General features: G+C 56.2%; 50 protein-coding genes and 1 pseudogene (1 of these 51 running past the window's edge). 35 read left to right on the forward strand and 16 right to left on the reverse strand.

Translation table 11 applies throughout. From position 1 onward, the window contains the following. Positions 1-57: 57 nt before the first annotated feature. The 3 genes and pseudogenes from ACOTYN_RS05320 to ACOTYN_RS05330 form a co-directional block, all read right to left on the reverse strand. Positions 58-399, reverse strand: a pseudogene (locus tag ACOTYN_RS05320) (oxidoreductase); the annotation flags it as partial. Positions 400-719: 320 nt separating this feature from the next. Then, positions 720-1937, reverse strand: coding sequence for an L-dopachrome tautomerase-related protein (locus ACOTYN_RS05325; RefSeq protein ID WP_332956809.1), 1218 nt, complete (start codon positions 1935-1937; stop codon positions 720-722). 45 nt (positions 1938-1982) lie between these two features. Continuing rightward, positions 1983-2777, reverse strand: a complete 795-nt coding sequence (locus ACOTYN_RS05330) for an SDR family oxidoreductase (RefSeq protein WP_332956807.1) — start codon at positions 2775-2777, stop codon at positions 1983-1985. A 98-nt stretch (positions 2778-2875) separates the two neighbouring features. On the opposite strand from ACOTYN_RS05330, the gene ACOTYN_RS05335 reads away from it, so the two are divergent. Continuing rightward, entirely contained in the window at positions 2876-3775 is a 900-nt protein-coding gene (locus ACOTYN_RS05335) for a LysR family transcriptional regulator (RefSeq protein ID WP_032637378.1), read from the forward strand. A 35-nt stretch (positions 3776-3810) separates the two neighbouring features. On the opposite strand, the gene ACOTYN_RS05340 is transcribed toward ACOTYN_RS05335, so the two are convergent. Next, entirely contained in the window at positions 3811-5595 is a 1785-nt protein-coding gene (locus ACOTYN_RS05340; RefSeq protein ID WP_332956805.1) for a diguanylate cyclase, read from the reverse strand. A 118-nt stretch (positions 5596-5713) separates the two neighbouring features. Next, positions 5714-6823, reverse strand: coding sequence for an AI-2E family transporter (locus ACOTYN_RS05345; protein WP_014882713.1), 1110 nt, complete (start codon positions 6821-6823; stop codon positions 5714-5716). Positions 6824-7168: 345 nt separating this feature from the next. On the opposite strand from ACOTYN_RS05345, the gene mmuP reads away from it, so the two are divergent. From mmuP to tauD, 6 genes are all read left to right on the forward strand, one after another. Then, positions 7169-8569, forward strand: coding sequence for an S-methylmethionine permease (mmuP, locus tag ACOTYN_RS05350; protein WP_014882714.1), 1401 nt, complete (start codon positions 7169-7171; stop codon positions 8567-8569). Then, a complete protein-coding gene (gene mmuM / locus ACOTYN_RS05355) occupies positions 8556-9488 on the forward strand; it encodes a homocysteine S-methyltransferase (RefSeq protein ID WP_332956803.1) in 933 nt (310 codons plus the stop codon). The genes mmuP and mmuM overlap by 14 nt, the downstream gene beginning before the upstream one ends. A 626-nt stretch (positions 9489-10114) precedes the next feature. Continuing rightward, positions 10115-11077, forward strand: coding sequence for a taurine ABC transporter substrate-binding protein (tauA, locus tag ACOTYN_RS05360; protein ID WP_032637373.1), 963 nt, complete (start codon positions 10115-10117; stop codon positions 11075-11077). Between the two features lie 10 nt (positions 11078-11087). Continuing rightward, positions 11088-11855, forward strand: coding sequence for a taurine ABC transporter ATP-binding subunit (tauB, locus tag ACOTYN_RS05365; protein WP_063667291.1), 768 nt, complete (start codon positions 11088-11090; stop codon positions 11853-11855). Beyond that, entirely contained in the window at positions 11852-12679 is an 828-nt protein-coding gene (tauC, locus tag ACOTYN_RS05370) for a taurine ABC transporter permease TauC (RefSeq protein WP_014882718.1), read from the forward strand. The genes tauB and tauC overlap by 4 nt, the downstream gene beginning before the upstream one ends. Next, on the forward strand, positions 12676-13524 hold the full coding sequence (gene tauD / locus ACOTYN_RS05375) for a taurine dioxygenase (protein ID WP_332956799.1): 849 nt from the start codon (positions 12676-12678) through the stop codon (positions 13522-13524). Before tauC ends, tauD begins: the two co-directional genes overlap by 4 nt. An 88-nt stretch (positions 13525-13612) precedes the next feature. On the opposite strand, the gene ACOTYN_RS05380 is transcribed toward tauD, so the two are convergent. Both ACOTYN_RS05380 and hemB read right to left on the reverse strand, forming a co-directional pair. Continuing rightward, complete coding sequence (locus ACOTYN_RS05380) at positions 13613-15316, reverse strand: lysophospholipid acyltransferase family protein (protein ID WP_332956797.1); 1704 nt, start codon at positions 15314-15316, stop codon at positions 13613-13615. Positions 15317-15388: 72 nt separating this feature from the next. Next, entirely contained in the window at positions 15389-16363 is a 975-nt protein-coding gene (hemB, locus tag ACOTYN_RS05385) for a porphobilinogen synthase (protein ID WP_008503294.1), read from the reverse strand. A 451-nt stretch (positions 16364-16814) separates the two neighbouring features. Between hemB and ACOTYN_RS05390 the strand changes: the two genes are divergently transcribed. Both ACOTYN_RS05390 and ACOTYN_RS05395 read left to right on the forward strand, forming a co-directional pair. Beyond that, on the forward strand, positions 16815-19589 hold the full coding sequence (locus tag ACOTYN_RS05390) for an autotransporter outer membrane beta-barrel domain-containing protein (protein WP_332956794.1): 2775 nt from the start codon (positions 16815-16817) through the stop codon (positions 19587-19589). A 92-nt stretch (positions 19590-19681) separates the two neighbouring features. Further along, the gene (locus tag ACOTYN_RS05395) at positions 19682-20305 is read left to right on the forward strand and encodes a helix-turn-helix domain-containing protein (RefSeq protein WP_248216684.1); all 624 of its coding nucleotides are present in this window, start codon (positions 19682-19684) and stop codon (positions 20303-20305) included. Positions 20306-20307: 2 nt separating this feature from the next. On the opposite strand, the gene ampH is transcribed toward ACOTYN_RS05395, so the two are convergent. Continuing rightward, positions 20308-21468 carry a D-alanyl-D-alanine-carboxypeptidase/endopeptidase AmpH gene (gene ampH, locus ACOTYN_RS05400; protein ID WP_047027705.1) on the reverse strand — a complete coding sequence of 387 codons (1161 nt, stop codon included), beginning with the start codon at positions 21466-21468 and terminating at the stop codon, positions 20308-20310. Positions 21469-21672: 204 nt separating this feature from the next. On the opposite strand from ampH, the gene ACOTYN_RS05405 reads away from it, so the two are divergent. The 3 genes from ACOTYN_RS05405 (at position 21673) to ACOTYN_RS05415 (ending at position 24654) form a co-directional block, all read left to right on the forward strand. After that, positions 21673-22206, forward strand: coding sequence for an isochorismatase family protein (locus ACOTYN_RS05405; protein ID WP_332956789.1), 534 nt, complete (start codon positions 21673-21675; stop codon positions 22204-22206). 115 nt (positions 22207-22321) lie between these two features. Then, complete coding sequence (sbmA, locus tag ACOTYN_RS05410) at positions 22322-23542, forward strand: peptide antibiotic transporter SbmA (protein WP_332956787.1); 1221 nt, start codon at positions 22322-22324, stop codon at positions 23540-23542. 14 nt (positions 23543-23556) lie between these two features. Beyond that, on the forward strand, positions 23557-24654 hold the full coding sequence (locus ACOTYN_RS05415) for a DUF1615 domain-containing protein (protein WP_332956786.1): 1098 nt from the start codon (positions 23557-23559) through the stop codon (positions 24652-24654). Here the strand turns inward: ACOTYN_RS05415 and ACOTYN_RS05420 are convergent. After that, entirely contained in the window at positions 24651-24950 is a 300-nt protein-coding gene (locus ACOTYN_RS05420; protein WP_014882725.1) for a DUF2755 family protein, read from the reverse strand. The genes ACOTYN_RS05415 and ACOTYN_RS05420 overlap by 4 nt on opposite strands. A 249-nt stretch (positions 24951-25199) precedes the next feature. Here ACOTYN_RS05420 and ACOTYN_RS05425 point away from each other — a divergent pair, with 249 nt between their 5' ends. Next, a complete protein-coding gene (locus ACOTYN_RS05425; protein WP_014882726.1) occupies positions 25200-25430 on the forward strand; it encodes a DUF2754 family protein in 231 nt (76 codons plus the stop codon). Here ACOTYN_RS05425 and ddlA read toward each other — a convergent pair. Continuing rightward, entirely contained in the window at positions 25427-26527 is a 1101-nt protein-coding gene (gene ddlA, locus ACOTYN_RS05430) for a D-alanine--D-alanine ligase (RefSeq protein WP_014882727.1), read from the reverse strand. The genes ACOTYN_RS05425 and ddlA overlap by 4 nt on opposite strands. A gap of 103 nt (positions 26528-26630) precedes the next feature. Between ddlA and ACOTYN_RS05435 the strand changes: the two genes are divergently transcribed. From ACOTYN_RS05435 to adrA, 5 genes are all read left to right on the forward strand, one after another. Then, positions 26631-27314 carry an extensin family protein gene (locus ACOTYN_RS05435; protein ID WP_014882728.1) on the forward strand — a complete coding sequence of 228 codons (684 nt, stop codon included), beginning with the start codon at positions 26631-26633 and terminating at the stop codon, positions 27312-27314. Between the two features lie 168 nt (positions 27315-27482). Beyond that, entirely contained in the window at positions 27483-28697 is a 1215-nt protein-coding gene (locus ACOTYN_RS05440; protein WP_023332216.1) for a multidrug efflux MFS transporter, read from the forward strand. Between the two features lie 210 nt (positions 28698-28907). Then, positions 28908-29168 (forward strand): anti-adapter protein IraP, encoded by a 261-nt coding sequence (iraP, locus tag ACOTYN_RS05445; RefSeq protein ID WP_014882730.1) that lies wholly within the window; start codon positions 28908-28910, stop codon positions 29166-29168. A gap of 275 nt (positions 29169-29443) precedes the next feature. Beyond that, a complete protein-coding gene (gene psiF, locus ACOTYN_RS05450; RefSeq protein ID WP_014882731.1) occupies positions 29444-29764 on the forward strand; it encodes a phosphate starvation-inducible protein PsiF in 321 nt (106 codons plus the stop codon). A gap of 102 nt (positions 29765-29866) precedes the next feature. Further along, positions 29867-30970: a diguanylate cyclase AdrA gene (gene adrA / locus ACOTYN_RS05455; protein WP_332956784.1), complete on the forward strand. Its 1104-nt coding sequence runs from the start codon at positions 29867-29869 to the stop codon at positions 30968-30970. Positions 30971-30984: 14 nt separating this feature from the next. Here adrA and proC read toward each other — a convergent pair whose 3' ends face one another. Then, on the reverse strand, positions 30985-31794 hold the full coding sequence (gene proC / locus ACOTYN_RS05460) for a pyrroline-5-carboxylate reductase (protein ID WP_014882733.1): 810 nt from the start codon (positions 31792-31794) through the stop codon (positions 30985-30987). A 97-nt stretch (positions 31795-31891) separates the two neighbouring features. Between proC and ACOTYN_RS05465 the strand changes: the two genes are divergently transcribed. The 5 genes from ACOTYN_RS05465 to ppnP all read left to right on the forward strand — a co-directional run bounded on the left by ACOTYN_RS05465 (position 31892) and on the right by ppnP (position 34530). Further along, complete coding sequence (locus tag ACOTYN_RS05465) at positions 31892-32350, forward strand: YaiI/YqxD family protein (RefSeq protein ID WP_014882734.1); 459 nt, start codon at positions 31892-31894, stop codon at positions 32348-32350. A gap of 144 nt (positions 32351-32494) precedes the next feature. Continuing rightward, a complete protein-coding gene (gene aroL, locus ACOTYN_RS05470) occupies positions 32495-33019 on the forward strand; it encodes a shikimate kinase AroL (RefSeq protein ID WP_332956780.1) in 525 nt (174 codons plus the stop codon). Between the two features lie 44 nt (positions 33020-33063). Beyond that, positions 33064-33255 carry a protein YaiA gene (gene yaiA / locus ACOTYN_RS05475; RefSeq protein WP_014882736.1) on the forward strand — a complete coding sequence of 64 codons (192 nt, stop codon included), beginning with the start codon at positions 33064-33066 and terminating at the stop codon, positions 33253-33255. Positions 33256-33493: 238 nt separating this feature from the next. After that, positions 33494-34171 (forward strand): AroM family protein, encoded by a 678-nt coding sequence (locus ACOTYN_RS05480; protein WP_032637368.1) that lies wholly within the window; start codon positions 33494-33496, stop codon positions 34169-34171. A gap of 71 nt (positions 34172-34242) precedes the next feature. Further along, positions 34243-34530, forward strand: coding sequence for a pyrimidine/purine nucleoside phosphorylase (ppnP, locus tag ACOTYN_RS05485; RefSeq protein ID WP_014882738.1), 288 nt, complete (start codon positions 34243-34245; stop codon positions 34528-34530). Between the two features lie 47 nt (positions 34531-34577). On the opposite strand, the gene rdgC is transcribed toward ppnP, so the two are convergent. Continuing rightward, positions 34578-35492, reverse strand: coding sequence for a recombination-associated protein RdgC (rdgC, locus tag ACOTYN_RS05490; RefSeq protein WP_045269304.1), 915 nt, complete (start codon positions 35490-35492; stop codon positions 34578-34580). 123 nt (positions 35493-35615) lie between these two features. On the opposite strand from rdgC, the gene mak reads away from it, so the two are divergent. Continuing rightward, positions 35616-36521, forward strand: a complete 906-nt coding sequence (gene mak, locus ACOTYN_RS05495) for a fructokinase (protein WP_332956778.1) — start codon at positions 35616-35618, stop codon at positions 36519-36521. A gap of 98 nt (positions 36522-36619) precedes the next feature. Here the strand turns inward: mak and sbcC are convergent, their stop codons facing one another. Together sbcC and sbcD are read right to left on the reverse strand one after the other, a co-directional pair. After that, positions 36620-39751 carry an exonuclease subunit SbcC gene (sbcC, locus tag ACOTYN_RS05500; protein WP_332956776.1) on the reverse strand — a complete coding sequence of 1044 codons (3132 nt, stop codon included), beginning with the start codon at positions 39749-39751 and terminating at the stop codon, positions 36620-36622. Continuing rightward, a complete protein-coding gene (gene sbcD, locus ACOTYN_RS05505; protein ID WP_332956774.1) occupies positions 39748-40953 on the reverse strand; it encodes an exonuclease subunit SbcD in 1206 nt (401 codons plus the stop codon). The genes sbcC and sbcD overlap by 4 nt, the downstream gene beginning before the upstream one ends. Before the next feature lie 186 nt (positions 40954-41139). Here sbcD and phoB point away from each other — a divergent pair, with 186 nt between their 5' ends. From phoB to ACOTYN_RS05540, 7 genes are all read left to right on the forward strand, one after another. Beyond that, positions 41140-41829 carry a phosphate response regulator transcription factor PhoB gene (gene phoB / locus ACOTYN_RS05510; protein ID WP_008503265.1) on the forward strand — a complete coding sequence of 230 codons (690 nt, stop codon included), beginning with the start codon at positions 41140-41142 and terminating at the stop codon, positions 41827-41829. Positions 41830-41850: 21 nt separating this feature from the next. Then, entirely contained in the window at positions 41851-43146 is a 1296-nt protein-coding gene (gene phoR / locus ACOTYN_RS05515; protein WP_045134710.1) for a phosphate regulon sensor histidine kinase PhoR, read from the forward strand. Between the two features lie 409 nt (positions 43147-43555). Next, positions 43556-44875 (forward strand): branched-chain amino acid transporter carrier protein BrnQ, encoded by a 1320-nt coding sequence (gene brnQ / locus ACOTYN_RS05520; RefSeq protein ID WP_014882744.1) that lies wholly within the window; start codon positions 43556-43558, stop codon positions 44873-44875. Positions 44876-44955: 80 nt separating this feature from the next. Continuing rightward, positions 44956-46329: a proline-specific permease ProY gene (gene proY / locus ACOTYN_RS05525; RefSeq protein WP_014882745.1), complete on the forward strand. Its 1374-nt coding sequence runs from the start codon at positions 44956-44958 to the stop codon at positions 46327-46329. A 162-nt stretch (positions 46330-46491) separates the two neighbouring features. Further along, positions 46492-48309, forward strand: coding sequence for a maltodextrin glucosidase (malZ, locus tag ACOTYN_RS05530; RefSeq protein WP_332956771.1), 1818 nt, complete (start codon positions 46492-46494; stop codon positions 48307-48309). Between the two features lie 89 nt (positions 48310-48398). Further along, a complete protein-coding gene (locus ACOTYN_RS05535) occupies positions 48399-51020 on the forward strand; it encodes a DUF2339 domain-containing protein (RefSeq protein ID WP_332956769.1) in 2622 nt (873 codons plus the stop codon). Continuing rightward, positions 51017-52402 carry a DUF3999 family protein gene (locus tag ACOTYN_RS05540; RefSeq protein WP_071922542.1) on the forward strand — a complete coding sequence of 462 codons (1386 nt, stop codon included), beginning with the start codon at positions 51017-51019 and terminating at the stop codon, positions 52400-52402. Before ACOTYN_RS05535 ends, ACOTYN_RS05540 begins: the two co-directional genes overlap by 4 nt. 43 nt (positions 52403-52445) lie before the next feature. Here ACOTYN_RS05540 and ACOTYN_RS05545 read toward each other — a convergent pair whose 3' ends face one another. Together ACOTYN_RS05545 and acpH are read right to left on the reverse strand one after the other, a co-directional pair. Beyond that, entirely contained in the window at positions 52446-53048 is a 603-nt protein-coding gene (locus tag ACOTYN_RS05545) for a peroxiredoxin (RefSeq protein ID WP_008503347.1), read from the reverse strand. A 126-nt stretch (positions 53049-53174) separates the two neighbouring features. Then, on the reverse strand, positions 53175-53756 hold the full coding sequence (gene acpH, locus ACOTYN_RS05550) for an ACP phosphodiesterase (RefSeq protein WP_014882749.1): 582 nt from the start codon (positions 53754-53756) through the stop codon (positions 53175-53177). Positions 53757-53848: 92 nt separating this feature from the next. On the opposite strand from acpH, the gene queA reads away from it, so the two are divergent. The 4 genes in view from queA to secD are tightly spaced (at most 53 nt apart) and all read left to right on the forward strand, a layout consistent with a single transcriptional unit that may run on beyond the window. Further along, positions 53849-54919 carry a tRNA preQ1(34) S-adenosylmethionine ribosyltransferase-isomerase QueA gene (gene queA, locus ACOTYN_RS05555; RefSeq protein ID WP_014882750.1) on the forward strand — a complete coding sequence of 357 codons (1071 nt, stop codon included), beginning with the start codon at positions 53849-53851 and terminating at the stop codon, positions 54917-54919. A 53-nt stretch (positions 54920-54972) separates the two neighbouring features. Continuing rightward, entirely contained in the window at positions 54973-56100 is a 1128-nt protein-coding gene (gene tgt / locus ACOTYN_RS05560; RefSeq protein ID WP_003859110.1) for a tRNA guanosine(34) transglycosylase Tgt, read from the forward strand. A gap of 22 nt (positions 56101-56122) precedes the next feature. Then, entirely contained in the window at positions 56123-56455 is a 333-nt protein-coding gene (gene yajC, locus ACOTYN_RS05565) for a preprotein translocase subunit YajC (protein ID WP_000007630.1), read from the forward strand. Positions 56456-56482: 27 nt separating this feature from the next. After that, positions 56483-57671: the 5' portion of a protein translocase subunit SecD gene (secD, locus tag ACOTYN_RS05570; RefSeq protein WP_072056570.1), read on the forward strand. It continues 659 nt past the right edge of the window; only the first 1189 of its 1848 coding nucleotides appear in the window; it begins with the start codon at positions 56483-56485; the stop codon falls past the right edge of the window.

A 57671-nucleotide genomic window follows, 5' to 3' on the forward strand; every position in this document is an offset into this window, starting at 1 on the left:
AGCCTATCTCTTATCTGGAGATACAGCTACTGTCTGGTGTTTCAGGGGGCTACATCAGGCGTTGTATTTTTTGAAGTCGCTAAGAGGGATGACGGTAGAGTAATCATTGAGCGCAATGACGTTAACGTTAGTACCCTTTGCCCCCACATAATCCATGAGTTTTCTCATAGGGACACCCTCAAACTTTGTACGTCCGTTATACCAGGGCGATGTCGTCTCGAAACTCACCATCCCTAGTTTTTCAAGGCTGGCGAGATCAAACACTGCTTTTCCCTCTTCGTTGGTATTTTCTATATTACCGTAAATCGTCAAAATAGGTTTTCCAACAGGTTTTGGCAGTTCACCTGCCCAGGCTAAAGTTGGCACCAGACAGCACAACAGCATTAAGGTTAATCTCATTTTGACCCCCACTTTTTTAACGAAGTATATGAATTATAATTTAGTTATCACAGTAGTTTACATATTTTGTTGAGTAGCGGTTGTTACTGCACGTTTAGTTTAGTAAAAACCATTAAAAACAATGGGTTGGGTGGTTTTGGGGTAGGGTGTTTGATTTGTGGATGGTGCTACTGAAATTTTGAGACAAACTAACGTTACTTGAATAAGCTCTTTTGCGTTTAAAAAATAATCGTTTTAAATGAGCATTATTTTCTCACGACACAGATTTTACCTGCCCATCACAGCTAAAAAAGCGCCACCCATGGGGTGGCGCAGCCATATTAGCGAGTGTTCATCGGCGGGTTCGTGTCCTGTCGCAAGCGCCACAGATCGTACCGTTCATGGCCTGGTTTGACCATTCCAGCGAAGTGGTCATTAAGGCTACTTGATGTGAAGATCAGGTCACCGTCCGGGCGAATAGCCGGTGTGTCTGGCCACTTTATGGCTTCATTTGCAGCAATAAGTAACATTTTACGGGTCTTCGGATCATATCTGACAATGCCGTTATGGGTGACATCTGTAATATAGAGGTAGCCTTTTGCATCGGTCACCAAACCGTCAGTATTACCTCCCACCGTGCCCAGATTCTGAATTTGAGCGGCAATCTGCGCATCAGTTGAATCATGTTGCTTCAGCACGGCAGTGGGCACCGCGTATGCATGTGTTCCCGTCGTCACCGTCCAGTACAATGTTTCTGCATCGGGAGACAGCGCAATGCCGTTGATACCAATCAATAGCGGTTTACCTGGCCATACCTCCGCGCCATGGGAAATGACGTTTACCCCCGGTTCAATCTGCAGGGCAGGGTGACTATTCAGCACGCGTCGGGCTGTGCCTGTGGCGAAATCCACGACGATCAGGCCGACACGGTTTTCAGGCGCACTGCGCGACCCGCTGTCGGAAATGTATGCGATACGATGATTCTCATCGACAACGACATCATTAAGGAAACTTGCCTTACGGTCGGCCACGCCGTCCAGGGGGATACGTTTAACCGTTCGGCCCGAGTCGAGATCCAGTACGACCAATTTCTGCGAGCCTGAAGGGGATTCCGTTTCTCCCGCGATGAACCCCATATCCAGCGCCCATAACCAGCCGTTTTTACGATCAACATAAAAGCCGAGCACGTTGCGCAGGTTCTGATCGGGAGCGGAATCAACCGCATTACGCTCGCGGGACGGAAATGCTGTCAGGCGCGCGGGTCCGGACTGAGGATCGGTGTCGAGAATATTCAACGTGGCGGGGGCGCTGGCTGAAATCAGTCGGGGCGTACTGACAAAGGCCCGGCCCTTTGCATCAAAGTGAATGCCTGCTAAGGGGGCATTCACCGACCCGGAAAACACGGCTGGCATTTGCATGTTTTCAGGTTTATCCCAGCTTACGCCTGAGTAGCTGCGCCAGTGCTCAAGAGGCATCTGATCCGCCGCGCTGGCGCAGCTTGCGAAAGAGAACAATGCCGCCATTGCAATGGCGGGGAAAGTACCGATACGGTAGGACATACATGCTCCGGTGATGTGAGTAAGACGCGGTTTCTTAATGCGGTATCAAAGAATGGAGCGGAACGTTCCGCCTTCGACGCGTACCGCAGCCCCGTTTGATGCCGCGCCGAGTGGGCTTACCAGTAGCGCGACCATAGCGGCTATCTCGTCAGCCTCGATCATTCGCGCGATCAGGGAACTGGGGCGGTAGGTCTGGAAGAAATGCGCTTCAATCTGCTGGTCTGTCATGCCAGGTTCAGGCGCTGTCTGGCGCAGGTAATCAATGATTCCGTCAGAGCGGGTTGCCGATGGCAGTACGCTGTTGACCGTTACGCCGGTACCCTTCGTCAGCTCTGCCATTCCTCGCGATACGGCGAGTTGAGCTGATTTACTGACGCCGTAATGCACCATGTCTGGCGGAGTGAAAGCGCCAACTTCGCTGGACATAAAAATCACCCGGCCCCAGTTGCGTGCTAGCATGCGTGGGAAGTAATGCCGTGAAAGACGAACGCCTGACATCACGTTAATGTTGAACATGCGTAGCCATTCCTCGTCGGTGATATCAGCGAAAGGGGTGGCTTCATAAAAACCCAGGTTATTGATAAGAATATCGGTATCCGTACAGGCCTTAATCAGCGCTTCTGCATCTTCAGCGTTAGCCAGATCGGCGACAATGGCTGATACCCGGGCCTGGGGAGCTGCCTGAGCAATTTTCGCTACCGCATTGTGCAGTTTTTCCCGATCGCGTCCGGTAATCGTGACGGCAACACCTTCGCGCGCAAGGGTACTGGCGATAGCAAGCCCAATGCCTGCGGTGGCCCCTGTAACAAGTGCTGTCTTACCGTTGAGTTGAAGATCCATCGTTTTTGCCTTTTGGTAACAAGTGCGGCTACTTTACTCATCGCTCAAACGGAGATAAATTAGCGAAAATGAAAAACATTTGTTCCTGAAAGAGCAAAATGAGCAGAAAATTCGATTATCTCGGCGATGTTGAGGTCTTCATTACTGTTGTTGAACATGGCTCCTTTACCGCTGCAGCGGTCGCCCTTTCAACCACGCCCTCAGTGTTGAGTCGTGCGGTCTCCCGTCTTGAAGTGCGTCTTGGACGACAGCTATTGCAACGCACCACACGTCGTGTGGGGCTAACGGAAGCCGGACGGATTTATCTTGAGCAGGCGCGTTCTGCTTTTTCCCTGCTTGATGACGCCGAACGCGATGGCCGGGGGCAGGAGGGGGATCTGACTGGCCGGGTACGGATCAGCGTCCCGACCACCTATGGGCATTATTGTCTGCCGCCCTTGCTGGCCCGCTTTTCCCAACAGTTTCCGCGCGTTCAGGTGGAGCTGAACATTACCAATCGCAATGTCGACCTGATCGCTGAGGGATTCGACCTGGCTATTCGCCTGGGTCAAATGCCTGACAGTGGATTCGTCGCGCGTAAATTGCAGGATGCGGCACTGCTGTTGGTTGCTTCACCCGCTTACCTTCATCGCATGGGAATGCCGCAGACGCTCGATGAACTGCGGCAGCATATGTGCCTGCCTTTTATTATGCCGCGTACCGGCCGTATTGCGCCCTGGGTATTTCGCGTGGATGAGCGGGATGTTGACTGGCAGCCAGATTCAACCATCGAGATTTCAGATGATGTCCTTGGCGTGGTTTCGCTGGCTGAACATGGAATAGGGGTCTGTCAGAGCTACGAATTCATTGTCCGCGAGAAGATACAGCGCGGCCAGTTAGTTGAGATACTTCCGCAACTTCGTGGACGATCGCGACCTTTCTCGCTCATCTACGCGCCCCATCGACGCCAGTCAGCAGCCACACGGGCCATGATTGATCTTCTGGCGTCAGAACAATGACATGAACATCATGCGTCATGAATAAGAGTCTAACCTTAACCCGCTTCCAGCATTCCAAAACTCACAATCCGCGCCCGGCCCAGCTCTTTCGCCCGGTATAAGGCGACATCCGCGGCGCGCAGCAGGTTGTCGCTCTGGGCATGCTCTGGATAGCTGGCAATACCAATCGAGACATCCACCGGCCCAATCTCTGAGAGGCCGTAACGAAGCGACAGCTCACGCACACCGTCATAAATTTTCTGCGCACAGGCATGCGCTTCTGCTTCTCCGGCGCCGGGAAGCAGTACCAGAAATTCCTCCCCCCCGAAGCGAAAGGCCAGCCCGCTGTCATGCCCGGCCCGCTGAACAATCAGCGCCACGCTTTTAATGACCAGGTCTCCGGCCTCATGGCCGAAACGGTCATTAATGCTCTTGAAGTGATCGATGTCGATCATCAGGCAGCTAACCGGTTCATCGTTACGCATGGCTTGTGCCATCTGGGTGTGCAGGGTGTCTTCCAGATGATGGCGATTACGCAGGCCGGTGAGCGGGTCAAACAGGGCTTTTTCCAGTAACGCGTCGCGCAGGCGTTGGTTCGCCAGCGCCAGTCCTAGCGCCTCAGCCATCAGTTCAAGATACGGGCGGGAAGGGGCATTGTCCGCGTTGATGTTCTGGAAAGAGAGCAAGCCAATGGCCTCCCCCTGGGCGATAAGCGGCACGCACAGCGCGCTGTTCGTCGTCTCTTCCTGCAGGTGATAGCAGGCGATATCCGGCTCACCGTTGACCGGCGGATGGCTCTGACCACGACGCACGGCCCAGCACTCGTCAGGGTGGAACGTCGTCTCGTCACCCACCGGCGCAAGCCATTGCGCGACGCAGCGCATCTGCCACGGATCCCGGTCGAGAACGTAGAGTCGGCCAGGGATCCCCGGTGCAATATTGGGCGCAAACAACTCCGCAACGTTAATCACATCGTTTACGTTCTCACATCCCTGCAGCCTCTGGGTCATGCGCGCCAGCAGCTCGCGGATGGCCCAGTCGGCATCGCGCTCTTTTTCCAGACGCTGGCGCGCAAGGCCGTTTTCACGGAAGATGCGGATGGCCTGCGCCATATCGCCGATCTCATCAATCTGGTTGAAGTTGGGCGTTTCCACCGCGTAGTCCTGTGATGCCAGGCGGTGCACCACGTCGCTCAGGCGCACGACCGGACGCAGCACGCGGCGTTTTAATATAAAGCCAAGCACAAACAGGAACAGCAGGGCGGTGAGGCCAACCATCAACTCAGAGGTCGTTCGCAGCGCTTTCGATTTTTTTGTCGCCTCCCGTACGGACGTGATCACACGTTTGTCGAGTATCTGGCGAAAGTGATCGATCTGGTTCTGGGCGCGCTCAAGCTCTTGCTCATAAGAGGCACCATAGAGCAGGGCGATGGCCTGAGCGTCTTCACCCCGCGCCGTGTTCGCCAGGGCCATTTGCTGTTCGTCCTGCAGCTCATCAACAATCTTTAAGCCTTCATGCAGCAGGGCAAGCTCGTCATCCGATGCGCCAGCGTCCTGCAGTTTTTCCAGCTTCAGCTCGATGTGCTTCAGGCTATTCTCTGACTGGTTATACTCTTTGAGAATTTGAGGATCTTTTTTGACGACGTACAGGCGCGCTAAATCGGACTGTACCCAGGCATCAGTTTCAATATTTTCCGTCAGCTCATCAAAACGTTGACGCTGTTCAATGGCCTGACGTTCCGCGGTGTCGGCGCCGGAAGCCAGCAGCATGATAATGCCGGACGCAATGGTCAGGCAGACCGTGGCACCATAGGCCCAGTTAGTAATTGTCGCGATTCGCACCTGGTGATCCTTTTACAACATGAAGAGGATGGCGTTCTTCAGATTATAGAAAACGGCTGATTTATGGCGAAAAAAAGGCGGCACAGTGCCGCCTGGTGGGGTCTATATCGTCACATCCTTACAAATCTGGAGGGTTTTTTCCCTCTTCAATGAAATCGGCATCCAGCTCTTCAGCATTTCCTTCGTGGTCGCGGCCGGAGAAGAGGTTCCAGCAGGCGATAAACAGCGCGGCAATCAGCGGCCCAATGACAAAGCCATTAATGCCGTACAGCTCCATGCCGCCGAGGGTGGAGATCAGTATCAGATAGTCCGGCATTTTGGTGTCTTTACCCACCAGCAGCGGTCGCAGGATGTTGTCCACCAGTCCGACGACAATCACAAAGAAGCCGACAATGAACAGCCCCTGCCAGATCTGGTGCGTGGCGAACAGGAAGATGGCGGCAGGGACCCAGACAATCGCCGAACCGATGGCAGGTACCAGCGAGAGGAAAGCCATCAGCGCGCCCCAGAGGACGCTGCCGTCGAGGCCCACAATGGCAAACGCAATCCCGCCGAGTATGCCCTGGACCACCGCCACCGCCGCCGTGCCTTTTACCGTGGCACGCGATACGCCGACAAATTTGGCGAACAGGTGTTGTTTGGCGAAATCAGACAGGGGCAGGGAGTCGAGGATCTGGCGCACCAGATACGGTCCGTCTTTCAGCAGGAAGAACAGCAGATAAAGCATGATGCCGAAGCTAATCGCAAAGCCAAACGTACCTTTGCCGATCAGAAACGCGCTACCCGCCAGATACTGCCCGCCCTGCAGCGCAACATCGGAGAGTTTTTTCTGGATCTGCGCCGCGTTGTTCAGGTTGTGATCCGCGAGGAAGCCGCTGGCCCAGTCCGGCAGGTGGTTAAAGATGCTCGCCACCACTTCCGGGAACTGCGTGTTGTTCTCCTGAAGCTTCGTGTACACCACGTTCAGCTCAATGGCGAGTGAGGAGAGGATCACCATCAGCGGAATAAAGACGATCAGGCAGATAATGCCGATGGTCAGCAGCGAGGCCAGCCCGTTGCGATCCCCCAGCGCGGTGCGCAGCTTGTTTTTTACCGGGTTAAAAATCACGGTCAGAATAGCGGCCCACAGTATTGCGGAGAAGTAGGGCGACAGCACGTCGAAGAAGGCCCAGGTCACAAGGGCGAGGATGAAAATAAAGAAACCTTTGGTCAGTCCGTTAAAGCGCATCAGTCATTCCTGGTTACTAAGAAACTGTTCGACTATAGAACTGATTGTGAGAATTACCAACCTTTGCGCCTTACCTGTTCTGTGGACAGTGTTGCGGTATGAATCCACTCTTCACGGATCCCACTTTCGACTGACCGAAGATCGTCTCTTCCCGCGCCATGATATACATATCAGCTTGCGGAGGTGCTTATGGCCTGGCGTCCTTTTCTCTATGTCATCCTGACATCCCACCCCAGACTCAGTGAGCGGCGCGCCCGTTTGCGTCTGGTCATCTAGCTTTTTATTAACAATCGCGGTATAACACCTTCTTTGGATGTTTAGATGTCCATACGTATAGAAGGTAATATGCAAACACAACAAGAAAATGGGCAGCTGAAGCGCACCATGAAAACACGCCACCTGATTATGCTCTCGCTGGGCGGCGTGATTGGGACTGGGTTATTTTTTAATACGGGCTATATCATTTCCACGACCGGGGCGGCGGGCACGCTGCTGGCATACCTGATTGGCGCGCTGGTGGTCTGGCTGGTGATGCAGTGTCTTGGTGAGCTTTCCGTGGCGATGCCGGAAACCGGCGCGTTCCACGTCTATGCCGCCCGTTATCTTGGTCCGGCGACGGGCTACACCGTGGCGTGGCTCTACTGGCTCACCTGGACGGTGGCGCTCGGGTCGAGCTTTACCGCCGCCGGGTTCTGCATGCAGTACTGGTTCCCGCAGGTGCCCGTCTGGACGTGGTGCGTGGTCTTCTGCGTGGTGATTTTTGGCCTTAACGTCATCTCCACGCGCTTCTTTGCTGAAGGCGAATTCTGGTTCTCGCTGGTGAAAGTTATCACCATCATCGCCTTTATTATCCTCGGCGGGGCGGCGGTCTTTGGCTTTATCCCGATGCAGGACGGTTCACCTGCGCCGGGGTTAAGCAACATTACCGCTGAGGGCTGGTTCCCGCACGGCGGCCTGCCGATCCTGATGACCATGGTGGCGGTGAACTTTGCCTTCTCCGGCACCGAACTTATTGGTATCGCGGCGGGCGAAACCCAAAACCCGCACAAGGTCATTCCGGTCGCAATCCGCACCACCATCGCGCGGCTGATTATCTTCTTTATCGGCACCGTGTTTGTACTGGCGGCGCTGATCCCGATGCAGCAGGCGGGCGTGGAAAAGAGTCCGTTCGTGCTGGTGTTTGAGAAGGTCGGTATTCCTTACGCGGCAGATATCTTTAACTTCGTGATCCTGACGGCGATCCTCTCGGCGGCCAACTCCGGGCTGTACGCCTCCGGGCGCATGCTGTGGTCGCTCTCTAACGAAAAAACGTTGCCGCGCTGCTTTGCCCGGGTGAACAAAAATGGCGTGCCGTTGACGGCGCTTTCGGTTTCCATGCTCGGTGGCGTGCTGGCGCTGTTCTCAAGCGTTATCGCCCCGGACACGGTGTTTGTCGCGCTCTCGGCCATTTCCGGCTTTGCGGTGGTGGCGGTCTGGATCAGCATCTGCGCGTCGCACTTCGTTTTCCGTCGCCGACATCTGCAGTCCGGCCAGCCGCTCTCTGCGTTGCAGTATCGCGCACCGTGGTATCCGCTGGTGCCGGTACTCGGTTTTATTCTCTGCGTGGTTGCCTGTGTCGGCCTGTGGTTTGACCCGAGCCAGCGTATTGCCCTTTATTGCGGGCTTCCGTTTGTCGCCCTGTGTTATGGTGCGTACTACCTGACCCGAAATATGACATCGCAGGAGCCTGAACATGTCGCAGAATAATCCGCTTACCGCTCTTCTCGAAAAACAGCCGTTTGTGGTGCTGGATGGGGCGATGGCAACGGAGCTGGAAGCGCGCGGGTGTAACCTTGCAGACAGCCTCTGGTCTGCCAAAGTGCTGGTAGAAAACCCGGAACTTATCCGCGAAGTGCATCTTGATTATTACCGCGCAGGGGCGCAGGTGGCGATCACTGCCAGCTACCAGGCCACGCCCGCTGGCTTCGCGGCACGCGGGCTGGACGATGCACAGTCCCGGGCGTTGATTGGCAAAAGCGTGGAACTGGCGCGTAAGGCGCGCGAAGCGTATCTGGCTGAAAACCCGCACGCAGGTACGCTGCTGGTGGCAGGCTCCGTGGGGCCGTACGGCGCGTATCTGGCGGATGGTTCGGAATATCGCGGCGACTACGTGCGCAGCGCCGAGGCGTTTACCGCCTTCCACCGCCCGCGTGTGGAAGCGCTGCTGGATGCGGGGGCGGACCTGCTGGCCTGCGAAACGCTGCCTTCGTTTGGGGAAATTAAGGCGCTGGCGGCGCTTCTGGCCGAGTATCCTCGCGCCCGGGCGTGGTTCTCGTTTACCCTGCGTGATAGCGAGCACCTGAGCGACGGCACGCCGCTGCGTGAGGTGGTCGACGTGCTGGCAAAGTCCCCGCACATTGTCGCGCTGGGCATCAACTGCATCGCCCTGGAAAACACCACCGCGGCGTTGAAACATCTGCAAAGCCTGACGGCGCTGCCGCTGGTGGTCTACCCGAACTCGGGCGAGCACTATGATGCGGTGACCAAAACCTGGCACCACCACGGCGAAGCGTGCGAGACGCTGGCGGGCTATTTGCCACAGTGGCTGGCGGCTGGAGCGAAATTAATCGGTGGATGCTGTCGCACCACACCGAAGGATATTGCTGAGCTAAACGCAAAGCGCTGACTTCTCTGCCGGGTGGCGGCTACGCCTTACCCGGCCTACATCTGAGGGTTTCCGTGTAAATTTTTAAACCAGAAGCCATTCAATTTTATAATGTGAAATGACTAACTTACAGCGATGCTCTGGTCCGGCTGTAAATCGCCGAAGCGTTTCCGTAAGGCCGGGGCGAGGCGCACGGATGCGCCGAGAGGGCGTGGCCTGCAGGGATGCAGGCTCATGCCCGACCCGATAGCCTGAAGGAATAAGCTGAGGGCACCGCGAAGCGGCGATTTACCGCCGGGAGCCCGGGTCGCCAGGGTGGTGGCGATTGAGCCACCCTGGCACGTTCACCGGTCATGCCGTCACAGAGTGGCAAGGAACATTAAGTGAACGGAATGACCACTACAGCCGTATGTTCCCCTCACCCTAACCCTCTCCCCGAAGGGGCGAGGGAATTGTTCACTGCTCGCATTTAATTGCGGGGATACATCAGCCCACAGGGAGAGGGTAAAAACGAATCGCACAATACTGACTATCCTTTCCCACTTTTTATCTAAAAACGAATCGTTATGAGCGATGCGTTTTAATTCCTTTATCAAAATTCCCGCGCCGGAAATACTGCCCTCATAACAACAAGGGGAGCAGATACTATGGCAATTTCATCGCGAATCACACTTCTCGGCGCGCTGGCGCTGTGGGCCTTTCAGGCGCAGGCGGTAGACGTCACCGTCGCGTATCAAACCTCTGCGGAACCGGCGAAAGTTGCGCAGGCGGATAACACCTTTGCCAAAGCGAGCGGCGCGAACGTCGACTGGCGCAAGTTCGACAGCGGGGCGTCCGTCGTGCGTGCGTTAGCCTCCGGCGACGTGCAGATCGGCAATATCGGATCCAGCCCGCTGGCGGTCGCGGCCAGCCAGCAGGTGCCGATTGAGGTGTTCCTGCTCGCCTCGCAGCTCGGTAACTCTGAAGCGCTGGTGGTGAAGAAAAACATCACCAAACCGGAAGACCTGATCGGCAAGCGCATCGCCGTGCCGTTTATCTCTACCACCCACTACAGCCTGCTGGCGGCGCTCAAACACTGGGGCATCAAGCCGGGGCAGGTTCAGATTCTTAATCTCCAGCCACCCGCGATAATCGCGGCCTGGCAGCGTGGGGATATTGACGGAGCCTATGTCTGGGCCCCAGCCGTGAACGAGCTGGAAAAAGATGGCACCGTGCTGACCGACTCCGAAAAGGTGGGCCAGTGGGGCGCGCCGACGCTCGACGTGTGGGTCGTGCGCAAAGACTTTGCTGAGAAACATCCCGAGGTGGTGAAAGCCTTTGCCAAAAGCGCCCTCGACGCCCAACAGCCCTATATCAGTAACCCCGATGAATGGCTGAAGCAGCCCGCCAATCTTGAAAAACTCGCCCGACTGAGCGGCGTGCCGGAAGCGGACGTGCCGGGGCTGGTGAAAGGCAATACCTACCTGACCCCTGCGCAGCAGGTGCAGCAGCTGACCGGGCCGGTGAACAAAGCGATTGTCGATACCGCCACCTTCCTGAAAGCGCAGGGCAAAGTGCCCGCGGTAGCGGCGGATTACAGCCAGTACGTCACCGACCGCTTTGTGAAATAAGGAGTCCGCCATGCTGAGCATAACGAACCTGTATGCCGATTACGGCGGCAAACCCGCGCTGGAGGAGATCAACCTGACGCTGGCCAGCGGTGAACTGCTGGTGGTGCTGGGCCCCTCCGGGTGTGGGAAAACCACGCTACTGAATCTGATTGCCGGTTTTGTCCCTTATCAGCGTGGCACCATCCAACTGGAAGGCAAAAAGGTGGAAGGCCCCGGCGCCGAGCGCGGCGTGGTTTTCCAGAATGAAGGTTTGCTCCCCTGGCGCAACGTGCAGGAAAACGTGGCATTTGGGCTACAGCTTGCGGGGGGGAACCGCGAACAGCGGCTGGAAACGGCACGGCAGATGCTGAAAAAAGTGGGTCTCGAAGGGGCGGAAAAACGCTTTATCTGGCAGCTTTCCGGCGGTCAGCGCCAGCGTGTCGGCATTGCCCGTGCGCTGGCGGCAAACCCGCAGCTGTTGCTGCTGGACGAGCCGTTCGGCGCGCTGGACGCCTTCACCCGCGAGCAGATGCAAACCCTGCTGTTGCGTCTCTGGCATGAGACGGGCAAGCAGGTCCTGTTGATCACCCACGACATCGAAGAAGCGGTGTTTATGGCGACCGAGCTGGTGCTGTTATCGCCGGGGCCGGGGCGCGTGGTGGAACGCTTGCCGCTCGAGTTCGCGCGCCGTTATGTCGCCGGAGAACCCGTGCGCAGCATCAAATCCGATCCGCAGTTTATCGACCAGCGTGAGTACATCCTAAGCCGCGTGTTTGACCAACGGGAGGCTTTCTCATGAGCATCGTCTTCAGTGAAAAAACGCGCCGCACGCGTCAGGCGCTGCGCTGGCCGTTCTCCCGCCAGCTCACGTTGAGCGTCGGGACGCTGCTGGTGTTACTGGCGGTGTGGTGGCTGGTGGCGGCACTGCAGTGGATCAGCCCGCTTTTTCTGCCGCCGCCGGGACAGGTGCTGGCCAAACTTATTGCCATCGCCGGGCCGCAGGGGTTTATGGATGCCACGCTCTGGCAGCATCTGGGCGCAAGCCTGACGCGCATTCTGGTGGCGCTGCTGGCGGCGGTGATGATCGGCATTCCGGTTGGCATCGCGATGGGCTTAAGCCCGACGGTGCGCGGCATCCTCGATCCGCTGATTGAGCTTTACCGCCCGGTGCCGCCGCTGGCCTATCTGCCGCTAATGGTAATTTGGTTTGGCATCGGTGAAACGTCAAAAATCCTGCTGATCTATCTGGCGATTTTCGCCCCGGTTGCGATGTCGGCGCTGGCGGGCGTCAAAAGTGCCCAGCAGGTGCGGATCCGCGCGGCGCAGTCGCTGGGCGCCAGCCGGACACAGGTGCTGCTGTTCGTGATTTTACCGGGCGCGTTGCCGGAGATCTTAACCGGGCTGCGCATCGGCCTCGGCGTGGGGTGGTCCACGCTGGTGGCGGCAGAGCTGATCGCCGCCACGCGAGGATTAGGGTTTATGGTGCAGTCGGCGGGAGAGTTCCTGGCGACTGACGTGGTGCTGGCTGGGATCGCGGTCATTGCCGCGATCGCCTTCGGATTAGAGCTGGGGCTGCGCGCGCTACAGCGTCGTCTGACGCCCTGGCATGGAGAAATACAATGAGTGAACGTCTGACCATTACCCCGCTGGGGCCGTATATTGGCGCGCAGGTGTCGGGCCTGGATGTAACCCGTCCGCTGAGCGATAACCAGTTCGAGCAGCTGTATCACGCGGTGCTGCGCCATCAGGTGGTGTTCCTGCGCGAGCAGGCGATCACCCCGCAGCAGCAGCGCGCGCTGGCGCTACGCTTTGGCGATCTGCATATCCATCCGGTCTATCCGCATGCGGAAGGGGTGGAGGAGATTATCGTCCTGGATACCCATAACGATAATCCGCCGGATAATGACAACTGGCACACCGATGTGACCTTTATCGAGACGCCGCCCGCAGGGGCGATCCTCGCGGCAAAATTGCTGCCGGAGACCGGAGGCGATACGCTGTGGGCGAGCGGCATTGCGGCTTTCGAGGCGCTGTCCGCACCGTTCCGGACGCTGCTGAGTGGTCTGCGGGCGGAGCACGATTTCAAAAAATCGTTCCAGGAATACAAGTACCGTAAAAGCGAAGAGGAGCATCAGCGCTGGCTGGATGCGGTTGCAAAACATCCTCCGCTGCTGCACCCGGTGGTGCGTACCCATCCGGTCACGGGCAAGCAGGCGTTATTCGTGAACGAAGGGTTTACCACGCGCATTGTGGACGTGACGGAAAAAGAGAGCGAGGCGCTGCTACGTTTCCTGTTTGCGCATATCACCAAACAGGAGTTTCAGGTGCGCTGGCGCTGGCAGGAGAACGATCTGGCGATCTGGGATAACCGCGTGACGCAGCACTATGCCAATGCGGATTATCTGCCGCAGCGTCGGATTATGCAGCGGGCGACGATTTTGGGGGATAAGCCGTTTTATCGCCCTTGATCCTGTAGTATCTGTAGGTCGGGTAAGGCGTAGCCGCCACCCGGCAATTGTGCACCGTTTTTGCCGGGTGGCGCTGCGCTTACCCGGCCTACAAAGAGTGTACCCCTATATACCGCTGATAGCGGTTCGTCTTCAGGTAGCACAAATCCACCAGCACCAGCCCGTCGACGCAGTTGTTGAACGCCGGGTCGCTGCCAAAATCAATAAACTGCACGCCACCCGGTTCGCACAGCTCGGAATACTGCTTGTAGAGTGGCGGAATGCCGCAGCCCAGATTGCCGAGCAGGGATTTCAGCTTCGTCAGATCGTCCACGTAATCCACGCCGCCAAACTGTGCCAGCACGTCCGGTAACGATGCAGGATAAGGCTGGCGCGACGCGGCCAGCGGATGGCTTGCCGGGAACCACAGACGGTAAAATGCCACCAGCAGATCCCGCGCCGCTGGCGGTAAGCCTCCGGAGATCGAGACCGGGCCAAACAGATAACGGTAGTGCGGATAACGTGCCAGATAAGCCCCAATCCCGGACCAGAGATAATCCAGGCCGCGGCGTCCCCAGTAGCGCGGCTGAATAAAGCTGCGACCCAGTTCAATGCCGTGCTCCAGCACGTCCTGCATTTTATCGTCGTAGTGGAACAGGCTGTAGCTGTACAACCCTTCCGGACCCCGATGCGCAATCTGCTTTGCGGTGGGCATAAAGCGATACGCCCCCACGATCTCCAGATCCTCATCATCCCACAGGATCAGGTGCAGATAATCGTCATCGTAACGGTCGGTGTCCCGGCGCTTGCCGCTCCCTTCCTCCACCGCACGAAACGCAATTTCGCGCAGGCGGCCCAGCTCGCGCAGCAGCGGAGCCTCTTCCTGGCCGTTACGCTGCCACAGATAGATGAGCTTACCGTCGCCGGTTTTGCCCAGACACTCGGCCTGCGTCAGCGCGCGTTTCAGAGTCGCCCGGTCCTCCGGACGAGCAATGGCGCACTGGGTTTTAAAGACGCCAGGCATTCCCTTGCCAAGACGCATCACGTGCTGACGGCACTGCTCGGCCATCTCACGCGACGAAAGGGTGGCGCTGTGCCAGTGATGCCAGGCGATCTGCTGGCCGATTTTAATCGGCAGCTGGCTATGGCGGCGGCGGAACATCTGCTGCATTAACAGCAGCATCGACAATGTCGGCGACACCAGCGTGCTGGCATAAAAGAGGAGACTATTGTGCGCCTGAATATGCACCGGCAGCAGCGGCGCGCGCAGCTTGCTGGCGAGCTTGATAAAGCCCGGGTGCCATTTTTTATCGTGAATGCCTTTGCGCGTCGGACGTGAAACTTCTCCCGCCGGGAAGAAGATCAGTACGCCCGCATTTTGCAGATGTTGTTCCATCTGCACCAGGGAGGATTTCGCCGTCCTGCCCCCCATATTGTCCACCGGGATAAAGAGTGAACTGAGAGGCTCAAGGTGGGTCAGCATCCGGTTGGTCACGACTTTTACGTCACGGCGTACGCGGGAGACGGCGTACAACAGCGCCAGCCCGTCCAGCGTACCCGTCGGGTGGTTGGCAATAATGACCAGCGGGCCATGTTCGGGGATTTGTTCGAGATCGCGGGCGGAAACGGTGCAGAGAATATCAAGGTGCTCCAGAACTTGCTCCACCATGTCCAGTCCTTTGAGGTGGCGGTGCGCGGCGGCAAACTGCTGGAATTCTTCTTCGTAAAACAGTCTTTTTAACAGACTTTTTTGCCAGGGTGCAGGCCTCGCCTGAGGCCAAAGATCGTCGAGAACGCTATCGAGGCTAAACATGGTTACTCCTCCTGCCGTCTTGCGAAGACAGTAGAAGGAGCAGATGTCGGTTGTATTGCAGTTTGGTGAAGATTAGCGGAGGATTTTTTTCTCAGCCAGATCCAGCGCGAAGTAGCTGAAGATCAGGTCCGCGCCCGCACGTTTGATCGCACCCAGGCTTTCGAGGATCACTTTCTCTTCGTCAATCGCTCCCGCCTGCGCGGCGAATTTGATCATCGCGTACTCGCCGCTCACCTGGTAAGCGCCCAGCGGCAGTTCAGTGCGTTCGCGGATGTCGCGCAGAATATCAAGATACGCGCCAGCCGGTTTGACCATCAGGCAGTCTGCGCCCTGAGCTTCATCCAGCAGGGATTCGCGAATCGCTTCCCGGCGGTTCAGCGGGTTCATCTGATAGGTTTTACGGTCGCCCTTCAGCGCCGTGCCAGCCGCTTCACGGAACGGGCCGTAGAAGGAGGAGGCAAATTTGGTGGAGTAGGACATGATGGCGGTGTCGGTGAAGCCTGCCGCATCCAGCGCCTGACGAATCGCCTGAACCTGTCCATCCATCGCGGCAGAGGGGGCGATGAAATCTGCACCCGCAGCGGCCGCGACCACGGCCTGCTTACCGAGATTCAGCAGGGTGGCATCGTTATCCACGCCATGATCGCACAGCACGCCGCAGTGGCCGTGAGAGGTGTATTCGCAGAAGCAGGTGTCTGACATGACGACCATTTCCGGCACGGTCTCTTTGCAGATGCGGGACATACGGGCGACAAGGCCATCTTCTTTCCACGCATCGCTGCCGGTGGCGTCGGTATGGTGGGAGATGCCAAAGGTCATCACCGAGCGGATCCCCGCGTTGGCGATGCGCTCGATCTCGCGCGCCAGATATTTTTCCGGAATGCGCATTACGCCCGGCATGGCTTCGATGGCTTTGTAGTCATCGATCTCTTCTTCAACAAAAATCGGCAACACCAGATCGTTTAAGGTCAGGGTTGTCTCTTCAAACATAGCGCGCAGTGCAGGTGACTTGCGCAGACGGCGGGGACGTGCAATTAAATCGGTCATGGGATGCCTGATGTTTGTGGAACAAAGAGGCCTAGTGTACCTCAAAGTGAAGGCCGTTGTTTTACGAAAGTAGGCTTTTTTCTTTTCTCAAATTGACGGCTGAAGAATCTTTTTTCACTCTACACTCGCGCGGTCTGCTTTTTTCAGGAAAAGGGGAATGATTAGTATGATTTCTATATCAGATAGAATATATAAAAAATAATGATCTATTTATTTTAATAATATTAATGTGAGTTATGAAATTAATTTTCAACTTTCTGTTTTTATAATGTTTATAATGATTGCCTGCTGTGTGGTTGACCTTTTTTCTGTTTTTTTGTCTGTATGCGGACTTAATGGAATCATTCATTGAACCTTTTCTAAATGCAACTGCATAATTCTCTCCGCAATTGAATATTGCACAATGATTTGACGGACAAACTTGCTTACGTCCCTGAGGAGGGATGACCCAATGCAAACATGGAAAAAGAAACTGGTTGTATCTCAACTTGCATTAGCCTGTACCCTGGCTATCGCTTCTCAGGCCAATGCGAAAGATATTTCCGGTACGACGTATAATACATTTGGATATGATAACGCCGCCTCAACCCCGTGGTATTATGGTTATGCTGACTGGGATTACACTGATGCCAGCCATGACGGTGATATTTATCCGGTGATCAATAAATCAACGGTGAATGGCGTTATTTCGACGTATTATCTGGATGACGGCATCAATGGTCATTCTAATGCGCTCAGCATTTCTAACAGCACCATCAACGGTATGATTACCTCTGAGTGTATGACCGCAAACTGTGCCGACGGCGTAGACGCCGACGGTACCGCGCATAGTCAGTTCGATCGTTTTAGCCTGACTGTCGATAACAGCACGATCAACGACGCTTACGAGCATTACGCTTATGACGTCGTGAAGAGCGAAACATCGGAAACCCATTACCTGGATACCTACGCTCTCGGTAACGCGATTACGCTGGACGTGGAGTCTGATATTGTTATCCAGAATAATTCCCACGTTGCGGGCATTACGCTAACGCAGGGCTATCAGGAGCTCGATAATACTCCGTATGACGGCGTTGAAGGCGTGGCGAACAGCGCAAACGTGTTCACCGATACGCTGGTGGTTAAAGACTCCGTGCTGACGTCAGGCGCCTACAGCGATCTGGGTACCAGCGGATTCTACGGTCAAACGGCTAAGCCGAGCGACTACGGTGAAACCCACGCCACGGGCGCGGATGACGCGGCGCTGATCGTTGCGGCCAGCTCGTCTGACAACGCCATGCAGACCACCGCCACGTTCGACCATTCTACCGTCACCGGCGACATCCTGTTCGCCAGCACCTTCGATAACAACTTCTACGAAAATGGCGATCCGGCAACCGATACCACCGATGATGGCGTCTATAACCCAACCACTAATGGCTGGGATGGCACCGACAGGCTGGACGTGACGCTGACCAACGGCAGCAAGTGGGTCGGTGCGGCGCAGTCCAGCGTTGAAGCCATTGGCACTTCGCAGATGTACGGCCAGGGTTACAGCAACGTTGACTGGCATGCGCTGGCGCCTAACAGCATCTGGCCTGACTCCACCTTTGACAGCAACGGCCACGTAGCGGGCGAAGCGGTCTACCAGAGCGGCCTGTTCAACGTAACGCTGGACAACGGTTCCGAGTGGGATACCCGTAAGATCTCTAACATCGACGCGCTGGCGGTGAATAACCGCTCTCAGGTCAACGTTGAAAACGCTGGCCTGCTGGCGGACTCCATTACCCTAACCAATGCTTCATCGCTGAATATTGGCGACAGCGGCGGCGTAGCGACCGACAGCCTCTATCTCGACAGCGATAGCCGTGCAGCTCTGACCGAAGAGACGGCCGCGCTGTATGCGAATACGATCACCGTCGATAACGGTGCCGAGCTGGCGCTGGGTCTGGGTCAGGTCGACACGCACAATATGGTGCTGACCGACGGTGGCGTACTGAACGTAGCCAGCCGTGATTACGTGCTGAACAGCGATCTGAATAACGCGCGTTATATCACTAACGATCGTTACAGCGCGGACTACGACTATGGTGTCGTCGCACTGAACTCAGACGGCCATCTGGCGGTGAACGGTGACGTTGCCGGTAACTATAAAGTACGCATTGATGATGCGACCGGCGCAGGCTCTGTCGCTGATTACAAAAACAAAGAGATCGTCCGTGTTTATGATAACAATCCGGATACCGCAGCCCACTTTACTGCCGCAAACAAAGCGGATTTAGGGGCTTACACCTATCAGGCACAGCAGCAGGGTGATACCGTTGTCCTTGAGCAGAAAGCGCTGACCGACTACGCCAACATGGCGCTGAGCATTCCTTCTGCCAATACCAATATCTGGAATCTGCAGCAGGATACCGTCGGTTCGCGTCTGACCAACAGCCGTCATGGCCTGGCGGACAATGGCGGAGCCTGGGTGAGCTACTTCGGTGGCAACTACGACGGTGACAATGGCGTTATCAGCTACGATCAGGACGTGAGCGGCATTATGGTCGGTCTGGACACCCAGATTGACGGTAACAATGCGAAGTGGATCGTCGGCGGTGCAGCAGGCTTCGCGAAGGGGGATATCAGCGATCGTACCGGTCAGGTCGATCAGGACAGCCAGACGGCAATGATCTATGCCTCTGCGAAGTTTGCGAACGATATGTTCCTCGACAGCTCCCTGAGCTACACCCGCTTTAACAACGACCTTTCAGCTACCATGAGCAACGGTCAATACGTTGACGGTGACACGACCACCGATGCGGTTGGCTTTGGCATGAAGCTGGGCTATGACTGGAAACCAAACCTGTCTGGCTACGTAACCCCTTACGCGGCGGTATCCGGTCTGTTCCAGTCCGGGGATGATTATCGCCTGAGTAATGACATGCGCGTTGATGGGCAATCTTACGATAGCCTGCGCTATGAACTCGGCCTGGATGCGGGTTATACATTCAACTATGGTGGCGAGCAGGCGCTGACGCCTTACTTCAAGCTGGCCTATGTCTATGATGATGCTGATAACACTGCGGATATCAACGACGACAGCATCGACAACGGCGTTAAAGGCTCTGCGGTGCGTGTAGGGCTGGGTACGCAGTTCAGCTTCACGAAGAACTTCAGCGCGTACACGGATGCCACGTATCTTGGCGGCGGTGACGTTGACCAGAACTGGGGTGCCAATTTGGGTGTGAAATATACCTGGTAATACCTGAAAGCGGGGGAGAATATCCCCCGCTTTTTTACGATAAAAACAAAAAACAATATTGAACCGACCAATACGGATGTCTTGAGGTCTGCATGAACGTTAATGCGAAACCGCTTTCTGAATTAAGCCGGCTCGAACAGTGTCTGATAGCAGCCAGTAGTACGTTTCAATGTGATCCACAACAAATCATTACTTCTCACGAGTGCAATGAGTCACGCACGGTCGTATTACAGACCGGTATAATCGAAATCTATCGTTATCCAGATGAATTGCTGTTGGGGATCGCGAAAGCGCCATTTATTTTTGGGCTATCCACCGTGATGATTAAACACTGTCACGAATACAAAGTTATCGCCAAAACACCCTGTACGGGTTTTTATTTGTCCACGGAAACCACCCGTCAGCTCATACAACAGAATGCGCTCTGGAAAGAGGCCTTCACCTGGTTATCATGGATAAATTACATTCTTGCGAAACGCGACATGCAGCTGGTGGGAAATAATTCTTATCACCAGATCCGCGCCATGTTGCTGAATATGGCGGAGTGGGATGAAACGTTGCGCTCGAAAATTGGTGTGATGAATCATATTCAACAAAGCACCCGTATTTCGCGCTCGGTTGTTGCAGAGGTTCTCGCTGCGCTGCGGCAGGGAAACTACATTAATATGAGCCGGGGCAAGCTGGTCAGCATCAACCGCTTGCCCACGGAATATTAAAATCAGTTAGACGCGGTCAGCACCTGGGCTTTATTGGCGCTCAGTTCAGCCACCAGGTTATTAATGCCATCACTCATATTAACGAAGCGCGTATGCGGGGAGCGGGTGACCACCACAAATGCGCCCACGTTGGACTGCGGGATCATCGCCATATAGGTAATGAACCCGCCACCGCCGCCGGTTTTCTGAATAATACCCGGACGGCCATTTTTGGGTGCCATATAGACCCAGCCCAGGCCGAGCGCATCGGCTTTACCCGGTACGTCCATTCCGACCACACGGTGCAGCTGAGTTCGCTGATAAATCAGGGTCTGCATACGGTCGGCCTGGCTGCTGCGCGAATAGAAATCCGATGAGAGGAACTGCTGCATCCAGCGCATCATGTCGCCTGGGGTGGAATAGACCCCGCCGCTCCCCACTGCCGCCAGCGTGTTGTTACACGGGCTTGCGCCTTTCTCCGCCACCATCAGGCGACGGCACTGGTCCGGAGAAGGGGTAAAGGTGGTGTCTTTCATCCCCAGCGGACGGGTTATCTGCTCTTCAAACAGCTGCGTGTAGGGTTTGCCCGCAGCCGCTGAGAGGGCATCCGCCAGCAGGTCGAACGCCAGATTGGAGTAAGAGGCCTGCGAACCCGGGGCCGCCTTCAGCGTGGCGGTGCTCAGGTAGTTCCAGCGCTGCTCGCGGGTGGGCCAGACAAACACGTCGCGGTGCGCCGCTCCGCCAGGCTGCTCACGCGGTAGCGCGCTGGTGTGCGTCGCGAGGTTCACAAGGCGAATGGGCGTTCCCTGATACGTCGGCACTCGTGCACCCGGTGGGGCGTATTTGCTGAGCGGATCGTCGAGCTTCACCACGCCCTGGTCGAGCAGTTTCACCAGCATTTCGCTGGTCATTAGCTTGGTTAAGGACGCGATGCGAACGACGGAATCCAGCTGCGGGTGAACGTTATTGCCTGGGCGCGTTTCACCGAAGCTGCGGAATACGCGCTGGTTGCCATCAATAACCACCATTGCCATCCCGGTTGCGCCGCTGCCGTAATAGATCAGGTTCGCGTAGCGATCGGCAATGTCTGAAGCCAAAACGGGCGCCGTCAGCGGTTGGGCCGCCTGGGCGGTGGAGAAGCTCACCGCACACAGCGCGGCAAAAGAGAGCAGACAACGTTTCAACGAAAAGCATCCATGAAGTGAATGAAGAAAGTAATGGGTATTTATACTACTAATCTCTACCGTGCAATGCCCGGAATAGCATAACGATAGCCAGAAAAACGTAACCATGGGTAAATATGAATAATTTACTTGCGAGCGCTCTCCCATTTTCTGGCATCAGGCTTATGATAGGCACCAGTATTACTCAATCTTACGGAGAACGGTATGTCTGAAAAGCGTGTGGTCATGGTGGTTGATATGCAAAACAGGGTATTTGAAACCCCTCGTCATCAGCGCGAAAAGTGTGTCTCTCTGATCAACCAGCTTACGCAGGCGGCCGACACCGTCATTTTTATTCAGCATACCGAGGCCGGGGGGCTGGAAGAAGGAAGTGAAGGGTTTGCGCTGCTGCCTGAACTCCATCAACCGGCTGATGCGCTTTACGTTGCCAAGACCGCCTGTGATTCTTTTTACAACACATCGCTTGAAGCGCTGTTACGTGAACACGGAATTCGTGAGTTTGTCATCTGCGGCTGCGCCACGGATTACTGCGTGGACGCGACAATTAAAAACGGCGTCAGTCGGGGCTACCACATTACCGTGGCTGAGGATGCCCATACCACCGCGAATCGCCCGGCGGCTGAAGCACAGATTCTGATTAACCACCATAATGACGTCTGGCGTAACTTCATTGCACCGATGAACCCTCCCGCGGTGAAACGCACCGAAACAATTCTCGAAAACTGGAAAGCGAACTAATAATCAACCCTCGGGTCTGACCTTTTTGCCCGAGCCGGTCTTCCGGCCCGGGCAGGGTATCCGTTTGGTCATGTGTTGAGCACAGCAACAACCATAACAACAAGAAGGAAGCATCATGTTTAAGTCTTTTTTCCCAAAGCCGGGGCCATTTTTCCTGTCGGCATTTATTTGGGCACTGATCGCGGTCGTTTTCTGGCAGGCGGGCGGCGGTGCATGGCTGGCACGCATAGTTGGGGCGACAGGCGACGTGCCGATTAGCGCAGCGCGCTTCTGGTCACTGAGCTATATGCTGTTTTACGCCTACTACATGCTGTGCGTAGGGCTGTTTGCGCTGTTCTGGTTTGTCTATTCTCCGCACCGCTGGCAGTACTGGTCGATTCTCGGTACCTCGCTGATCATCTTTGTGACGTGGTTCCTGGTGGAAGTGGGGGTGGCGGTAAACGCCTGGTATGCACCGTTCTACGATCTTATTCAGACCGCGCTGAGTTCGCCGCACAAGGTCACCATTAATCAGTTCTACCATGAAGTCGGCGTCTTCCTCGGTATCGCGCTTATTGCGGTGATCATTGGTGTTATGAACAATTTCTTCGTCAGCCACTATGTTTTCCGCTGGCGTACCGCGATGAACGAACATTACATGGCGCACTGGCAGCATCTGCGTCATATCGAAGGTGCCGCGCAGCGTGTGCAGGAAGACACCATGCGTTTTGCCTCCACCCTTGAAGATATGGGCGTCAGTTTCATCAACGCCATCATGACGCTGATTGCTTTCCTGCCGGTACTGGTGACGCTCTCTGCGCATGTGCCGGATCTGCCGATTGTCGGCCATCTGCCGTATGGTCTGGTGATTGCCGCGATTGTCTGGTCGCTGATGGGCACGGGCCTGCTGGCGGTGGTGGGGATCAAGCTGCCGGGTCTGGAGTTTAAAAATCAGCGCGTCGAAGCGGCGTATCGTAAAGAGCTGGTTTACGGGGAAGATGATGCCAGCCGCGCGTCGCCACCGACCGTCCGTGAGCTGTTTGGTGCCGTGCGTCGTAACTACTTCCGCCTTTACTTCCACTATATGTATTTCAACATTGCGCGCATTTTGTATCTGCAGGTGGATAACGTTTTCGGCTTGTTCCTGCTGTTTCCGTCGATCGTTGCGGGTACGATTACGCTCGGTCTGATGACGCAGATCACCAATGTTTTCGGTCAGGTTCGCGGGTCGTTCCAGTATCTGATCAGCTCCTGGACCACGCTGGTGGAGTTGATGTCCATCTACAAACGTCTGCGCAGCTTTGAGCGTGAGCTGGACGATCGTGACCTGCAGGAAGTGACCAATACCTTTAGCTAATACAGGGAGTTGCTATGTCTTTTGCCGTACCGCGCGCGTTATCGCTGTCCTTACTGGCCGCTCTGGTGCTGGCGGGCTGTGCCGAAAAAGGGGCAGCCCCGCTCAAAAAGGGTGAAAAGCCCGTGGATGTGGCAAGCGTTGTGCGGCAAAAAATGCCCGCCAGCGTGAAGGATCGCAATGCGTGGGCAGATGTGCTGGCTAAAACCTTTGAAAGCCAGAAGATTGCCCCGACCGAGGAAAATATCTGCTCGGTGCTGGCGGTGGCGCAGCAGGAGTCCATGTACCAGTCAGACCCGGTGGTGCCGGGTCTGAATAAAATTGCCTGGAAAGAGATCGACCGCCGCGCGGAATCGATGCATATCCCGGTGTTCCTCGTGCATACCGCACTGAAAATCACCTCGCCGAACGGTAAAAGCTACAGCGACCGGCTGGACACGGTGAAAACCGAAAAACAGCTAAGCGCCATTTTTGATGATTTCATCAACATGGTGCCAATGGGGCAGAAACTGTTTGGCTCGCTCAACCCGGTTCACACCGGCGGACCAATGCAGGTGAGCATCGCGTTTGCCGAGAAGCATACCGACGGCTATCCATGGAAAATTGACGGTACGGTGCGCCAGGAGGTCTTCTCACTGCGCGGCGGACTGTGGTTCGGTACTTATCATCTGCTGAACTATCCGGCGAATTACAACGCGCCGCTGTACCGCTTCGCAGACTTTAATGCGGGCTGGTATGCCAGCCGTAACGCGGCGTTTCAAAGTGCGCTTAGCCGCGCAAGCGGCGTCAAGCTGGCGCTGGACGGCGATCTCATCGCCTACGGCAGCAGCGAGGCGGGAGGCACCGAGCGCGCGGTACGGACATTATCGACAGCGCTTGATATGAGCAACAGCGATATCCGCCGTCAGCTTGAAAAAGGCGATAGCCTGGCATTCGAGAAAACGGATCTCTACAAGAAGGTGTTTGCCCTTGCGGAGCAGAAGAGTGGGAAAACGTTACCGAGGGCTATCCTGCCGGGTATTCAGCTGGAAAGCCCGAAGATCACACGTAACCTGACCACAGCCTGGTTTGCGAAGCGCGTGGACGATCGCCGGGCTCGCTGTATGGGGCTTTAATGGCGACGACGAAAGCGCAGGACTAACGCGACTACGCCTAAAATCATACACCCCGCGAGGAAAGGAACGAGACCGAACAGCGTGCTCACGCCAAATCCAATCTCCACTCGCGGACGTCCGTTATCCTGCACCTGCATCAGGTGTTCATAAACACCTGGCGCATGGACCAGCATATTAAGCAGCTGGGAGCCTGCCCAGAAGCAGAAAAGGACAAACAAGGCATACGCGATATTACCCGCCGTAGAGGTTTTTGGTTTGCCGCCAAAAATCGGTTTCGACAATGTAAAGTCAGCCATGTTGACCTCCCGAGGTATAACTCTGTTTTAATACGCGTCTTACGGGGTGAGTTTGACAGGTGATTGCATTTGTCAATATCAGAATCGTGGTAATTTACGCTCAGGAATTCTCCTGGATTATTGATTTCTGCAGCGCGTCACAATTTTTAAACTTAAGTGAAATTGCGTCGCGTTTCAGAATTTCCGCATCTGCCACAGACCTCGTGCTTAAACTGTGAGAGGATGTCTTTTTTTCCTGCCGGAGTTGTTATGAAGCTCACGTCCAAACTTCGCCGTGACTGGCACTACTATGCCTTTGCTATTGGGCTGATCTTTATTCTTAACGGCGTCGTGGGGCTGTTAGGATTTGAAGCAAAAGGGTGGCAAACCTATGCCGTCGGGCTGGTGACCTGGGTGATCAGTTTCTGGCTGGCGGGCTTGATTATCCGCCGTCGCCCGGAAGAGACGACGACGGAAGAGACGGCGAAGGGTGCCGATTAACCGTTAACGGAACTTTTCAGCGCGCTGTCGGCGGCGTGACGCTCCAGCGCCAGTTCGATCAGGCGGGTGATCAGCTCAGAGTAGCCAAGCCCGCTGGCCTGCCACAGTTTTGGATACATGCTGATGTTGGTGAAGCCCGGCAGCGTGTTGATTTCATTGATTACCACGTCGTTCTCCGGCGTCAGGAAGACATCCACGCGCGCCATGCCGCTGCAGCCGAGAGTCTGGTAGGCGCTGATGGCGATCGCCCGGATCTTGTCGTTGATCGCCGGATCGATATCCGCAGGAACAACGACCTGTGCGCCTTTATCATCAATGTATTTGGTGTCGTAGGAGTAGAAGTCGCTGTTTAAGACCACTTCACCGCAGGTGCTCGCCTGTGGAAAATCATTGCCCAGCACGGCGCACTCAATTTCGCGACCTTTGATCCCTTGCTCAATAACCACTTTATGGTCAAATTCAAACGCCAGACGGACGGCTTGCGTGAACTCTGCTTCGCTGGCGACTTTGCTAACGCCCACGGATGACCCCTGGTTGGCAGGCTTCACAAACAGCGGCAGCCCCAGTTGACCGCTAACCTGCGCGAAGCTGTACTTGTCGCGGTTGGCGCGGGTGAGCGTGACGAATGGCGCGATATTCAGTCCGGCATCGCGCAGCAGGCGTTTGGTGACGTCTTTGTCCATGCACGCGGCGGATCCCAGTACGTCTGATCCGACGAACGGCAGGTTGGCCATGCGCAACATCCCCTGCAGGGAACCATCTTCCCCGAGCGTGCCGTGTACGATAGGGAAGACCACGTCGATCTGAGTGAGAGCCTGCGCATTGCCGGCGTCGATGAGCTGTCCCTTCATGACGCCAGGAACGGTCGCGACGCTGATGTCCGAAGGATTGAGGGCGATGTGCGCCGGATCGTGGGCATTCAGCAGATACTGGCTGGCGTCGTTAACATGCCACTGGCCCTGTTTATCAATGCCCAGCAGGACCACGTCAAACCGGCTTTTATCGATCGCATCAACGATATTTTTGGCCGATTGCAATGACACCTCGTGTTCCGCTGATTTTCCCCCAAAGACAATACCTACGCGCTGCTTTGCCATCTCACTCTCTTCCAGTCTGACGAAAAGCCAATAACATACCACGATGCCCTGCGGGTTTCGCGGCCTTCTGCCATAATGTTTTGGGGAAGAGTGAGGGGGGAACGTGAAAGGAAAAACTCTGCTGACCGTTTTCATCCTGGGGGCAGTCGCAACGGCGGGCTATCGCTGGTTGCCGTCTTACTACAATCCATTTAAACCGCTGGCCCTGGACGATCCCCCTGGCCGCATTACCCAGTATAAACTGCGACGTTTAACCCCCGAAGCCTGCGCGAGCCTGTTAACGCAGGCCAATCAACGAAACCTTATCCGCACCCAACCGGTCGCTGACGGCGGCGGGACATGTCCGCTGCGCAACGTCGTGCGCGTGCGTGACTTCGGCCCGGTGAGTCTGAACGGCAGTTTTCTTGCCAGCTGTCCGCTGGCGCTCAGCTCTGCACTGTTTGTCAGCCAGCAGGCCCGGCCATTGACGCAGCGCTTCACGGGACATGAGCTGACGCGCATTGAGCACCTTGGCAGCTTTGCCTGTCGCAATATCTACCACCGGCCCGATGCGCGGCGCAGTGAGCATGCCACCGCAGACGCGCTGGATATCGCCGCTTTTCGGCTGGCGAACGGGGAGCGCGTCACGGTGCTGAACGGCTGGAAATCGGCAAAAACGCAGCCATGGCTGAAAGCCCTGCTGGCGGCCAGCTGCGGCTACTACGGTAACGGTTTGGGGCCGGAGTATAACGCGGCGCATGCCAACCATTTTCATCTGGGGATGCGCGGTTTCGGACTCTGTCGCTGAAGCATAATCTTCCGCCAGAAAGTGGATGATTTGTGACTTATTTCACAAATATGATGACTGGGAAGATAAAACACCAAAGTCAGCAAGGCCGCATCTCTGGTGCGACGCCGGCGTGCGTAACTTGCTAATCTGACGGCGAATTCGCCTAAAAATGAAGACTATTTCTTTATGGAATCCTGGAAAGTTAATCTCATCTCGGTCTGGTTCGGCTGCTTCTTTACCGGGCTGGCCATTAGCCAGATCCTGCCGTTCCTGCCGCTGTACGTGTCGCAGTTGGGGGTTACCTCCCACGAAGCACTCTCCATGTGGTCCGGTCTGACGTTCAGCGTCACGTTTCTGGTCTCCGCCATTGTGTCTCCGATGTGGGGCAGCCTGGCGGATCGGAAAGGCCGTAAGCTGATGCTGCTGCGCGCCTCGCTCGGGATGGCGATTGCGATTCTGCTCCAGGCCTTCGCCACGAACGTCTGGCAGCTGTTTTTCCTGCGGGCGGTGATGGGGCTGACGTCCGGGTACATTCCGAATGCCATGGCGCTGGTGGCCTCTCAGGTGCCACGCGAACGAAGCGGCTGGGCGCTGAGCACCCTCTCAACGGCGCAGATAAGCGGCGTCATCGGTGGCCCGCTGCTGGGCGGCTTTCTGGCAGACCACGTTGGGCTGCGCGCGGTATTTATCATCACTGCGATCCTGCTGGTGGTTAGCTTTCTGGTCACGCTCTTTCTGATCAAAGAGGGAGGGCGCCCCGTTGTCAGCAAGTCTGAACGCCTGAGCGGTAAGGCCGTCTTCGCCTCGCTGCCTTACCCAGGGCTAATGATCAGCCTGTTTGTCACCACCATGGTGATCCAGCTCTGTAACGGCTCGGTGGGGCCCATTCTGGCGCTGTTTATTAAATCAATGGAGCCAGACAGCAATAATATTGCTTTTCTCAGCGGGATGATTGCCGCCGTGCCGGGCGTTTCCGCGCTGATCTCTGCGCCACGTCTGGGGAAGCTGGGGGACAGGATCGGCACGGCGCGTATCCTGATGGCGACGCTGATTTTTGCGGTGGTGCTCTTTTTCGCGATGTCGTTTGTTACCTCTCCGCTTCAGCTGGGCGTGCTGCGATTTTTACTCGGTTTCGCCGATGGGGCTATGTTGCCTGCCGTACAGACCTTGCTGGTCAAATATTCCAGCGACCAGGTCACCGGACGTATTTTTGGTTATAACCAGTCGTTTATGTATTTAGGCAACGTTGCCGGTCCGCTTATTGGCGCATCCGTTTCTGCGATGGCAGGTTTTCGTTGGGTATTTGCTGCTACGGCAATTGTCGTTTTAATCAATATTATCCAGCTGGCGATTGCCCTGCGCCGACGAACACGAATGGCGGAGGCGAAATCAGCGAAATAGTCCTTTCGCGGGTGTATTATATATTCTTATGGTAGCCGTATTTTTGTATAACTAAATGCGGCGTTTTTTTATAGAAAAACGTTTCGCTAATAAGGGTGGCACCCTAATTTGGCGGTAATGTCACTTTTACATAAGATAATACTTTTCTCCGCTTTGCATATTTCATTCCTGGTGTTAATTTCAGAGGAAACCCCATAAGGAAATAGCACGATGAAGAATCTCATTGCTGAGTTGCTGGTTAAGCTTGCACAAAAGGAAGAAGAGTCTAAAGAACTGGTTGCCCAGGTCGAAGCGCTGGAAATTGTCGTCACCGCGCTATTGCGGCGGATGGATACATCCGATCAGCAGGCGTTAATCAATAGCATCGAAGGGGCGCTGGATAAGGCACGACCCGACACTCAGGTTCCACCAGAGGATGCCGAATTGCTGCAGCAATACGTAAAGAAGCTGTTGAGGCATCCGCGCAGTTAAGCCGTCACGAACGGTTCTGACGTTTCACAAAATTGTCTTGCAGGATGCCTGGCGCTGCTCTGTATTTATTTTTTATCTGTTTGTACCGGGAGAAAATAAAAGTGAAACAGAGCACACGTGTTATCGCGTTACTTCCCCTATCCTTTATGTCGATACCGCCAATACCGGTACGTTGGGTCTGAAATGAGAAATTCCCGGCAAAATCACCGCTGCCGGGTGGTTTTTTTCCTGTTACGAACCAGACTTACAGGGAATATTCACAAAAGGATGGTGCAATGAAAACAACATTACTGGTTACTCTGCTCTCCGGCCTGTTCCTGATCTCATCGGCGAATGCGGAAGAGAAAACGCTAACGCCTCAGCAGCAACGGATGACGACCTGTAATCAACAGGCGACGTCCCAGAGTCTGAAAGGCGATGCCCGTAAGACCTATATGAGCGACTGCCTTAAAAACGGTGCCGCGAAGCCTGGCGAAAAAAGTCTGACGCCGCAGCAGCAAAAAATGCGCGAGTGTAATGCGAAAGCGACCGAACAGTCCCTGAAGGGAGACGATCGCAGCAAGTTCATGAGTGCCTGTCTGAAGAAACAAGTGTAGTTCTAACGGGTGAGTGACGTCGGCTGCTCACCCGAAATTTCATACTTTCCCCGCAGTCCCCCTCTCTATAATTTGGGAAAATGTTTCAGAATATTCCCAAAAATGATGAATGATGAAACGTATTACAACAAAAAGCGCATTCGGGAAGAGTGGAGTTTAACCCTTTCTCAGGATGACCCTTACCGCGCCGGCATCCAGTTTGCCCGGCGGGTTCGGCTGGCGCGCGCTGTTGGTCTGGCAGCCATGTTTTTCCCCGTGGCGGGAATGCTGGTCATCCATTTTTTACCCGGCGGATGGTGGTTGATCCTGGTAGGGTGGGCGTTCGTCTGGCCCCATTTTGCCTGGCAGTTATCCTGCCGCGCCGCGTCACCTCACCAGCAGGAGATTTTCAACCTTAAGATGGATGCCATTGTCGCCGGGCTCTGGATTGGCGTGATGGGGCTGTATGCATTACCCACGGCAGCGCTGGTAATGATGGTGGGAATGAACATGATGGGCTTCGGTGGCTGCCGCCTGTTTCTTGTGGGGATAACGTTAACCCTCCTGACCGCGCTGGTGACGCTGCCCCTCGTCGGGAAAGTAACTGTCTTCAACCCCGATCCCGTGGAGTGGGGCTTAACGCTTCCGGTGCTCATGCTTTATCCCATGCTGTTTGCCTGGCTCAGCCACCGGACGGCCATCAGGCTTGCGGAACATAAGCGGCGGCTGGAAATGATGAGTACCCGCGACGGCATGACCGGGGTCTTTAACCGACGACACTGGGAAATGCTGCTGCGTAATGAGTTTGAGCACTGCCGCCGGAGCCACTGCAACGCCACCATTTTGCTGATTGATATCGACCATTTTAAAAACATCAATGATACCTGGGGGCATGACGTGGGCGATAAGGCGATTGTTGCTCTTACCCGTCAGCTTCAGATGTCAGTCAGGTCAGGCGATGCGATAGGCCGTTTTGGCGGAGATGAGTTTGCCGTGATTATGTCGCAGACAGCGGCTGAAAGCGCCATCGCCGTCATGTCTCGGGTGCACGAGCGTCTGGAAACGTTGTCCTTACCGTGCGCACCGAAAGAGCCTCTGCGCATCAGCGTAGGTGTTGCCCCCTGGGGGCCGCAGTTTCGACATTACCGGGAATGGCTGAAGGCGGCAGATGTGGCGCTGTATAAGGCGAAAAATGCCGGGCGCGGCCGCACCGAAGTGGCCGCCTGACGCCCGGTCAGAAATCAGGATTTACTCAGCTTCTCTGATTTTTCCATGCATTTTGCCATCGCCTCGATGACGGCAGAGCGGAATCCACGTTCTTCCAGCACCCGTACCGCTTCGATGGTCGTGCCGCCAGGCGAGCAGACCATGTCCTTCAGTTCTCCCGGATGTTTACCGGTCTCCAGCACCATTTTGGCGGAACCCATCACCGCCTGCGCGGCGAATTTATACGCCTGCGCACGCGGCATGCCGCCAAGCACTGCGGCGTCAGCCATGGCTTCTAAAAACATGAACACGTATGCAGGTGCAGAGCCGCTGACGCCGACAACAGGATGGATCATGGATTCCGCAATGACTTCCGCCTCACCGAAGCAGCGGAAAATGTTCAGCACATCAGCCACCTCTTCTGAGGTCACCAGCGCGTTAGGCGTGACGGAGGTCATACCGGCATTAACCAGTGAGGGAGTATTGGGCATCGCGCGGACGATTTTACGGTCATGACCGAGCGCGCGTGCCAGTTGATCGAGCGTCACGCCCGCGGCAATCGACACGACCAGCGTCTCTTTATTCAGACTGGAGGTGATGTCGCTTAACACTTTGATCATGATGTTCGGCTTAACGGCGCCAAAGACGATATCGGCGACCTGGGCGACTTCCTGCGCGCTTTCGGCGGCGTTGATCCCGTATTGATCGCGCAATGCGGCGACGTTGTCCGGTGACGGGGTATAGACCCAAATCTGACCGGGCAGAACCTGCCCGCTGGCGATCAGGCCGCCCAGGATGGCTTTGCCCATGTTACCGCAGCCGATAAACCCGATTTTCTTATCCATCACGATTCTCCGTCATTATGCGTTGTTTTCTCTGATTGATAGCTTAACAACGAAATGCAGGCGACAATAGTCGGCAGAGACATTATGGGGAGACAATATGGCGATTTGGGTTGATGCGGACGCGTGTCCGAATGTGATTAAAGAGATTTTATTCCGCGCCGCCGAGCGCGTTCAGATGCCACTGACGCTGGTGGCGAACCAGAATATCCGCGTTCCGCCTTCGCGCTTTATCCGTTCCTTGCGCGTCCCGGCCGGGTTCGACGTGGCGGATAATGAAATTGTTCGTCTGTGCAGCCCGGAGGATCTGGTCATTACCGCTGATATTCCACTGGCGGCGGAAGTGCTGGAGAAAGGCGCAGCGGCGCTCAACCCGCGCGGTGAACGTTATTCGCCTTCAACCATCCGGGAAAAACTCACTATGCGTGATTTTATGGATACCATGCGGGCCAGCGGCGTGCAGACCGGAGGGCCGGACAGCCTGTCCCAGCGCGATCGCCAGCAGTTTGCTGCCGAACTGGATAAATGGCTGCTGGAAGTGAAGCGTCGCACAGCGTAATGATAATTATTGTCACTTTGTGGTACAGTGTGGCTTCCGCAGGGTTGTCATCCCGTACCGCTTTGCAGTAAAGTATTCTACACATCTTCTGCAATGATTTCTTTACACTCTTCAGCCATCCGGCATCAAGGGGAACACCTGGCTATGACCCAACCCATCTTTTTAGTTGGCCCCCGCGGCTGTGGGAAAACCACCGTTGGCCTGGAACTGGCACGCGCATGTCATCGTCAGTTTGTTGATACCGACCACTGGCTGCAAACCGAGGCCGGCAGAACCATCGCGGACATTGTTGAGCAAGAGGGATGGGAGAGCTTTCGCGCACGCGAAACGGCCGCGCTGAAAGCGGTCACCACGCCGTCAGCCGTGATTGCGACAGGAGGGGGGATTGTTCTCGCCGAGTGTAACCGGCATTTTATGCGTGAAAAGGGCATTGTGATCTATCTCTGCGCGCCGGTTTCGGCTCTCGTGGGGCGCCTTGAGGCCTTTCCGGAGGAGGGACAACGTCCGGCGCTGACCTCCAGACCGCTCAGCGAAGAGGTGAGCGAAGTCCTGGCCGAGCGTGATGCCCTGTACCGTGAAGCGGCGCACCACGTTGTGGATGCTTCTGCGGCACCGGAAGAGGTGGTGATTCAGATTATTACCGCCCTGCTTTTGGCTTGTGCCAGCTAACCGCCGTCTATACTGATAGCTCAGACATAAAAAAAGGATGAGCTATGCCAACCAGACCTCCCTATCCGCGCGAAGCACGTATCGTTACCGTTGAAAAAGGCACAGGCGATCAAACCGTGACCTGGTATCAGCTGCGTGCCGATCACCCCAAACCGGACTCGCTGATCAGTGAACATGAGACTGAACAGGAAGCGCTGGACGCCAAACGGCGCTACGAAGATCCCGAAAAGTCATAGATGTTTTCCTAAACGCTCCAATACCGTGCCTGAATCACACTTTTTACTCATCGCCAATGTTAAGCAGGAGTTAATATTTAGTTATTACAGGTGACTCCGTTACCCGCAGGTGATCTTTACATTTCGCGATGCAGATCACCTGCTACGCTTGGTGCTGTTTTGTTGAAAAAACGAACTGTGCAGCGTAGTGAGCCTGTACCTGTGTAATAAGATTTTGTAGTAATGGAAGGCGAAAACGATGAAGGCAACGTTGGCGATCCTCACTATTGGTGTGGTCCCTGTAAGCGAAGTGTTACCGCTTTTAACCGAGCATGTCTCTGAACAGCAGATCACGCATCTCAGCCTGCTGGGTAAGATGAGTCGGGAAGAGGTCATGGAGGACTACGCTGTTGAGGCGGGGGAGGAGCCCCTGGCGACGTTATTAAGCGACGGTAAACTGGCGCATGTTTCACGACAGAAAATTGAGCGTTCGCTGCAGTCAGTGATAGAAGTGCTCGATAATCAAGATTATGACGTTATTTTGCTGATGAGTACCGCCCCCATTAAGGGACTGGTGGCGCGCAATGCGATTTTGCTTGAGCCAATGCGCATCATTCCGCCTCTGGTGGCCTCTATTGTTGACGGGCATCAGGTGGGGGTGATTGTGCCGATGGAAGAGCTCATGAACAACCAGGAAGCAAAATGGCACGTGCTTGAAAAAACGCCTCTGTATGCCCTGGCAAATCCCTTCTGGGACAGCGAGGCCAAACTGATCGCTGCCGGGAAGGCGCTACTGGAGAAAGGGGCGGATGTGTTGATACTGGACTGCCTCGGTTTCCATCAGCATCACCGTGATTTATTGCAAAAGGCGCTGGACGTGCCGGTGCTGTTATCAAATGTTCTGATGGCGCGCCTGGCTTCCGAACTCCTGATGTAATGATTTTGCGTGACAGGCAATGAGCATGGCCCCTATAGTGAATTTTTATCTCTGAATATAAGGGCCAGTTCATGCTTCAAAGTAACGAATACTTTTCCGGTAAAGTGAAATCCATTGGTTTTACCAGCAGCAGCACGGGCCGCGCCAGTGTGGGCGTCATGGCTGAAGGGGAATACACCTTTGGCACGGCCGAAGCGGAAGAGATGACGGTAGTCAGCGGCGCGCTGAACGTCTTACTGCCGGGTGAAACGGAATGGAAAGTTTACGCTGCCGGGGAAGCCTTCAACGTTCCTGGCCACAGCGAATTTCATTTGCAGGTTGCTGAACCGACCTCTTATCTGTGCCGCTATTTGAAATAAAAAAAAGCCGGGTGACGCTAACGCTTACCCGGCCTGTGTTTTGCCTGTTATCTCTGCGCTTCGCCGCCGAGACCTTCCACCAGATTCTGAATTAACGCCGCCAGCTCACCGGTCATCAGGATAAAGTCCGCATCAAAACGCTGGGCGTAATCTTCCCGGTCAATATCTTCGTTTTGATCGCGCAGCTCATCGCAGAACTTCAGACGCTTCACGGAGCCGTCATCACACATCACGAACTGAATGCGCTGCTGCCAGTCGAGCGCCAGTTTGGTAACGACTTTCCCGGCTTCGATGTGTACCGCGATTTCGTCACTCACCAGATCCTGCTTTTTGGCGCGGATCACGCCGCCATCTTCCAGCAGGGCTTTCAGCTCGGCTTCATCCAGAATCTGGAAACCTTGCGCCGCAGTACCACTGCGAACCCATTCTGTCAGGGTCAGCTCAATCGGCGTTTCCAGTGCCAGCGGAACGACCGGTAAAGAACCGATACTTTTACGCAGCAGGGCCAGGGTATCTTCTGCTTTTTTGGCGCTGGCGCAGTCGACCATGATCAGCCCGTTAACGGTATCGATCCACATCATCGTCTGGCTAAAGCGGCTAAAAGCGCGCGGCAGCAGAGAGTGCAGGACTTCATCTTTCAGCGAATCTTTTTCGGTTTTTTTCAGCTTGCGGCCCTGCTCGGCTTCCAGCTTGGAGATTTTTGCTTCAAGCGCCTGCTTCACCACCGGCGTGGGCAGAATTTTCTCTTCTTTGCGAGCGCAAACGATGATTTGTCCCGTGCTGCTGGCGTGGGTCAGGGCATCGCTTTGTGAACCCATTGGCGGAACCCAACCGGTTTTTGCCATATCCTGGCTACCGCAAGGGGAAAAGCTATAAGCGGCTAACTGTTTTTCCATCTCTTCTGCACGCAGCGAAACGTCGCGGCTGAGACGGTAAACCATCAAATTTTTGAACCACAGCATGATAATTTCCACGGCCTTGTCGTTAAATCAGCGGGCATGATAACGAATTGTCGCATCGCTTGCATTGCTAATCGGGAAGCGTGCTTCTACTCTGTTGATAATCAAAAGAATGAGGAGAGTCTTGTGCGTATTGGGATTGATTTGGGCGGCACCAAAACAGAAGTCATTGCACTGAGCGAGCAGGGGGAACAGCTGTTCCGCCACCGTCTGCCTACGCCGCGCGATGATTACCACCAGACCATCGAGACGATTGCCCGGCTGGTCGATATGGCCGAGCAGGCGACAGGGCAAAGCGGTACCGTCGGGATGGGTATCCCGGGGGCAATCTCCCCTTATACCGGCGTGGTTAAAAATGCTAACTCCACCTGGCTGAACGGTCAGCCGTTTGATAAAGATTTAAGCGCGCGTCTGAACCGGGAAGTGCGTCTGGCCAATGACGCCAACTGCCTGGCGGTCTCCGAAGCCGTTGATGGCGCCGCCGCAGGGGCGCAGACCGTTTTTGCGGTGATTATCGGGACCGGCTGCGGTGCGGGCGTGGCGTTTGGGGGGCGTTCGCACATCGGTGGCAACGGCACGGCGGGCGAGTGGGGGCACAATCCGCTGCCGTGGATGGATGAAGATGAACTCAAATACCGCGCCGACGTTCCGTGTTACTGCGGCAAGCAGGGCTGTATTGAGACGTTTATCTCCGGCACCGGTTTTGCGACCGATTACCACCGCCTGAGCGGTCGACCGCTCAAGGGTAATGAAATCATGCGTCTGGTTGAAGAACAGGATCCGGTGGCTGAACTGGCCCTGAGCCGTTACGAAATGCGTCTGGCAAAATCGCTGGCGCACGTCGTGAATATTCTCGATCCGGACGTGATTGTGCTGGGGGGCGGGATGAGCAACGTTGACCGCTTGTACGCCACGGTGCCAAATCTTGTGAAGCAGTGGGTTTTCGGCGGCGAGTGTGAAACCCCGATCCGCAAAGCCGTCCACGGCGACTCCAGCGGCGTGCGCGGCGCGGCGTGGCTGTGGCCGGAATAAAAGCAAAACAGCAACGCAAGTTGCTGTTTTTGATGTTTGTACCCTCTCCCTGTGGGAGAGGGCAAGGGTGAGGGCACCAGACCGCAGCGACCCTTTATTCACCCCACCGCAAACTCCCTGTCCAGCCTGCTATACCCCAGCCCATTAATCTTCTTCACCTTAATCTGCACCGGTATGCGCTCTTTCATCGCCTCGACGTGGCTAATGACGCCGATGGTTTTCCCGGTAGCGTTCAGCGCGTCGAGCGCATCCAGTGCGGTATCCAGCGTTTCACTGTCGAGGGTGCCGAATCCTTCATCCAGGAACAGCGAATCGATTCGCGTTTTGTGGCTCACCAGATCGGAAAGCGCCAGCGCCAGCGCCAGGCTGACCAGGAAGCTCTCGCCGCCAGAGAGCGTGCGTGTATCGCGTACGGCATCCGCCTGCCAGGTGTCGACTACTTCCAGCTCCAGCGCATCGCTGGCTTTGCGCTGGAGCAGATAACGCCCGTGCAGGCGATTTAGCTGCTGGTTAGCAAGCCAGACGAGATTATCCAGCGTCAGCCCCTGAGCGAACTTACGGAACTTATCGCCGGTACTGGAGCCGATCAGCGCGTTCAGATAGCCCCAGTCGTCGGCCTGACGCGCGGCCTCTTCAATTTGCTGCATCAACGTCAGCTGATGCTGACGGTTGTCGCTGTCCTGCTTGAGCTGCTGGCGGATCTCGCCCTGATGCGTGGTGTTCTCGCGAAGCTGTTGCGCCAGCTGCTGCAGCTGGATTTGCAAAGTGGATGCATCGGCCTCGAGACCTTCCGGGCGCAGCGCAACATGCGCCTGTAGCTGCTGGTTCGCCTGGCCGGATAGCGCCGTGGCCTGCTGTATCTGGTTTTCCAACGACTGCTTCAGCTGTTCGAGGCCACGGAGGGTGTCATCATCCAGCAGAGCGGCAATGAACGCCTCCCTGTCGGCAAAACAGCTGGCAGAGAGCGCCGCGGAGAATTGGGTCTGCGACTGTTGCAGGCGCTCTTGCTCCAGCGCCTCCTGTTGCTGCTGGGCGGTAAGCTGGCTTTGCAGCGATACGCATTCATCGTGAATGGCGCGCCAGCCATCAGGAATGGCCGGTTCGGTCTCTTCGGTGTGGGTTGCCGGAAGTGTGTCGAGCAACGGCTTCAGAGCGTTGCTGCGTTCCACAAGCACGCCGTGCTGCGTTTGTTTTTCCTGCCACTGCGCGAATTCTCCTTCGCGGGCGTGCAGCCAGGCGGCTTCGTTCCCCTCTTCGGGAACGCTAAGCGACAGCGTGAGCAGGGTGTGTTCCAGCGTCTGGCGTGTCGCCGTCAGCTGCTGCTGATACTGGCGCGCCTGCGCTTCCTGTTCGTTCAGCTGGTTTTGCAGGGTAAGACGCTGGCTGAGCTGATAAAGCTGGCGCTCATAGTGTTCCTGCTCGTTTATCCATGGCGCGATATCTTCCTGAATATTCAATGTGATATTCAGGGACACGCAGATCTCAAGCCACTCTTTAGTGAGTGCTTGCTCTTCCTCAGACAGGGTCTGCACGTCGCCCGTCTCGCGCTGAATCTGCTGAGCCAGAGCATTAATCTGCCCCAGCACCAGCAGGCCTTCTTCTTTTAGCGCGGCCACCTCTTTTTCCAGCGCATCACGGCGGCGCTGGTTATCCGTCAACTCAAGCGATTGATATTGCTCAATGGCGGGATGCTCGCAGGAACCGCACAGGGGACAAGGTTTGCCTGCCTCAAGCTGTGAACGATAGCTTTCCAGATCTTTAATTGTCGCTTCACGCTCGCACAGGGCCTTCAGATCCAGATAGTGCTGGTGTTTCTCTTTGTACTGCTGGCGGCGCAGCGTCAACGTTTCATTAAGTTTGCTCTGCTCCGCCTGGGCTTTCTGTACGCTTTCATTGCTCTGGCGCAGGCGCTTTTGCAGCGGCTGATAGCGAGCATGTAGCGACGTCAGCCGCTGGCGCTGCGTGCGTGACCGGGACTGCTGCTCCATTGCCACGTTGACCTCATCCGCCGTCAGCGTGAGCGTATTTTCCGGCATGTCAGTCAGCTTGTTACGTAACTCAGTCATCCGCGCAGCGTGCGTGGCCAACTGGTTTTTATCGCGGTTAAGCTGTGAGAAGAGCGCGCGCCATCCGGCAATCTCCTGACCCAGCAGGCGATAACGCTCGTGCTCCGCCAGCCACTGCGCCAGCGCCGTCAGTTCAGTATGAAGCTCGGCGTGGGTACGCAGGGCAGTATTACGGATCCGCGCGCGCAGCGCGGTTTTGGCTTGTAAGCGAGTATTTACTTCAATAATTCGCTGCTGGGTTTGCGTCAGACGCGCGGTTTGCTCCTGCTGGTGCGCCCAGAGCGGACGAAGCTGGGCGGCGGGCTGCGCAAGCTGGAGCTTTGCCAGCTCAGGCGCAGCGTCCGTCAGAGCCTGTTGTGCCTGCTGCTGCAATGCGGTGATGCGTTGTTGCTCGCGCACAAGCTCATCATGACGGGTAAGCCACTGAAAATGTTTCTGCTGGTTTTGCTGCTGTGCCAGCAACGTTTTCTCTTCGTCAGTAAGTGCCTGCAAACTTTGCTGTAATTGCTGCTGCTGTTCTTCACTCAGCAGCACGACGCCCGCTGCCTGCGCCTCGCACTTTTCCAGCAGGCTGCGGGCGGCTTTGTGTTTTTCAAACACCATGGCGGAAATCTGGCCGTAGATTTCGGTGCCGGTCAGCTCTTCCAGCAGCTCTGCGCGATCGCTCGGTTTGGCATTCAGGAAGGCGGCAAATTGCCCCTGTGAGAGCAACATTGAACGGGTAAAGCGGCCATAGTCCAGACCGGTGAGCGCGGCGGTTTGCTCCAGCTTGTCCGTGACTTTATCGGCGAGGATTTTGCCATCTTCGCAGCGGGCCAGCTCCACGCGCGGCGCCTGCAGGTTGCCGTCCGGCTGGTTGCGTGCCCGGTTCTGGCTCCAGAAGGCGCGGTAGGCGATGCCTTTTACCTCAAACTCCACTTCCGCCAGACACTCGGCGGTATCTCGCGTCATCAGGTCGTTTTGTGCCTGGGAAACCTTACTCAGGCGCGGCGTTTCGTGATAAAGCGCCAGACAGATGGCGTCGAGCAGGGTGGTTTTACCTGCGCCTGTGGCGCCGGTAATGGCAAACAGCCCGTTGCTGGCAAAGGGTTCAGCGGTAAAGTCAATTTTCCACTCGCCCTTGAGGGAGTTGAGATTTTTCAGACGCAGGCTCAAAATTTTCATGCGTTTTCTTCCTCGTCATTGAGGGCATGCAGGGTATGGGTGAACAGTTCGCTGAGTCTTTCGCGCTTCGCGTCGTCAATATCCTCCTGCAAGAGCCTGCGCTCAAACACCTCTTCTACCCGCAACTCGCTGAGCGTTTCCCGCTGGGCGCTTAACAGAATTTTCTCGCGCTGCTCGCGGCTGCGGCGCACCAGTAAGACCTCTACCGGCAAGTCTTCCGTCAGCGCCTGGATTTTTCGCTGCATATCATGCAGGTAGTCATCCGTAGTGATTTCGATATCCAGCCAGACGGGGGGATTAAGCGCGGTGCCGCGCCACTGTTCAAGCTGAGCGGTGATGGCCTCCAGATCGCCTTTCAGCACCGCCAGCGGCTGGGTGACCGGCACCTCCAGCGTCTCGACGGCACTGAGTTTGCCCTCGCTGAAGCTCACCAGATGCACGGATTTGGCTTTGCCGGTTTCATCGAAACTGAGCGAAATAGGGGATCCGCAGTAGCGAATATGCTCGCAGCCGCCGATAACCTGGGCGCGGTGAATATGCCCGAGCGCAATGTAGTCCGCAGGCGGGAAGTTCTGCGCCGGAAAGGCGTCCAGCGTGCCGATATAGATGTCACGCACGGCGTCACTTTTACTGGCCCCAACGGTGGTGAGATGCCCGGTCGCAATCACCGGTATCGGCTGTTCGCCACGCAGGTTGCAGGCATCCGCGTGCTGCTGGTGATAATAGTCGGTGATGGCCCGTAATAAATGTTGCTGCTTTTCCGTGCCCGACAGTCCCGCCTGACTTTGTACGATATCGCGCGGGCGTAAAAAGGGGATCGGGCACAGCACTGCCCCCGGCGTACCGTCGCGTTTTTTCAGGATCTGCGGGACATGCCCGGCGCTGGCGACGACGGTAGTATTGAGAAACGCCAGAATGTCGCGGGATTCATTGAGCGTTGCCACGGAGTCATGGTTACCGGCGACTATCACCAGATGACAGCCGGTCTGCTGCAAGTTCACCACGAAGCGGTTATACAGCTCGCGCGCATAGCTGGGGGGCGACCCCGTATCAAAGATGTCACCCGCGACAATAATCGCATCGACCTCGAGGGCCTGCGCCGTCTCCAGCAGCCAGTTCAGGAACGCTTCATGTTCAGCCGCACGGCTTTTGCTGTAAAAATTTTGACCGAGATGCCAGTCCGAGGTGTGAAGTATGCGCATAGCGGTTCCGTGGCAAAAATGAGAAAGCAGGATTATAAACGTTCAGAGAAGGGAAAATAACCGCTGTAATAAAACAACGGTTTGCCCGCTACCGTGGTAATGTTTTTCATAAATCTGTCATAAATCTGACGCATAATGGCGCCGAATTACAAACGTGTAACTTAATAAGATAAGACAGGGCAAAGTATGGCGAGACGTATTCTGGTCGTAGAAGATGAAGCTCCAATTCGTGAAATGGTGTGCTTCGTGCTCGAGCAAAATGGCTTCCAGCCGGTTGAAGCGGAAGATTATGACAGCGCAGTGAACCAGCTGAATGAACCCTGGCCCGATCTGATTCTGCTGGACTGGATGTTGCCTGGCGGCTCCGGACTGCAGTTTATCAAACACCTGAAGCGTGAGGCACTGACCCGCGACATCCCGGTTGTCATGCTCACGGCGCGCGGAGAGGAAGAGGATCGCGTGCGCGGACTAGAAACCGGCGCGGACGATTACATCACTAAACCGTTCTCCCCAAAAGAGCTGGTCGCCCGCATTAAAGCCGTGATGCGCCGTATTTCACCGATGGCGGTGGAAGAGGTGATAGAGATGCAGGGACTCAGCCTTGACCCTACCTCGCACCGCGTGATGACCGGCGAAAACCCCCTCGATATGGGCCCTACCGAATTTAAACTCCTGCACTTCTTTATGACTCACCCGGAACGCGTATACAGCCGCGAGCAGTTGCTGAATAACGTCTGGGGAACTAACGTGTATGTCGAAGACCGGACGGTTGACGTACATATTCGCCGCCTGCGAAAAGCGCTGGAACTGAGCGGCCACGATCGCATGGTACAGACGGTCCGCGGCACGGGTTATCGTTTTTCGACCCGTTTCTGAACAATGACAGGAGTGTGACGCGTGCTGGAACGTCTGTCATGGAAAAGGCTCGTCTTTGAACTGATCTTATGCTGTATTCCTGCCTTCATTCTTGGGGCCTTTCTCGGACATCTGCCGTGGTTTCTGCTGGCGTCGGTCACCGGGCTGCTGATCTGGCATTTCTGGAACCTGCTGCGCCTCTCCTGGTGGCTGTGGGTTGACCGCAGTATGACCCCACCGCCGGGCAGCGGCAGCTGGGAGCCCCTGCTGTACGGCCTGCACCAGATGCAGATGCGTAATAAAAAGCGCCGTCGCGAGCTGGGAAGCCTGATTAAGCGTTTTCGCAGCGGGGCGGAGTCGTTGCCGGATGCGGTCATCCTGACCACTGAAGAAGGCACCATCTTCTGGTGTAACGGCCTGGCGCAACAGCTGCTGGGCCTTCGCTGGCCGGACGATAACGGTCAGAACATCCTTAACCTTTTACGCTATCCCGAATTCACGCTGTATCTGAAAAAGCGTGATTTTACCCGCCCGCACAATCTGAAGCTCAACAATGGTCGCCATCTGGAAATCCGCGTGATGCCTTACAGCGATAAGCAGTGGCTGATGGTGGCGCGCGATGTCACCCAAATGCACCAGCTTGAGGGCGCGCGCCGTAATTTCTTTGCGAACGTCAGCCACGAACTGCGTACACCGTTGACCGTGCTTCAGGGCTATCTGGAGATGATGCAGGAGCAAACGCTGGAAGGTGCGCCGCGTGAAAAAGCGCTGCATACCATGCGCGAGCAAACGCATCGCATGGAAGGGCTGGTGAAGCAACTGCTCACGCTCTCGAAGATTGAAGCGGCGCCTACGCTTGCGCTGAATGACACGATAGATGTGCCGATGATGCTGCGGGTCGTGGAGCGTGAAGCGCAGACGTTAAGCCACAAAAAGCATCACCTGACCTTCGAGGTCGACAGCACGCTAAAGGTGCTGGGCAGTGAGGATGAGCTTCGTAGCGCCATATCTAACCTGGTGTACAACGCAGTGAACCATACGCCGGAAGGAACGGATATTATGGTGCGCTGGAACCGTACCCCTACGGGCGCCGAGTTTAGCGTGGAAGATAACGGGCCGGGGATCGCACCGGAGCATATCCCGCGTCTGACCGAACGCTTTTACCGCGTGGATAAAGCGCGGTCGCGGCAAACAGGGGGGAGCGGCCTGGGGCTGGCGATTGTGAAGCACGCGGTAAATCACCACGAAAGCCGACTTGATATTCAGAGTACGCTGGGGAAAGGAACCCGCTTCAGTTTCGTTATTCCGGAACGATTAATTGCCAAAAAGACCGCCTGAGGGCAGGTGTGTCATTTTCCCTTTCCACGGGTCAGCGTCTGCTGGCCCGTTTGCTTTGCAGTCAAGCGAAACGCGGATGAATAATATACGGCTGGGTGTTTTTTGTTCGCATGATTAGCCATGAGTTTTTCCTGTAAATAGCGTATTGTGCTGGTGTGTATTTTCATGCTGGCATATTGTTCTGGTTTTGAGATCCCACCTTGCCTTTAAACGTTATAAGCGTTTAAATTGCCCCCCAGATACTGTCAGACCGACTGTATTTGCGTGGTAAATCGAAAAACTATTCTTCTCCACGCCAGGACGGGAGCATTTCCCGCTGAAATTGAGCAATTTTTCGGCTGTATCGTCCCGTCAGGGAAAACGAAAATCTCAATGTTTTCAACACCACATCCACAGGCAGTAAGGTTTTATGACCCATCACTTAAAATCGCGTGACATCATCGCGCTGGGCTTTATGACATTTGCGCTGTTCGTTGGCGCAGGCAACATTATTTTCCCTCCAATGGTTGGCTTACAGGCGGGTGAACACGTCTGGACCGCTGCGTTTGGTTTCCTGATTACTGCCGTGGGTCTACCGGTACTGACCGTCGTCGCGCTGGCGAAAGTCGGTGGCGGCGTGGACAGCCTCAGCACGCCGATTGGCAAAGTCGCAGGTGTTCTGCTGGCCACCGTCTGCTATCTGGCCGTGGGCCCGCTGTTTGCCACCCCGCGCACGGCGACCGTTTCCTTTGAAGTGGGGATTGCTCCGCTGACCGGCGACGGCCCGATGCCGCTGTTTATCTACAGCCTGGTCTACTTCGCGATTGTCATTCTGGTCTCCCTCTATCCGGGCAAACTGCTGGATACCGTGGGTAACTTCCTGGCACCGCTGAAAATCATCGCCCTGATCGTTCTCGCCGTGGCCGCTATCATCTGGCCAGCAGGCCCGATCAGCGACGCAATGGACGCCTATAAAAACGCCGCGTTCTCTAACGGTTTTGTGAACGGCTACCTGACGATGGATACGCTGGGCGCAATGGTGTTTGGTATTGTTATCGTTAACGCCGCGCGTTCCCGCGGTGTGACCGAAGCGCGTCTGCTGACCCGCTATACCATCTGGGCTGGCCTGATGGCTGGTGTGGGTCTGACGCTGCTGTATCTGGCGCTGTTCCGCCTGGGCTCTGATAGCGCCATGCTGGTTGATCAGAATGCGAACGGTGCGGCTATTCTGCACGCTTACGTCCAGCACACCTTCGGTGGTGCGGGCAGTATGCTGCTGGCGGCGCTGATTTTCCTGGCGTGTCTGGTGACCGCAGTGGGCCTGACCTGCGCCTGTGCTGAGTTCTTTGCGCAGTATCTGCCGCTCTCTTACCGCACCCTGGTGTTTATCCTCGGTATCTTCTCCATGGCGGTGTCCAACCTCGGTCTGAGCCACCTGATTCAGGTCTCTATTCCGGTGCTGACGGCCATCTATCCGCCGTGCATCGTGCTGGTGGTGCTGAGCTTCACCCGTCCGTGGTGGAATAACTCCTCACGAATTATTGCGCCAGCCATGTTTATCAGCCTGATTTTTGGTATCCTTGACGGGATTAAAGCATCAGCGTTCGCCGCGATTCTGCCCGCCTGGACACAGCGTCTGCCGCTGTCCGAGCAGGGCCTGGCCTGGCTGATGCCTACCGTTGTTGCACTGGTTCTGGCGATTATCTGGGACCGTGCTGCAGGGCGCCAGGTTGCATCTAACGCCCATTAATCAACGGCAACAAACTGTTTAACCACGGGGCTTAAGGCCCCGTGGTTTTTTGTTTTTTCGTGTTGAATGGCAAGATTTTAATGGAAAGCACTAACAAACTTAAACGTGGTCTCAGCACACGCCACATCCGCTTTATGGCGCTGGGCTCTGCGATTGGTACCGGTCTTTTTTATGGCTCGGCAGATGCCATCAAAATGGCCGGTCCAAGCGTTCTGCTGGCCTACATCATCGGCGGCGTGGCGGCGTATATCATCATGCGCGCCCTCGGAGAGATGTCGGTTCACAATCCTTCTGCCAGTTCGTTCTCGCGCTATGCGCAGGAAAACCTCGGACCGCTGGCCGGGTTTATCACTGGCTGGACCTACTGCTTTGAAATTTTGATTGTGGCCATTGCCGATGTGACGGCGTTTGGTATCTATATGGGCGTCTGGTTCCCGACGGTGCCGCACTGGATCTGGGTGCTGAGCGTGGTGCTGCTCATCTGCGCCGTCAACCTGATGAGCGTGAAGGTGTTCGGCGAACTTGAGTTCTGGTTCTCCTTCTTCAAGGTCGCCACCATTATCATCATGATTGTGGCCGGTTTTGGCATCATCCTCTGGGGGATTGGCAACGGCGGTCAGCCGACCGGGATCCATAACCTCTGGAGCAACGGGGGCTTCTTCAGCAACGGCTGGCTCGGGATGGTGATGTCGCTGCAGATGGTGATGTTCGCCTACGGCGGTATTGAAATTATTGGTATCACCGCCGGGGAAGCGAAAGACCCTGAGAAATCCATTCCACGTGCCATCAACTCCGTGCCGATGCGTATTCTGGTGTTCTATGTGGGCACGCTGTTCGTGATTATGTCCATCTACCCGTGGAACCAGGTCGGTACCAACGGTAGCCCGTTTGTGCTGACCTTCCAGCATATGGGCATTGCGTTTGCTGCCAGCATTCTGAACTTCGTGGTGCTGACCGCGTCGCTTTCCGCGATCAACAGTGACGTCTTTGGCGTGGGCCGTATGCTACACGGCATGGCGGAGCAGGGCAGTGCGCCGAAGGTGTTCGCTAAAACCTCCCGCCGCGGCACGCCGTGGGTGACGGTGGTGGTCATGACCGTTGCGCTGCTGTTCTCGGTTTACCTGAACTACATCATGCCGGAGAACGTCTTCCTGGTGATTGCGTCGCTGGCGACCTTCGCGACCGTGTGGGTGTGGATCATGATCCTGCTGTCGCAGATTGCGTTCCGCCGTCGCCTGTCGCCGGAAGAGGCGAAAGCGCTGAAGTTTAAAGTCCCGGGTGGCGTTGCAACAACCGTCGTCGGGCTGATCTTCCTGGTGTTTATCATTGGCCTGATTGGCTACCATCCGGATACCCGTATTTCCCTCTACGTGGGCTGTGCGTGGATCGTCCTGCTGCTGGTGGGCTGGGTGTTTAAATGCCGCCGCGATCGCCAACTGGCAGAAGCGCAGTAATTTTTTTATTCCCTCTCCCTGTGGGAGAGGGTTAGGGTGAGGGCATCAGGCCGCACTGATCCCTCCTCCCCCGTCCTCCTCCCCCAATAAATCACGTCATGGTGAGCTATCCTTAACCACCCTGTGGCAAGGTGACGTCAATTTCATCAAAGGGGATTCGTGATGTTAAATGCCTGGCACCTTCCGGTTGCCCCATTTGTTAAGCAAAACAAAGACAACCTTGTGATTACGCTCTGGCTGGCGGGGGAAAATCAGCCTGAACGCGTGACGCTCCGCGCCGAAATTGATAATGAAGAGACCGGGCTGAAAATGCACAAGCTGCGCAGCCAGCCGCAGCCGGGGATCACCGCCTGGCGGGCGAATATCGATTTGCGTAGCGGGCAGCCGCGCCGCCGTTATAGCTTCAAGCTGCTGTGGAACCATCGTCAGCTGTGGTTTACCCCGCAGGGGTTTAGCCGGTTCCCGCTCGCACGGCTGGAACAGTTTGCCGTTGATTATCCGGATAGCGGACCGCAGTGGGTTAACGATCAGGTCTTTTACCAGATTTTCCCGGACCGCTTTGCGCGTAGCGAAAAACGCACTGCCGACCAGGATAAGGTCTATCACCACCACGCGGCGGGCCACGACATTATCCTGAAAAAATGGGATGAGCCGGTGACGGCGCAGGCGGGCGGCTCGACGTTTTACGGCGGCGATCTCGACGGCATCAGCGAAAAGCTGCCGTACCTGAAAAAACTGGGCGTGACGGCGCTGTACCTCAACCCGGTGTTTAAAGCCCCGAGCGTACATAAATACGATACACAGGATTATCGCCACGTTGACGCGCAGTTTGGCGGGGACGAGGCACTGCTGCGCCTGCGAGAGAACACCCTTAAGGAAGGCATGCGCCTGATTCTGGACGGCGTGTTTAACCACAGCGGAGATTCGCACGCCTGGTTTGACCGTCATAACCAGTCGATGGGCGGAGCATGTCATAACCCGGACTCGCCGCAGCGTGACTGGTACAGCTTTAATGAGGAGGGGCGTGCCCTGGACTGGCTGGGCTACCCCAGTCTGCCGAAGCTGGATTTCCAGTCATCAACGCTGGTTAATGAGATTTACGGCGGCGAAGACAGCATCGTCCGCCACTGGCTGAACGCCCCGTGGAATATGGACGGCTGGCGTCTGGACGTCGTACATATGCTGGGTGAAGCGGGAGGGGCGCGAAATAACCTGCAGCACGTCGGTGGGATCACGCGCTCGGCAAAAGCGGCCCGGCCTGAAGCGTTCGTGTTTGGCGAACACTTTGGCGACGCGCGGCAGTGGCTGCAAAACGATGCCGAAGATGCGGCGATGAACTATCGCGGTTTTACCTTCCCGCTATGGGGTTTCCTGGCGAATACCGATATCTCCTACGATCCGAACCACATTGACGCCGAAACCTGCGCAGCGTGGATGGATAACTACCGCGCCGGGCTGTCTCATCAGCAGCAGCTGAGGATGTTTAACCAGCTTGATAGTCACGATACCGCACGCTTTAAATCCCTGCTCGGCAAGGATGTGGCACGTCTGCCGCTGGCGGTCACCTGGCTCTTCACCTGGCCGGGCGTACCGTGTATCTACTACGGAGACGAAGTGGGACTGGACGGCAACAACGATCCGTACTGTCGCAAAACCTTCCCGTGGGCGCCAGAAAAACAGGACAAGGTGCTGTTCAGCCTCTATCAGCGGCTGGCGAAGCTGCGTAAACAGAGTCTAGCCCTGCGCTACGGCGGCTGCCAGGTGGTGTATGCCCACGATAACGTGGTGGTCTTTGTCCGCGTCTATAACCAGCAGCGCGTACTGGTGGCTATCAACCGGGGCGAGGCTTGTGAAGTGGTGCTGGATGATTCCCCGCTGTTGAAGGTGGCTACGTGGAAGAATAAAGAGGGCAAGGCGACGATTCAGGACGGCGTGCTGGCGCTGCCGGCGATATCCGCGACGATCTGGGTCGGCAGCTAACGCGACGGTAAATGTTTCCACCTTTAAGATGGCGCAAATGCAACGATTTGTGTCAATCTTAACGAATAGTTTACGGTGAAGGTGGAAACATGGACGAGCTCTACATCCTTGGCTGTTTGTTACTGGTTTTTGCGCTGGTGGTTGCGCCCGTGCTTGCGGTTATTGGCTTTAATCGGAGCACGGCGGCGCGGCAGGAGATCGCCAGGCTTCGCCAGCGCATTGAAGCGCTTGAGCAGCGTGGTGCCGCTGAGATAGCGTCGGAGACGGCGCAGACCGCCGCGCCGGTGGTTGTGACCGCGCCAGTGGTTGAGCACACTCCCGCACCTGTCGACCCCTGGCGTCCGGACGCCAGCGTGCCCAGGGCAGAACCCGCTCCCGTTTCCGCTCCTGCCCCTGCGGCAAAACAGCCATCCGTCTTTGGCGGCATACTGACGTCGCTGGTGCGCTGGTTTATGCAGGGAAATCCGCTGGCGAAGCTGGGGATCCTGCTGCTTTTCCTCGGTCTCTCTTTCCTGCTGCGCTATACCGTCGAACATTCCCTGTTCCCGCTTGAGTTGCGCCTGGTGGCGACGGCGCTGTTTGCCATCGTTCTGCTGGCGATTGGCTGGCGACTGCGGCATAAGCAGCCGGTTTATGCGCTTATCTTACAGGGTGGGGCGACGGGCATTCTTTACCTGACGGTCTTTGGTGCCTTCCGGCTCTGGCAAATGTTGCCGATGACGCTGGCTTTTGCGCTGCTGGTAGCGATTTGCGCCGCGAGCGTCGGGCTGGCCGTGCTGCAAAAGGCCTTGAGCCTGGCCATGCTGGCGAGCCTCGGCGGGTATCTGGCACCGCTGCTCCTGTCTACCGGAGGCGGCAACTTTGTGGCGCTGTTCTCTTTCTATCTCCTGCTTTCCATCGGTATTCTCGCCATCAGCATCTGGCAGCACTGGCGCGAGCTCAATCTGCTCGGTCTGCTTTTTACGTTTGGCGTGGGCGGCCTCTGGGGGCTGAACGACTATCAACCTGAACACTATTGGGTGTGCCAGCTGTTCCTGATTGCCAATACGCTGATATTCGGCGTGCTGTGCGTGGCGCTGTCGCTGCGGGCGCAGGAAAAAGGGAAACAGATTATTGACGGCGTACTGCTGTTTGCTCCGCCGCTGATTGGCTTCGGGATGCAGTACGGCATGACCCGGCACTGGGAATATGGCCCGGCGCTGAGCGCGCTCGGATATGGGGCATTTTATCTTACCATTGCGTTCCTCGCGCTGCGGCGCTATCCGTCTATCGGACGACCACTGGTCATGGCGGCGCTGGCCATCGGCGGCGGGTTCGCTACGCTCTCCATTCCGCTGGCGCTCTCGGCGCGCTGGACGGCGATGGCCTGGGCGCTGGAGGGGCTGGGTATCCTCTGGCTGGGCATGCAGCAGAACCAGCGTCGTATGAGCTATAGCGGGACGGCGCTGCTGGTGCTGGCACTCGGCAGCGCGCTGTGGGCGCAAATGGACGGCGTGACGTCGCTGAGCCTTCTCCTTATCTTCGCCATCCTCAGCCTTTGCTGGCTGGCTGGGGCGTGGCTATGGCGCAAAAGTGTTCTGCCGGTCAGTTGGGCGTTGTTGGCAGGCGGCCTGTTGTTCTGGATCGTGGCGCTATTGGGGGCCTCGCAACGGGTGCTGAAACAAGAATTACCTGTTCTGGCAGGCGTGCTGGCGCTCTCGGCCGTCTCGGTCTGGGGCTGGCGCCAGGCTGCCGCTCGTCTGGCGTGGCGGGAGCTGGATGCCAGCAAATGGCTGCTGTGGCCACTGATGCTGGTGATGGTGGTTTACCAGCTTTTGCATCAGCAGATCGTTGCCGCTGGCTGGTCAAATCTGGCCTGGTGCATTGCACTTCCTGCCGCACTGATGCTGCTGCGACGTGACGGTGAAAGACTGCTGCCGCGCATCGCGATGGGGCTGCACCTGACGCTTTGCTGGATGATTTTACTGGCGCTGGCGGCTGAGCTTTACTGGTTTGCTCGCGCGCTACCGTGGGGCATGGCGGCGTGGGGCAGTGGACTGGCGATGGCGGCTGGGGGCGGCGTGATTCTGGCGCTTTCCGCGGCGGTGCGTCGCCGCGCGTGGCCGTTCGGGGAGTGGCCTACGCTCTATACCTGCCTGGCGCCGATCCCTGTCGTCGTGGCGCTGCTGGTGCTGCTGGTCGTGACCAATTTCCAGGACGGCGTCGTTTACCGGCAAACCTGGCTGCCGCTGGTGAACCCGCTTGAGGAAGGCGCGGCATTCGCGCTGCTGGGGCTGGTGGTCTTTTATCGGGCAGTGGATCGCTACTATCCCGCGTTGCTTGCTCAGGCTCGCCCGTGGCCTGCCGTTGCTATCATGGCGTTTGGCTTCTGGTGGCTTAACGGGGCGCTGATGCGCGCCCTGGCCTGGTATGGGGATGTGGCCTGGAATATGGCGTCGCTGTGGGATTCGCGGCTTATCCAGACCACGTTTGCCCTGTTCTGGATGCTGATCGCGCTGGTGGTCATGGTCCATGCTACCCGCCTGGCCTCCCGCCAGGAGTGGCTCTGCGGGGCCGCCTTGCTAGGGGTCGTGATGGTTAAACTGATGCTGGTGGACAGCGCAGGCGGAGGCGGCCTGTCCCGTGCCGTGGCATTTATCGGCGTGGCGATACTGGTCCTGATCGTGGGGTATTTCTCGCCACTACCGCCTAAAACTGGAGATGAAAAATGAAATGGATGAAAGCGGTAGTCTGTACCACGCTGCTGGCGCTATCGGGCATGGCGTTCTGCGACGAGATACAAACGGAATCGCCGCGGGATTATGCCTTTGGTCGTTCACTGGAAACGTCGGTTCCTTCCCAGTGGTATCGGGTATTGCTGCCGCTCGCCGTCTATGAACAGAGCACCTCCCCGAATCTGGACGATGTCCGCGTCTTTAATCAGTCGGGTGAGCCGGTTCCCTTCAGCCTGGTCACCGCGACGCGCCCGCAGGTGGTGGCGCAATCCACGGCGCTGCGTCTTTTTCCTCTGGACGCCTCACCGCTTGCCGCGGCGCCAGATGCCGGTGATAGCAATAAGATCCTGCTCCGTTCCGGAAATGGCGTTGAGATTGTGCTCGAAGGGCAGAAAGCTGCCGTGGCCGGGCAACATTATCTGCTGACCTTGCCAGAGCAGGCGACGGGTGAGATGGCTATATCCCAGCTGCAGCTGCTCTGGAATCCCCCTCAGACGTCGTGGCAGGGAACGGCGTCGGTCTATTACAGCGAGGATTTGAAGCGCTGGTATACCCTACGCGAGGATATGCCCTTGCTGGACGTCGTCAGTGGCCAGGATCGCCTTAAGCTCGATCGGATCGATACCGATACGGTTTTATCTCCTGATGCGAATCGCTATCTCATGGTGGTGCTGAATACGCAGAGCCAGGGCATGACCTTGACCGGCGTAAACGCGATTAGCGCCCCTGCGCAGATGGCTCCGGAAGCGATCGACCTGGAGGGGGAAGGGGAACAGCTATCGACAAGCGAAGCGCAGTGGCACTGGGCGCACCCGCAGCCATTGAGCGCGGTCAGCTTCTTGCTGAATGGCGACGGCGTTCTGCCCGTGGAGATCGCGTGGCGAAGTACGGAAAAAGACACATGGCACCCCCTGAAAAAAGAGGTTCTTTACCGCCTGGAGGGCAAAACGTCTGCGCCGGTTTCGCTTAACGGAGAGCGGATCCAGGCGGTAAAAATCACGACGCTGAATGCGCGTCTGCCTGAATACCTTCCGAACGTCATAGGGCATCGCGACCGCGTTGATCTGGTGTTTAACGCGCAGGGGAAAGCACCGTACGTGCTCGCCTGGGGAAACGGGGCGGCAAAACCAGCAAACCTGGAACCTGACATGCTGATCCCCGCCGACCTGCGCAAAACCTATGATATGGCGAATCTGCCGCAGGCCGATATTGTGGATGATGTCGCGTTGGGTGGTGAGGCGCGTTTAACCGCCACTTCTGCGGGCGAGCAGGAGAGCCGGAGGAACGCGCTGCTGGTGTGGAGCGTGCTGATTGTGGGCGTGATCCTGCTGGCGCTTATGGCCTGGCGCATCTGGCGAGAGACGCAGCGTAAAGCATAAAAAAAGGCCCGCATGTGCGGGCCTTATTCGTAAACCGTGCCGATTACAGGCTGGATACGTTCTCAGACAGGTATTTTGCTACGCCGTCTGGGGAAGCAGCCATACCTTCTTTACCTTTTTCCCACTGAGCCGGGCACACTTCGCCGTGCTCTTCGTGGAACTGCAGCGCGTCAACCATGCGCAGCATTTCGTCGATGTTACGACCCAGCGGCAGATCGTTAACAACCTGGTGACGAACGATGCCGTTTGCGTCGATCAGGAAAGAACCGCGCAGTGCAACGCCAGCGTCCGGATGTTCGATACCGTAAGCCTGCTGGATTTCGCGTTTGATGTCCGCAACCATTGCGTATTTCACCGCACCGATGCCGCCTTTGTCGACAGGGGTGTTACGCCATGCGTTGTGTACAAATTCAGAGTCGAAGGAGACGCCAACCACTTCCACGCCACGCTTCTGGAATTCTTCATAACGTTTGTCGAAGGCGATCAGCTCAGACGGGCAAACGAAGGTGAAGTCCATTGGCCAGAAGAACAGAACGGTCGCTTTACCGTTGGTGTGCTGTTTGAAGTTGAAGTTTTCAACGATTTCACCGTTGCCCAGAACTGCTGCAGCTGTAAAATCCGGAGCCGGACGAGTTACCAGAACCATATGATTCTCCTGTAGATACTAAGGTTATTTGGAACGCAACGCGAGCCAGTATAGAGAGTGTTCATGGATAAGACAAAGAGGTGGTGACAATCGTTCCGCCAGCTTTTACCTATCAATGTAAATCTGTCACAGCTGTTTGTTTTTCGCTTGCGCCATCATGCGCGGATAGAACTGCCAGAATTGCGTCTCCAGCGCGTCATAGTGTGCGTCCAGGTCATACCAGGAGTCGCGCAGCGCATCCAGACGAGGCCGGCGGCTGGCCATGCCATTCAGGACGTTCTGGATAAAAGCCATCTCACCATAGCGCTCCAGCCAGCGTTCTGACCACAAATAGTTGTTCAGATTGACAAAGCGCGGCGGTGAGTCGGGCAAAATGACCGACACCTGTGCATGGGCGTAGCGCACAAACTCTGGCAACGGTAGCGACGGGGAGAGCTGTTCCCAGTGGCGAGACAGGAAATGGTCCCACATCACATCCAGCGTGATCGGCGCAACGCGGCGCGTCTCAGGGCGGAACCACGCTTTGGCTTCCGTGACCTCTGGCAGGTTATCGGTGATGACATCAATGCGGCGGTGCATAAAGATGCCGTCGACAACCTCAGGGGAATAGTCTTCTGCAGGGTTGCCGCGCACGAAATCGGCCAGCAAATTGCCGGAAAGGGAGCTGTCAGCGAGGTGAGCGAGATGCAGGTGAGCGAGAAAATTCATGCGTTTTATTTGTCCGGGGGCGGCTAATTGTTGCAGCAAAAGGGTGTGAGCACTAGACTATGCCGCCTGTTTTTAAGTCACGAGTATACGTCATGCGCGTCGCCGATTTCTCCTTTGAACTACCTGAATCCCTGATTGCTCACTATCCCATGCCTGAGCGCAGCAGCTGTCGCTTACTGTCGCTGGATGGGCCAACGGGCGAGCTGACGCACGGTACTTTCACCGATTTGCTCGACAAGCTCAACCCTGGCGATCTGCTGGTCTTTAATAACACCCGCGTGATCCCGGCGCGTCTGTTTGGCCGTAAGGCCAGCGGCGGCAAGATTGAAGTGCTGGTCGAACGTATGCTCGATGATAAACGTATTCTGGCACATATTCGCGCCTCTAAAGCGCCGAAGCCGGGCGCAGAACTGCTGCTGGGCGATGACGAGAGCATTAAAGCGACCATGACTGCGCGTCACGACGCGCTGTTTGAGGTGGAATTCCAGGACGAGCGCACGGTCCTCGATATCCTTAACGCCATCGGCCATATGCCGCTGCCACCGTATATTGAACGCCCGGACGAAGAGGCCGATCGCGAGCTGTACCAGACCGTCTACAGCCAGAAACCTGGCGCGGTCGCGGCGCCGACGGCGGGCCTGCACTTTGATGAACCGCTGCTGGAAAAACTGCGCGCGAAGGGCGTTGAGATGGCGTTCGTGACGCTGCACGTCGGCGCGGGTACGTTCCAGCCGGTACGCGTAGACAGCATTGAAGACCACATCATGCACTCTGAGTATGCCGAAGTGCCTCAGGAGGTGGTGGACGCGGTGCTGGCGGCGAAAGCGCGCGGAAACCGCGTGGTTGCGGTAGGCACGACTTCAGTCCGTTCGCTGGAGAGCGCTGCACAGGCCGCGAAAACGGGTCTCATCGAGCCGTTCTTTGGCGATACGCAGATCTTTATCTACCCGGGCTACCAGTACAAAGTCATTGATGCGCTGGTGACCAACTTCCATCTGCCTGAATCGACGCTGATTATGCTGGTTTCCGCGTTTGCGGGTTATCAGCATACGATGAATGCTTACAAGTCTGCGGTAGAACAAAAATATCGCTTTTTTAGCTACGGGGACGCGATGTTTATCACGTACAATCCGCAGGCTTTGAATGAGCGTGTCGGGGAATAAGTCCGCGGCACCGTATGACAACGTTGGACTGTTTTTCTGACGTCGGAGAAAAAATGAAATTTGAACTCGATACCACCGATGGCCGCGCGCGTCGCGGTCGTCTGGTGTTTGATCGCGGCGTGGTGGAAACCCCCGCATTTATGCCTGTGGGTACGTACGGCACCGTAAAAGGGATGACGCCGGAAGAAGTTGAAGCCACTGGCGCACAGATTATCCTCGGTAACACCTTCCACCTGTGGCTGCGCCCGGGTCAGGAGATCATGAAGCTGCACGGTGACCTGCACGACTTCATGCAGTGGAAAGGCCCAATCCTGACCGATTCCGGCGGTTTCCAGGTCTTCAGCCTGGGGGATATCCGCAAGATCACCGAGCAGGGCGTTCACTTCCGTAACCCGATCAACGGCGATCCGATTTTCCTCGATCCAGAAAAGTCGATGGAGATTCAGTACGATCTCGGTTCTGACATCGTGATGATCTTCGACGAATGTACGCCATACCCGGCTGACTGGGACTACGCGAAACGCTCTATGGAGATGTCTCTGCGTTGGGCGAAGCGTAGCCGCGACCGTTTTGACTCCCTGCAGAACAAAAATGCGCTGTTCGGCATTATCCAGGGCAGCGTTTACGAAGATTTACGCGATATCTCCGTTAAAGGTCTGGTAGAGATAGGTTTTGATGGCTACGCTGTCGGCGGTTTGGCTGTGGGTGAGCCGAAGGAAGATATGCACCGCATTCTGGAGCATGTCTGCCCGCAAATCCCGGCGGATAAACCACGATACCTGATGGGTGTGGGTAAACCAGAAGATCTGGTGGAAGGCGTACGTCGCGGCATCGATATGTTCGACTGCGTCATGCCAACCCGTAACGCACGTAACGGTCATCTGTTCGTGACTGACGGCGTGGTGAAAATCCGTAACGCGAAGCATAAGAGTGACACCAGCCCGCTCGATTCCGAGTGCGATTGCTATACCTGTCGCAATTATTCCCGCGCGTATCTGCATCATCTCGATCGTTGCAACGAGATTTTGGGCGCGCGTCTCAATACCATTCATAATCTTCGTTATTATCAGCGCTTAATGGCTGGTTTACGTAAGGCTATCGAAGAGGGTAAATTAGAGAGCTTCGTGACCGATTTCTACCAACGTCAGGGGCGGGATGTTCCACCGTTGAACGTTGATTAATTTTAATAATGAGGGAATTTGAATGAGCTTTTTTATTTCTGATGCGGTAGCGGCAACAGGTGCTCCGGCGCAGGGCAGCCCGATGTCTCTGATCCTGATGCTGGTTGTGTTCGGTCTGATCTTCTACTTCATGATCCTCCGCCCACAGCAGAAGCGTACCAAAGAGCACAAAAAGCTGATGGACTCCATCGCGAAAGGCGATGAAGTGCTGACCAACGGTGGTCTGGTCGGTCGCGTAACCAAAGTGGCTGAAAGTGGCTACATTGCAATCGCCCTGAACGACACCACTGAAGTGGTTATCAAACGTGACTTCGTAGCTGCCGTTCTGCCGAAAGGCACCATGAAGGCGCTGTAATCCCAACTTTTCCCAAAGGGAACTGCCGTGTTAAACCGTTATCCTTTGTGGAAGTACATCATGCTGGTCGTCGTGATTCTCGTCGGCCTGCTGTACGCGCTTCCCAACCTGTATGGTGAGGATCCGGCCGTTCAAATCACTGGCGCGCGCGGTGTCGCCGCCAGTGAGCAAACGCTGATCCAGGTCCAGAAAACGTTACAAGAAGAAAAAATTACCGCTAAGTCTGTGGCTCTGGAAGAGGGTGCAATTCTTGCTCGCTTCGACACCACCGACACGCAGCTCCGCGCTCGCGAAGCGCTGATGGGCGTGCTGGGTGACAAATATGTCGTGGCGCTTAACCTTGCTCCTGCAACCCCGCGTTGGCTGGCTGCGCTGAACGCAGAGCCGATGAAACTGGGTCTTGACCTGCGTGGTGGTGTTCACTTCCTGATGGAAGTGGATATGGATACCGCGCTCGGCAAGCTGCAGGAACAGAATATCGACAGCCTGCGCAGCGATCTGCGCGACAAAGGCATCCCGTACACTACCGTGCGTAAAGAAGATAACTACGGCATGAGCATCACGTTCCGCGACAGTACGGCGCGCGATAAGGCTGTAGATTACCTGACCCAACGTCACCGTGACCTGGTGATCACCTCTCAGGGCAGCAACCAGCTGCGCGCGGTGATGACCGATGCGCGTCTGAAAGAAGCGCGTGAATATGCCGTTCAGCAGAACATCAACATTCTGCGTAACCGTGTAAACCAACTGGGCGTGGCTGAGCCGCTGGTACAGCGTCAGGGTGCTGACCGTATCGTGGTTGAACTGCCGGGTATTCAGGACACTGCGCGTGCGAAAGAGATTCTGGGTGCGACCGCAACGCTGGAATTCCGTCTGGTTAACTCTAACGTCGATCAGTCCGCTGCCGCAGCAGGCCGTATTCCGGGTGACTCCGAAGTGAAACAGACCCGCGAAGGTCAGCCCGTTGTGCTGTACAAACGCGTCATTCTGACCGGTGACCATATTACCGACTCCACTTCCAGCCAGGACGAATACAACCAGCCGCAGGTTAACATCTCGCTGGATAGCGCGGGTGGTAACATCATGTCTAACTTCACCAAGGACAACATCGGTAAACCGATGGCCACCCTGTTCGTGGAGTACAAAGACAGCGGTAAGAAAGATGCGAACGGTCGTGCAGTGCTGGTGAAAGAGGAAGAGGTGATTAACATCGCCA

Source organism: Enterobacter cloacae complex sp. IR5458, assembly GCF_049238025.1.
Classification (GTDB): Bacteria; Pseudomonadota; Gammaproteobacteria; order Enterobacterales; family Enterobacteriaceae; genus Enterobacter; species Enterobacter kobei.

Coding starts and splice junctions, on each gene's coding strand:
- ACOTYN_RS05325 (WP_332956809.1), bottom strand. CDS start 1,937: ATGTCCTACCGTATCGGTACTTTCCCCGCCATTGCAATGGCGGCATTG.
- ACOTYN_RS05330 (WP_332956807.1), bottom strand. CDS start 2,777: ATGGATCTTCAACTCAACGGTAAGACAGCACTTGTTACAGGGGCCACC.
- ACOTYN_RS05335 (WP_032637378.1), top strand. CDS start 2,876: ATGAGCAGAAAATTCGATTATCTCGGCGATGTTGAGGTCTTCATTACT.
- ACOTYN_RS05345 (WP_014882713.1), bottom strand. CDS start 6,823: ATGCGCTTTAACGGACTGACCAAAGGTTTCTTTATTTTCATCCTCGCC.
- mmuP (WP_014882714.1), top strand. CDS start 7,169: ATGCAAACACAACAAGAAAATGGGCAGCTGAAGCGCACCATGAAAACA.
- mmuM (WP_332956803.1), top strand. CDS start 8,556: ATGTCGCAGAATAATCCGCTTACCGCTCTTCTCGAAAAACAGCCGTTT.
- tauA (WP_032637373.1), top strand. CDS start 10,115: ATGGCAATTTCATCGCGAATCACACTTCTCGGCGCGCTGGCGCTGTGG.
- tauB (WP_063667291.1), top strand. CDS start 11,088: ATGCTGAGCATAACGAACCTGTATGCCGATTACGGCGGCAAACCCGCG.
- tauC (WP_014882718.1), top strand. CDS start 11,852: ATGAGCATCGTCTTCAGTGAAAAAACGCGCCGCACGCGTCAGGCGCTG.
- tauD (WP_332956799.1), top strand. CDS start 12,676: ATGAGTGAACGTCTGACCATTACCCCGCTGGGGCCGTATATTGGCGCG.
- ACOTYN_RS05380 (WP_332956797.1), bottom strand. CDS start 15,316: ATGTTTAGCCTCGATAGCGTTCTCGACGATCTTTGGCCTCAGGCGAGG.
- hemB (WP_008503294.1), bottom strand. CDS start 16,363: ATGACCGATTTAATTGCACGTCCCCGCCGTCTGCGCAAGTCACCTGCA.
- ACOTYN_RS05390 (WP_332956794.1), top strand. CDS start 16,815: ATGCAAACATGGAAAAAGAAACTGGTTGTATCTCAACTTGCATTAGCC.
- ACOTYN_RS05395 (WP_248216684.1), top strand. CDS start 19,682: ATGAACGTTAATGCGAAACCGCTTTCTGAATTAAGCCGGCTCGAACAG.
- ACOTYN_RS05405 (WP_332956789.1), top strand. CDS start 21,673: ATGTCTGAAAAGCGTGTGGTCATGGTGGTTGATATGCAAAACAGGGTA.
- sbmA (WP_332956787.1), top strand. CDS start 22,322: ATGTTTAAGTCTTTTTTCCCAAAGCCGGGGCCATTTTTCCTGTCGGCA.
- ACOTYN_RS05415 (WP_332956786.1), top strand. CDS start 23,557: ATGTCTTTTGCCGTACCGCGCGCGTTATCGCTGTCCTTACTGGCCGCT.
- ACOTYN_RS05420 (WP_014882725.1), bottom strand. CDS start 24,950: ATGGCTGACTTTACATTGTCGAAACCGATTTTTGGCGGCAAACCAAAA.
- ACOTYN_RS05425 (WP_014882726.1), top strand. CDS start 25,200: ATGAAGCTCACGTCCAAACTTCGCCGTGACTGGCACTACTATGCCTTT.
- ddlA (WP_014882727.1), bottom strand. CDS start 26,527: ATGGCAAAGCAGCGCGTAGGTATTGTCTTTGGGGGAAAATCAGCGGAA.
- ACOTYN_RS05440 (WP_023332216.1), top strand. CDS start 27,483: ATGGAATCCTGGAAAGTTAATCTCATCTCGGTCTGGTTCGGCTGCTTC.
- iraP (WP_014882730.1), top strand. CDS start 28,908: ATGAAGAATCTCATTGCTGAGTTGCTGGTTAAGCTTGCACAAAAGGAA.
- psiF (WP_014882731.1), top strand. CDS start 29,444: ATGAAAACAACATTACTGGTTACTCTGCTCTCCGGCCTGTTCCTGATC.
- adrA (WP_332956784.1), top strand. CDS start 29,867: ATGATGAATGATGAAACGTATTACAACAAAAAGCGCATTCGGGAAGAG.
- proC (WP_014882733.1), bottom strand. CDS start 31,794: ATGGATAAGAAAATCGGGTTTATCGGCTGCGGTAACATGGGCAAAGCC.
- ACOTYN_RS05465 (WP_014882734.1), top strand. CDS start 31,892: ATGGCGATTTGGGTTGATGCGGACGCGTGTCCGAATGTGATTAAAGAG.
- aroL (WP_332956780.1), top strand. CDS start 32,495: ATGACCCAACCCATCTTTTTAGTTGGCCCCCGCGGCTGTGGGAAAACC.
- yaiA (WP_014882736.1), top strand. CDS start 33,064: ATGCCAACCAGACCTCCCTATCCGCGCGAAGCACGTATCGTTACCGTT.
- ACOTYN_RS05480 (WP_032637368.1), top strand. CDS start 33,494: ATGAAGGCAACGTTGGCGATCCTCACTATTGGTGTGGTCCCTGTAAGC.
- ppnP (WP_014882738.1), top strand. CDS start 34,243: ATGCTTCAAAGTAACGAATACTTTTCCGGTAAAGTGAAATCCATTGGT.
- rdgC (WP_045269304.1), bottom strand. CDS start 35,492: ATGCTGTGGTTCAAAAATTTGATGGTTTACCGTCTCAGCCGCGACGTT.
- sbcC (WP_332956776.1), bottom strand. CDS start 39,751: ATGAAAATTTTGAGCCTGCGTCTGAAAAATCTCAACTCCCTCAAGGGC.
- sbcD (WP_332956774.1), bottom strand. CDS start 40,953: ATGCGCATACTTCACACCTCGGACTGGCATCTCGGTCAAAATTTTTAC.
- phoB (WP_008503265.1), top strand. CDS start 41,140: ATGGCGAGACGTATTCTGGTCGTAGAAGATGAAGCTCCAATTCGTGAA.
- brnQ (WP_014882744.1), top strand. CDS start 43,556: ATGACCCATCACTTAAAATCGCGTGACATCATCGCGCTGGGCTTTATG.
- proY (WP_014882745.1), top strand. CDS start 44,956: ATGGAAAGCACTAACAAACTTAAACGTGGTCTCAGCACACGCCACATC.
- malZ (WP_332956771.1), top strand. CDS start 46,492: ATGTTAAATGCCTGGCACCTTCCGGTTGCCCCATTTGTTAAGCAAAAC.
- ACOTYN_RS05535 (WP_332956769.1), top strand. CDS start 48,399: ATGGACGAGCTCTACATCCTTGGCTGTTTGTTACTGGTTTTTGCGCTG.
- ACOTYN_RS05540 (WP_071922542.1), top strand. CDS start 51,017: ATGAAATGGATGAAAGCGGTAGTCTGTACCACGCTGCTGGCGCTATCG.
- ACOTYN_RS05545 (WP_008503347.1), bottom strand. CDS start 53,048: ATGGTTCTGGTAACTCGTCCGGCTCCGGATTTTACAGCTGCAGCAGTT.
- acpH (WP_014882749.1), bottom strand. CDS start 53,756: ATGAATTTTCTCGCTCACCTGCATCTCGCTCACCTCGCTGACAGCTCC.
- queA (WP_014882750.1), top strand. CDS start 53,849: ATGCGCGTCGCCGATTTCTCCTTTGAACTACCTGAATCCCTGATTGCT.
- tgt (WP_003859110.1), top strand. CDS start 54,973: ATGAAATTTGAACTCGATACCACCGATGGCCGCGCGCGTCGCGGTCGT.
- yajC (WP_000007630.1), top strand. CDS start 56,123: ATGAGCTTTTTTATTTCTGATGCGGTAGCGGCAACAGGTGCTCCGGCG.